Source organism: Acidovorax sp. JHL-3 (assembly GCF_000526295.1).
In the GTDB taxonomy this organism is placed as follows: domain Bacteria; phylum Pseudomonadota; class Gammaproteobacteria; order Burkholderiales; family Burkholderiaceae_C; genus Acidovorax; species Acidovorax defluvii.
Genome location: NZ_JAFU01000001.1, coordinates 284586 through 341236, shown reverse-complemented (window position 1 = coordinate 341236; position 56651 = coordinate 284586). Strand labels below are relative to the sequence as shown.

Below are 56651 nucleotides of genomic sequence, written 5' to 3'. Positions count from 1 at the left end.
CGCACAACCGCGTCGAGGGCAACACTGAATACACGCAGCTCTTGTACATCCCCGCCAAGGCGCCGTTTGACCTGTGGAACCGCGACAAGAAGGCGGGCATCAAGCTCTACGTCAAGCGCGTGTTCATCATGGACGATGCCGAGGCGCTGATGCCCAGCTACCTGCGCTTCGTCAAGGGCGTGATTGATTCGAGCGACCTGCCGCTCAACGTGAGCCGCGAGCTGCTGCAGGAAAGCCGCGACGTGCGCGCCATCCGCGAGGGCAGTACCAAACGCGTGCTCTCCATGCTGGAAGACTTGGCCAAGCACGACAAGCACGACACCGCGGCCAACGCTGATGGTGTGACCGATGTGGTAGACGCCGACGACAAGGCCAAGGAAGGCAAGTACACCGCGTTCTACGGCGAGTTCGGCGCCGTGCTGAAAGAAGGCCTGGGCGAAGACTTCGGTAACCGCGAGCGCCTGGCCAAGCTGCTGCGCTTCGCCAGCACCACCAGCGACGCCGTGACGGTGAGTTTTGCCGACTACAAGGCGCGCATGAAGGAAGGCCAGGAGGCCATTTACTACATCACCGCCGACACCCTGGCCGCTGCCAAGAACAGCCCGCAGCTCGAAGTCTTCAAGAAGAAGGGCATCGAAGTCCTCTTGATGACCGACCGCGTGGACGAGTGGGCGCTGAACTACCTGCACGACTTCGACGGTACTCCGTTGCAAAGCGTGGCCAAGGGCGCAGTGGACCTGGGCACGCTGCAGGACGAGGCCGAGAAGAAGGCAGCCGAGGAAGCCGCCGAAGCCTTTAAACCCGTGCTGGCCAAGCTGAAAGAAGCGCTGAAGGACAAGGCCGAGGACGTGCGCGTGACCACCCGCCTGGTCGATTCACCCGCATGCCTGGTGGTGCAGGACGACGGCATGAGCACCCAGCTCGCCCGCATGCTCAAGCAGGCTGGCCAGCAGGCGCCCGAATCCAAACCCGTGCTGGAGGTGAACGCCGAGCACCCGTTGGTCAAAAAGCTCGATGGCAGCGCGCACTTCCACGACCTGGCCCACATCCTGTTCGACCAGGCCCTGCTGGCCGAAGGTGGCCTGCCCGAAGACCCGGCCGCTTATGTGAAACGGGTGAACGCCCTGTTGGTTTGATTTGATTAAAAAACGGCTCTAGCCCTTTATTGATAAGCGCTGGCAGCTATTGAAATCATAGTTAAAAAGCCCCGGTGATGGCGACATCACCGGGGCTTTTTGCTGGGGTCCGCAGTGGTTGCGGCAGTGAGTTTTGGGGTCAGGCTGCGCAGGCGCTTGCAGGGGCGTGGCGGTGGTGAATCCAGCGCAGGCCTTCGCTGGTGGCGTAGTGCGCAGCGGCGGCGTTGTCGGCAAACACCGAAGCCAGGCGCAGCACGCGGTCGTGCGTGCCGCTGCCCGAGCCCGAGCGGATCGACACGGACGCAGCGAAGCGGCCATCGTCAAGCAGCCGGGTCAGCGGGGAAACAAGGTATTTGCCAACGGTCGTGTTGGTGTGGGAATGGGTCATGGTAAGGGGCCGGTCTCATGCGCGGCGTCAATCAAAATGCAAGTGAAATGGCCCTCGGGGAGGGCCGGGTGGATCGATCCTGGGTTGTCATCCCCCTGCGGGGAACCCGGAGCACACCTGAAAAAAGTCGCACATGCCAGAGCGAAACTTTGGTGGCTGGTTTTTGGGAGAAACCGGCGCACAGGCGCAACGGCCATTCAAAAGAGGCGGCGCGCGGACTGGGCTGTCGTTTTATAGCGCGCCATTATGAAATCATGGCTTTATCGAACCGCTGATTATATGGCGCCGTGCCAAGCGGCCCATCTCGCACTGCCAACCGCGATGCCCCCGTGGGGATGGTGAGCCAATTTCAGACGGCTGCACGCGTCCGCATCAGGCCACCAGCGGCGCTTCCTGCATCGCTTCGATCTGCTCTTGCAGCATATCCACCTGGCCACGCCAGTAGTCACTGCTGCCAAACCAGGGGAAATTGATGGGAAAGATCGGGTCTTCCCAGCGCCGGGCCAGCCAGGCGCTGTAGTGGATCAGGCGCAGGGTGCGCAGCGGCTCGATCAGCGCCAGCTCACGCCGGTCGAATGAGCGGAACTGTTCATAACCGTCGATCAACGCACCGAGCTGGTGGGTGCGCTGGCGCCGGTCGCCGGACAGCAGCATCCACAGGTCCTGCACCGCCGGGCCCATGCGGGCGTCGTCCAGGTCGACAAAATGTGGGCCGCCGCGCCCCCATTCGTCCAGTGGCGTCCACAGGATGTTGCCGGGGTGGCAGTCGCCATGCAGGCGCAGCAGGGTGGCATCTTTCAAGAGAAATTGGCCTCCAGCGCTTTCCTGTAAAGCGCTGGAAGCTATCAAATCAAGAGCGGTCTTGCAGGCATCGCGCCAAGCCGATTGCACGTCGAGCGGGATCAGCTCGTGCTCCAGCAGCCAGTCGCGTGGTTCTGCGCCAAAGCCTTGCAAATCCAGTGCGGGGCGGTGCGTGAACGGGCGTGCCGCACCCACGGTGTGGATGCGGGCCAGAAAGCGGCCTATCCATTCGAGCACCTCGAAGTCGTCCAGCTCGGGCTGGCGGCCGCCGCGCCAGGGGCTGACCGAGAACTGGAAGCCACCAAATGGGTGCAGCGTGCGGCCTGCCAGCACCAGCGGGCCAACGGCCGGAACCTCGGCGGCCATGAGCTCGGCGGCAAAGGCGTGCTCTTCGAGAATCTGGGCCTCGCTCCAGCGCTCCGGGCGGTAGAACTTGGCGACCACGCGCTCGCCGTCTTCCAGCGTGACCTGGTAGACGCGGTTTTCGTAGGATGACAGCGCCATCAGTCGCCCGTCGCCATACAGGCCCACGCTGGCCAGTGCATCCAGCACCACGTCGGGTGTGAGGGTGGCAAAGGGGTGGAGTGGCGTGGCGTCGGGGGTGTGGTGCATCTGGGCATTGTCGCTGGCTGGCTGCGCGTTGCCCTCGGGCGCACCATGCCATTCGTTCTGTGATGGAATTCCTAAATACCCCAACGGCCCTGGCAGTCTGCTGGACCTTCCGTGTCTGGTCGCTGCCACGCGACGAAAGCTCAAGACGCATGCACCTGTTTCTCCACTCAACCCTTGAGAACCCTCCCCGCAGGACAGCCGTCGCCTTGGCGCTGGCGCTGGGCCTGTGGGGGCAAACCGCCATGGCCACTGAAGAACCTGCTTACGAAAAACTGTCCACGCACGGGCACATCGAGCTGCGCCGCTATGCGCCGTTCATCGTTGCCGAGACCACGGTCGCGGGCGATATGGATGCGGCCTCGAACAAGGGCTTTCGCGCCATCGCCGACTACATCTTTGGCAACAACGTGGCGGCGGGGGCTGCCCCGGCCAAGGGCGCAGAAAAGATCGCGATGACGGCCCCCGTGGCGCTGGAGCCCGTCAGCCCGCCGCCGCCGCAGACCATCGCGATGACGGCGCCTGTGGCTTTGCAGCCGCTGCCCCCTGCCAGCGCACAGGCCGGCCAGGCGCTCCCCGCGCTGCAGGGCGCCCAAAGCTGGCGCGTGCATTTTGTGATGCCCGCCAAATACACCCTGGCTACCTTGCCCAGGCCCAACAACCCGGCGGTGACCTTGCGTGAAGTACCGGCCAAGACCTGGGCGGTGTTGAGCTACTCGGGGTTCAACACCGAAGCCATCGTCCAGCAGCGCACCGATGAACTGGTGGCTTGGCTGGCCGCGCAGCAGATCAAGACCCGTGGCAGCCCCCAGCTGGCCCGCTACAACCCGCCGTGGACCCTGCCCATGTTTCGGCGCAACGAGATCATGCTGGAGATAGAACCTGGAAACCCCAGTTGACCGCTTGCGAACGGTGGACTGACGCACAGGAGAGCGCTGCGTCGTCACACCTTGCCTGGCACGCCGATCACGGCACTGTCGGGCACATCCAGCGGAGGTTTCCAGGCTGAATAGGCCAGATGCTCCCCACCGTTTGGGCCATGTCATACTTTGTTACATGCGGATGTGACTCCGTGCATGAAACAGTAGGACGCACGAATGGCGTTGAGCATCAAAACCAAGATATGGCTGCCTGCCATTGCACTGAGCATCGGTCTGGTGCTCATGTCCACCGGCTCTGCCGTGCGCACGGTGAAGTCGCAGGCCATCACGGTCAAGGAGCAGTCCGACCAGCAAAGCAAGCTGGAGCTGGCGTCGCGCTGGCGCGGGCTGGTCGAGGCACAGGCGTTGCGCACCCTGGGGGCGGCACTGGCGTCCGATGAGGCTTCGGCGGCCCTGTTGCAGGGCGGGCAGGAGCAGGCCCTGCAAGAACTCACCCAGGTGCAATCGTCTCTGAGCGCGCTGCTCACCGACACCATGGAGCGCGCAGCCCTGGAAGCCGCCACCAGCCAGGCGCAGGCGCTGAAGGCTTCGCTGGACGCTGCGCAAAAGCTCAAGGCTGCGGGCGACGCAGCCGCGTTGCAGGCGCACATCCAGGGCGACACCCAGGGCAAGCTCAAAGCCTTGCAGACCGCGCAGCAGGACATGGTGCGCCTGACCGAACGCGGCGCCACCGAACTGCGCGACAAGGCCGGCAACGAGCGCCTGAAAACCGTGTGGGGCGTGGCGGGCATCATGGCCATCATCATTGCAGCGGTGTGCATCGGCACGCGGCTGGTGCAGCGCAGCGTGACCGAGCCCCTGGCCGACATCGTGCAGGTGACGCGCTCGATTGGCGAGGGCGACCTGACGGTGCGCATCGTCACCGATCGCCAGGACGAGATGGGCGAAGTGCTGCGCGCGCTGGCGCAGATGTCGAATTCGCTGGCCGAACTGGTGGGGCAGGTGCAGCGCTCGGCGGGCAGCATTGGCGCCGCCAGTGTCGAAATCGCCCATGGAAACCATGACCTGTCCAACCGCACCGAGGCCACTGCCGCCAACCTGCAGCGCGCATCGTCCACACTGGACCACCTCAGCGGCGTGGTGGGCCAGTCGGCCACTTCGGCGCGTGAGGCTAACGCGCTGGCGGCCTCGGCCTACACCGTGGCGCAAAGCGGCGGTCAGTCGGTGAGCGAGGTGGTGAAGACCATGCACCGCATCGACCACTCTTCCAAGAAGATTGTGGACATCATTGCCGTGATCGACGGCATTGCCTTCCAGACCAACATCCTGGCGCTGAACGCCGCCGTGGAAGCGGCCCGTGCCGGAGAGCAGGGGCGCGGCTTTGCAGTGGTGGCCAGCGAGGTGCGCTCGCTGGCCGGGCGCTCGGCCGAGGCCGCACGCGAGGTCAAGGCGCTGATCTCCGCCTCGGTGGAGAACGTGGAAGCCGGCACGGCGCTGGTGGACCGCGCCGGGCAGACCATGCAGGAGATCGTGCAGTCGGTGCAGCGCGTCAGCGGCATCATCGAGGAGATTTCTGCCAGCTCCGCCGAACAAAGCAGCCACATGCAGCAGGTGAACTCCACCGTGGGCGAGCTGGAGCAAATGACCCAGCAGAACGCGGCGCTGGTGGAAGAAAGTGCAGCGGCTGCCGGTGCCATGAGCGAGCAGGCCGCCGTGCTCGAACGGCTGGTGGGGCGCTTCAAGCTGGCCGGGGCGGCGCACCAGTCTTCTTACGCACCATCGCCCGCGCTGCTGACCCGAAGCTAGTTCGAGAGGGCCGCAGCCTCTGATGGCCGCACGCTGGCCAGTGCATCCAGCACCATGTCGGGTGTGAGGGTGGAAAAAGGGTGCAGGCCAGGCGCTTCTGGGGAAATGGTCATCGGGCCATCGTCGCCTGCCGTTCAGCGCGGGAGGCGCATGGCCAGCGGATACCCCCGGTCGGGTGTCGTCACGGCGTATTGCATGCGGGGGCTGTGGGCCGTGCCGCGCCCCCACACGCCTTGGGGCTTGGCGAATGCGCGATGCCCTGGCAGGGGCTGGCACGCTTCACCGGCCAAGCGGCAGGCGTTGGGCAAAGTAATCGGGCATGGCGCCTGTGGCGCGAATGGCGGCGGCAGCAGCGCCGTGGTCGTAGGGCACGCGCACAAAGCGCAGCAACCAGACATCGGTGTCGAGCAGGGCATACATGGCACGCGGGTCGCCGTCGCGCGGCTGGCCTACCGAGCCGATGGTCGCCACCCACTGCTGCGGTGGCGGCACCGGAAGGGCCACGCCCGGCTGGGGTGTAAAGCACACGAGCCCGCGCCAGGTGCCGCGCTGGTACAGCGTTTGCTGGTGCACATGGCCGCAAAACACATGGCAGATGCCGGGGCGCCGGGTTGCGGCGTCCAGGCATTGCGCTGCTGCGGTTTCGTTGTCCACATAAGGCCAGCGCTCGGGGGTGTCTGCGCTGGCATGTGCCAGCAGCACGCCGCCGATCTCGGCGACCAGGGGGCGGGCAGCAAGAAAGGCGCGCTCTTGCGGCGTGAGCTGTTCGTGCGTCCACTGGGCCCCGTATGCCGCCACGGTACTGGCCGCCCGGTCACCGGGTTTTGGAGGGTGCACGGCCAGGGCGTCATGGTTGCCACCAATCACGCAGTGGCCGTCTGCCACCAGCGCCATGGCCTGCCGTACCACGTAGCCGGGGTCGGCGCCATAGCCCACCAGATCGCCCAGCCAGGCAAAGCGCTCAGCGCCTTGCGCTCGGGCGTGGCTCATGCACGCGTCAAGGGCCTGGCGGTTGGAATGAATGTCTGACAGCAGGGCCAGCTTCATGGATGTCTCCTTGAGACGCCATCATGCCCCGTCTGGCTGAGACCTGGCTTGCACGTACCCATGCGCCTGAGAGATGTGCGCGATTTTGTTGCGCAGAGCGGCAAATCTGGCGGCAAGGCCGGATGCCATTGGCAAGCGACGGGGCAGCAGCGGCGCACGCGGCGCGCTGGTGCGGCCCCGGTGGTTCAGACCAGTGTCAGCGCCACGTCGATGTTGCCGCGCGTGGCGTTGGAGTAGGGGCACACCTGGTGGGCCGCATCCACCAGGGCTTGGGCGGCGCTGCGGTCCATGCCGGGCAGGCTGATGGCCAGGCGCACGGCGATGCCATAACCTGCACCCACCTTGCCCAGGTCCACGCTGGCGTCAACGGCCAGGTCCTGTGGCAGGGTGATTTTTTGCATACCAGCCACGGCCTTCATGGCGCCGATGAAGCAGGCCGAATAGCCAGCGGCAAACAGCTGCTCGGGGTTGGTGCCGGTGCCAGCCGTGCCGGGAGACGACAGCTTGATGTCCAGGCGGCCGTCATCGGTGCGCGAGGTGCCGTCGCGGCCTCCGGTGGTGTGGGCGTTGGCGGTGTACAGAACTTTTTCGAGCGAGGCCATGGAATTTTCCTTTGAGGGTAATGCCCGCAGCGCGGGACGGGGTGGGAACAGAAAGGGGTGGATGGGATCAAGGCGCGCTCAGGCGTGCGCGCAGTGTCTTGAGCTGGCCGGTAAGTGCTGCCAGCTCGGGCAGCGAGCACTGGCTGCGTTGCAGCACACAGGGCGGAATGCTTTCGGCGGCATCGCGCAGCAACCGCCCTGCGGGGGTCAGGCTGATGCGCACGCGCCGCTCGTCTTCGGCATCGCGCAGGCGGGCAATCAGGCCCGAGGCTTCGAGCCGTTTGAGCAGCGGGGTGAGCGTGCCCGAATCCAGATACAGGCGCTCGCCCAGTGCGCTTACCGTGACGCCGTCGCCCTCCCACAGCACCAGCATCACCAGGTATTGCGGATAGGTCAGGCCAATGGCGTCCAGCAGCGGCTTGTACAGCTTGGTCATGGCCAGCGAGGCGGAATACAGCGCAAAGCACACCTGGTTGTCCAGTTGCAGGGTGGCGGGGCTGGGTGAGAGGGGCGAGGGCTTGCGTGGCATGGGTTGAATTATTGCTGTCAATTAAATTGTGTGCAATTTAATCAAGAAAAGCCCCTATTGAAGAACGGACTTCAGAACATCGGGCGGCCCAAAAAGAAAAGGCGCCCTCGGGCGCCTTGTGCTGTGCCTTGCGTGACCGCAGGGCTTGTTGGCTCAGTAGCTGTAAACGCCACGGCCCGTCTTGCGGCCCAGGCGACCGGCGGCCACCATTTCGCGCAGCAGGGGGCAGGCGCGGTATTTGCTGTCGCCAAACTCCTGCAAGTACACGTCCATCACGGCCAGGCACACGTCCAGGCCCACCATGTCGGCCAGGGCCAGCGGGCCAATCGGCTGGTTGCAGCCCAGCTTCATGCCGGCGTCGATGTCTTCGGGTGTGGCCAGGCCTTCGGCCAGCACAAAGAAGGCCTCGTTGATCATGGGCACCAGGATGCGGTTGACCACGAAGCCCGGGGCGTTCTTCACGGTGATGGGGCTCTTGCCCAGCGCCACGGCCATGGCCTTGACGGCGTCGTGCGTGGCGTCGCTGGTTTGCAGGCCACGGATGATCTCGACCAGCGCCATCATGGGCACGGGGTTGAAGAAGTGCATGCCGATGAACTTGTCGGCGCGGCTGGTGGCGGCGGCCAGCTTGGTGATGGAGATGGAGGACGTGTTGGAGGCAATGATCACGTCAGGGCCGACGATGCCGTCGACCTGCTTGAGGATCTTGAGCTTGAGCTCGTAGTTCTCGGTGGCGGCCTCGATGACGAGCTGGGCGGCCTTCAGGTCGTCGTAGCTGGTGGAGGTCTGGATGCACGCCAGGGCTGCGTCCTTGTCGGCCTGGGTGATCTTTTCTTTTTTGATCAGGCGGTCGAGGCTGCCCGAGACGGTGGCCAGGCCTTTTTGCACGGCGGCCTCAGAGATGTCGACCATGACGACCTTGATGCCCTTGACCGCGCATGCCTGCGCAATGCCATTGCCCATGGTGCCCGCGCCGATGATGCCAACTGTGGTGATGCTCATGTGGAATGCTCTCTGAAAAGTGAAACAACAGGCATCATCGTATCGGTATATGACACCCGTTTCACCGCGCCTGGCGGGCTGGCCAATGCGGTGCAGGGATCAGATTTTTAGAGATTATTGGCGCCAAGAGCTTATGCAGCTTGCGATAGCAGCTATTATATTAATAGCAATTCAAGCCTTGAAGCGCTTGCGTGTCAGCGCCAGCGCCACCCAAAAAGCCGCCACGGTGGTGACCACCAGCACCAGCCCGTGGCGCATCACGTTGTCGGGCCACTGGTCCATGAACAGCGGCCGCACCAGCTCGACCGCATTGGTCAGCGGCAGCCAGTCGGAAATGGCGCGCACCACGGGCGGCAACTGCTCGCGCGGGAAGAACACGCCTGACAAAAACATCATGGGCGTGAGCACCAGCGTGAAGTAGTAGGTGAAAAAATCGTAGCCCTTGGCCAGCGCGTTGAAGATGAGCGCAATGCTGGAAAACATGATGCCGACAAAGAGCAGCACCGGCCAGGCCACCAGCAGCTTGGGGCTGTGGCTGATGTCCAGTGCCAGCATCACGCCCAAAATGGCGGTCACGGTGAACAGCGCCTTGAAAGCGGCCCACAGCATTTCGGCCAGCACCACATCGTCCAGGCTGATGGGCGCGTTCATGATGCCGTCCCAGGTTTTTTGCACATGCATGCGCGAAAACGCCGAATACAGCGCCTCAAAACTCGCAGCGTTCATGGCGCTCATGCAGATCGAGCCGCTGGCCAGAAACAGGATGTAGGGCACCGCCTGACCATTCACATGGAGCTGCCCCACCAGTGCGCCCATGCCGTAGCCAAAGGCCACCAGCCACATCAGCGGCTCGGCAATGTTGCCCACCAGGCTGGGAATGGCCAGCTTGCGCCACACCAGCAGGTTGCGCAAAAACACCGGCCACCAGCGGGTTGACAGGCTGGGCGCACGCCACACGGATGCAGGAAGCGGGCTGACAGTGGCAGAGGCGGATGGGAGGGGTGTTGACATGCGCCTATTGTGCGATGTTGTCCGTCCGGACGACAGCCCCGGCGGTAGAGTGCGACCATCGCTTAAAGTCACCACCAACGCGGGGCCGGTGCGCGCACCCCCCGTCCGTTGCCTCGATTTTTCTTCCACTTTTTCTGAAGCACCCACCATGACCACCCTTGGAACCCCCTTGTCGCCCCATGCCACCAAAGTCATGCTGCTGGGGTCGGGCGAGCTGGGCAAGGAAGTGCTGATTGCGCTGCAGCGCCTGGGCGTGGAAACCCTTGCGGTCGATCGTTACGACAACGCCCCCGGCCAGCAGGTGGCGCACCACGCGCGCACCATCGCCATGAGCGACCCGGCGCAGCTCAAGGCCCTGATCGAGGCTGAGCGCCCGCACCTCGTGGTGCCCGAGATCGAGGCCATCGCCACCCCCATGCTCGAAGAGCTGGAGGCCGCTGGCACGGTGCGCGTGATCCCCACGGCCCGCGCCGCGCGCCTGACGATGGACCGCGAAGGCATTCGCCGCCTTGCGGCCGAAACGCTGGGCCTGCCCACCAGCCCGTATAAATTTTGCGACTCGCTGGCCGAGCTGCAGGCGGCTATCAAAGGCGAGAACGGCGTTGGCATCGGCTACCCCTGCATCGTCAAGCCCGTGATGAGCAGCTCGGGCAAGGGCCAGAGCAAGATCGACGGCCCGGCCGACGTCCAAAAGGCCTGGGACTACGCCATGGCCGGTGGCCGCGTGAGCCACGGGCGCGTGATCGTCGAGGGCTTTGTCGATTTCGACTACGAAATCACCCTGCTGACCGTGCGCGCCGTGGGCAACGACGGCAACGTGCAAACGCAGTTCTGCGAACCCATCGGCCACCTGCAGGTGCACGGCGACTATGTGGAGAGCTGGCAACCCCAGCCCATGTCATCGGTCGCTTTGAAGCGTGCCAAGGCCATCGCCCAGGCGGTGACCGACAACCTGGGCGGCCAGGGCGTCTTCGGGGTGGAGCTGTTTGTGCAGGGCGACCAGGTCTGGTTCAGCGAAGTGAGCCCCCGCCCGCACGACACGGGCCTGGTCACGCTGTGCACGCAGCACCAGAGCGAATTTGAGCTGCACGCCCGCGCCATCCTCGGCCTGCCGGTGGACACCAGCCTGCGCAACCCCGGCGCCAGCGCCGTCATCTACGGCGGTGTGGAGGCCGCAGGCATCGTGTTCGACGGGGTGGAAGAAGCCCTGCGCGTGCCCGGCACCGACCTGCGCCTGTTTGGCAAGCCCGAGAGCTTTGCCCGGCGCCGCATGGGCGTGGCGCTGGCGCGTGCGGGCGATGTGGAGACGGCGCGGGGCCATGCCAAGCTCGCGGCCAGCAAGGTCAAACCGCGCAAGGCGTGATGTTAAAAATTTAAGCCAAATTGGCCTCTAGCGCTTATCCAGCAAGCGCTAGTAGCTATGTTTTTAGGAATTGTCTCGCCACCCAAGCCCAGCGCAGAAAAAGAGCCGGTGGATAAGGCGCGGGCTCATTCCCCGCCCCCCAGCTCGCTCTCGATTTGCTCGATGCTGGGCAAACTGGTTTGCAGCGCAGCGGGTAGGGATTCAATGAGCTGGTATTCCGCCACGCCAATGGGCTGGGCGGTGTCCCGCAGCGCGTATTCGGCCACCACCTTGTTCTTGGTCTTGCACAACAGCAGGCCAATGGTCGGGTTGTCCTGCTCGGCCTTGACCTGCATGTCCACCGCCGTCAGGTAAAAGCCCAATTGCCCCAGATGCTCGGGCTTGAACTTGCCGCCCTTGAGCTCGATCACCACATAGCAGCGCAGTTTGAGGTGGTAGAACAGCAGGTCGATAAAAAACTCATCGCCGCCTACATTCAGCATCACCTGCCGCCCCACGAACGCAAAGCCCGCGCCCAGCTCCAGCAGGAATTCCGTCACGTGCTTCACCAAGGCGTGTTCGACCTCGCGCTCTTGTGCCTCGTCGGTCAAGCCCAGAAAGTCGAAACGGTAAGGGTCTTTCAGCGATTCGCGCGCCAAATCGGACTGAGGCTTGGGCAAACTCGCTTCGAAGTTGGTGACGGCGGAGCCACTGCGCTCCAGCAAGCGGGTTTCGATCTGCATCACCAACACATTGCGCGACCAGTTGTGCTGGATGGCTTGGGCCGCATACCAGCGGCGGGTTTCGGGGGTGGAGAGCTTGTCCAGCAGCGCCAGCTGGTGATACCAGGGCAATTGTGCAAGCACCGCTTGCACAAATTCATCATCCGGCCACGCCTGGGCAAAAGACCGCATGTACTTGAGGTTGCGCGGCGAAAAACCCTTCATCTCGGGGAACGCCGTGCGCAAGTCGTGCGCCAGCCGCTCAATCACCTTCGCACCCCAGCCTTGTCGCTGGGGAGCACCCATTGCGCAAGCCTGTGCGCGCTCAGCCATCCTCCCGGATCTGCCGCCCGGTGAGCTTGAGGAACAAATCCTCCAGGTTGGCTGGCCGGTGCAGCGTGCGCAGGTGCCCGTGCTGCCCCAGCGCCTGCAGCAGGGGCTGGGCGTTCTGGGTGTAGAAGAAAACGGTCTCTCCGCTGACCTCTACGCGGGCAGCCAGCGCACGCAGGGCTGCGTCATGGGCCAGGGCCACGGCGCCCACGCCATACACCTCCACCACGTCGGGCTCCAGGTGCTGGGCGATCAGTTCGCGCGGGCGGCCTTCGGTGATTTTCTTGCCGTGGTCCAGCACCAGCAGGCGCGAACACAGGCGCTCGGCCTCGTCCATGAAGTGGGTGGTGAGCAAGATGGATTTGCCCTGCTGCAGCAGCAGTTGCAGGCGCTCCCACATCAGGTGGCGCGCCTGCGGGTCGAGCCCGGTGGTGGGCTCGTCCAGCAGCAGCAGGCGCGGGTCGTTGACCAGCGCGCGGGCCAGTGACAGGCGCCGTTTCATGCCGCCCGACAGCTCACCGGGCTTGGCGTTGGCCTTGTGCGTGAGCGCAGCAAATTCGAGCAGGCGGGGTACACGCTCGTCCATCACCGCGCCCTTGATGCCGAAGTAGCGGCCGAATACGCGCAGGTTCTCGGCACAGGTGAAGTCGGGGTCCAGTGTGTCGAACTGGGTCACCACGCCCAGGTGGGCCTTGATGGCCAGGGCGTCGCGGGGCATCTGCAACGGGTCTGCTGCCGCGCCGGCGTAGAACTGCACCGTGCCGCCGTCGGGGGCGGTGTGCCCCAGGCACATGCGGATGGTGGTGGTTTTGCCAGCGCCATTGGGGCCGATCACGCCCAGGCATTCGCCCGGGGCAATGGCAAAAGATACATCGTCGACCACCGTGGTGTCGCCGTAGCGTTTGCTCAGGTGGCTTGCCTCGAACAAGGGCTGGGTTGGGGGCGCGAGGGTTTTGTCCATGGGAAGAGATTTTGAACCAAATCGGCGTTCGGCGCCCGTGCTGAAAGCGCTATAAGCTATGAATTAAATAGCATTTTGGTGAACGTGCAATGAATTGACGGTTATCCAGTTTCATGAAATTGCCATATTTTTGAAATCGCCGTGGGTACCAATCTGGGTATCCTGTGATTCAGTTATCTACCCATGGTCTGGAAAGCAACATATGAATCCACTGCCTCCCCCCGCAGCAATATCCGAGCGGCAACGCCAGGCGGCCAGGGCCCTGGACGAGACAGTGCAGGCGCAGCTGGCGCGCGCCAACATGGGGCTTTCACCGGTGTCCATGGCGCTGGCGGCGGCCGACTGGGCCATGCACCTGGCCTTGTCGCCCGGGCGGCAAATGGTGCTGGGGCAGCGCGCCTTGGCGCTGGCGCAGCAGGCCTGGCTGGCTGCGGCGCGCCCGCAGGCAGACGATCAGGGCCTGCCGCTGCCCGAGAAGGATGCACGTTTTCGCGATGAAAGCTGGCAGCAATGGCCGTTCAGTGCCCTGAAGGAAGGCTTCAAGGCCCGCGATGCCTGGTGGCGCGAGGCGGCGCAGGTCGATGGCTTGACGCGCCATCACCAGCATGTGGTGGATTTTTTCACCCGCCAGGCGCTGGATGCACTGTCGCCCTCCAACTGGCCCGCCACCAATGCCGAGGCACACCACCGGGCGCGCGCAACCGGCGGAACAAGTCTGCTGGCGGGCTACCAGAACTTCACCAAAGACCTGCAAAAGCACCGGCACGCGCCGCCCGATGCCGACCCGCAAACGCTGGAGCCTCTCATCTTTGAGGTGGGCAAGGATGTGGCCGCCACGCCGGGCAAGGTGGTGTTTCGCAACCACCTGATCGAGCTGATCCAGTACACACCCACCACCGACAAGGTTTATCCGGAGCCGCTGCTCATCGTGCCCTCGTGCATCATGAAGTACTACATCCTGGACCTCTCGCCCGCCAATTCCATGGTGCGCTATCTGGTGGGCCAGGGCTATACGGTGTTCATCGTTTCCTGGCGCAACCCCGACGCATCCGACCGAGACCTGGGCATGCAGGACTACCTGCGCCTGGGCGTGATGGAGGCCATGGCGGCCGTCAAAGAGCGCACGCAAGCGCCGCGCATCCACGCGCTGGGCTACTGCCTGGGTGGCACCTTCCTGGCCATGGTGGCGGCGGCCCTGGGGCACGAAAGCCGCGCAGATCAGGGCAAGGGCCCGGCGCGAGAGCATGTTGCCTTTCCGCCCCACATGCCCGAGCTGGCCTCGGTCACGCTGCTGGCGGCGCAAACCGATTTCAGCGAGCCCGGTGAGATGGGCGTCTTCATCGACGACGACCAGATCCAGGCGCTGCGCCAGGACATGGAGCGCAAGGGCTATTTCTCGGGCAAGGCCATGGCCGGCTCGTTCCAGTTTCTCAATGCGCGCGATCTGGTGTGGTCACGCAGCACGCGCCGCTACCTGCTGGGCCAGGACGAGGTGGACTTTGACCTCATGAGCTGGAACGCCGACGTCACGCGCCTGCCTGCGCGCATGCACTCCGAATACCTGTCGTCGCTGTTCCTCAACAACGCCCTGGCCACGGGGCAGTACCGCGTGGGCGGCGTGGGCGTGGCGCTGATGGACATCCATGCGCCGATGCTGGTGGTGGGCACCACGCGTGACCATGTCTCGCCCTGGCGCTCGGTTTACAAAATCCACCTGCAGACCGACACGCATGTCACCTTCATTCTGGCGGCGGGCGGACACAACGCCGGCATCGTCTCAGAGCCTGGCCGCCCGCGCCGCAGCTACCAGATCGCCGCCACCGAAGACGGCAATGGCTGGACGGGCCCCGACGAATGGGAAGCCAGCGCCCCGGTGCGCGAGGGCTCCTGGTGGGAGGCCATGGACCAGTGGCTCAAAGAGCGTTCGGGCAAGCCCGTGGCGCCGCCCACCATCGACCCCGCCCACGTGCTGTGCGATGCACCCGGCCAATACGTCATGGTGCGCTATGCCGACTGAAGGCTTGCTTGCAAACGAGCAGGTGGCAGTGCATTTCACGTGCCGCACCATGGGGTCTGCCCCCAGGCGATCCATCTGCGGCGGCATCAGGCCGGGTATGCCGGTTAAGAAGGGTGTGGCGGGCAGCAGGCTGCGTCGGCCAGTCGATCCACGTTAAACCTCGCGCGCTGGCCGGGCACTGCCTGGCCAAGCGCCTTTTTCCTGCGCCCTCAACACTGCACCCATGACAAAAAACAACAACGCATTCAGCCTGGCCGGCAAAAAGGGTCTGATTCTGGGCCTGGCCAACGAAAACAGCATTGCCTGGGGCTGCACCCAGCTGGCGCACCAGATGGGCGCCGAACTGGTGGTGTCCTGCCTCAACGACAAGGCGCGTCGCTTTGTCGAGCCGCTGACCGCGCCGCTGGGCGTGGATCTGGTGGGCTGCAATGTCGAGGAGGACGGCGAACTCGAAGCGCTGGTGGCGCGCGCCGCACAGCGCCTGGGGCAGCTCGATTTTGTAATCCACTCCATCGCCTGGGCGCCGATGGATGACCTGCACGGCCAGGTGATCGACAGCTCGCGCAAGGGCTTCTCGCGCGCCATGGAGGTGTCGTGCCACTCGTTTGCCCAGCTGGCCCGGCTGTGCGTGCCGCACATGGCGGCGGGCGGCAGCCTGCTGAGCATGACCTACCTGGGCGCTGACGAGGCCGTGCCCAATTACGGACTGATGGGGCCGGTAAAGGCCGCGCTCGAATCGCTGGTGCGCTACATGGCGCTGGAGCTGGGCCCGCAGGGCATTCGGGTGCATGCCGTCTCGCCCGGCCCCATCCTCACGCGTGCCGCCTCGGGCATCGCCAGTTTTGACGAACTCATGGCCAACGCGGTGCTCAAGGCGCCGCTCCAGCGCCTGGTCACACTCGACGAAATCGCCCAGCTCAGCGTCTTCCTGTGCAGCGATGCCGCCTCGGGCATGACCGGGCAGACCATCTATGTCGATGGCGGCTGCCACGCAGTCGCCTGAAGCTCCCTGGGAACCGGCACACACTTTTGCAATCGCATCCGTCACCAAGGAATGCAACCACATGAACATGGCACCCAACACCGAATGGATTGAAAACGTCACCTACGACGAACTGAGCGTGGGCCAGAGCGCGCGCCTGCTGCGCACCCTCACGCAGGCCGACATCCAGGCCTTTGCCGCCGTCTCGGGTGACACCAACCCGGCCCACCTCAACCCCGAATACGCCAACGACACGCTGTTTCACGGCGTCATCGCCCACGGCATGTGGGGCGGCGCACTCATCTCGGCGCTGCTGGGCACGCAGTTTCCGGGCCCCGGCACCATTTATCTGGAGCAGGTGCTGCATTTCACCAAGCCGGTGCGCATTGGCGACACGCTCACCGTGACAGTGACCGTGGCGAGCAAGGACGACGAGAAAAAACGCATCGAACTCGACTGTTCGGTGGTCAACCAGAAGGGCCAGAGCGTGCTGCACGGCACGGCCCGCGTGCTGCCGCCCACCACCAAGGTGCGCATTCCCAAGGTGAATGCACCGCAGATCCAGTTGTTTGACCCTGAGGCGCGTTTCAAGGAGCTGCTGTCGCTGGCCGACGGCATGCCCGCCGTGCGCTGCGCCGTGGTGCACCCGTGCGATGCGGGCTCGCTGAGCGGTGCCATGGACTCGGCACGCTACGGGCTGATCGTGCCGGTGCTCGTGGGCCCCGAGGCGCGCATCCGCGCCGTGGCGGCCGAGGCGGGCATCGACCTCGAAGGGGTGGAGATTCACGCGGTAGAGCACAGCCATGCAGCGGCAGAGCTGGCCGCCAGCATGGCAGCGCGCCGCGAGGTCGAGGTGCTGATGAAGGGCAGCCTGCACACCGACGAAATGATCAAGGCCGTGCTCGCCCAGCCCGCCTTGCGCACGGGCCGCCGCATGTCGCATGTGTACCGCTTTGATGTGCCGCTGTATCCCAAGCCGCTGCTCATCACCGACGCCGCGCTCAACATCCGCCCCAGCCTGGAGGAGAAGGTGGACATCATCCAGAACGCCATCGACTTTGCGCGCATCCTGGGTGTGGAGACTCCGAAGGTGGCCATTCTTTCAGCGGTGGAGACGGTCAACCCCAACATCCCGTCCACCATCGATGCCGCCGCGCTGTGCAAAATGGCCGACCGTGGCCAGATCAAGGGGGGCCTGCTCGACGGCCCGCTGGCCTTTGACAACGCCATCTCGGCCCAGGCGGCCGAGATCAAGCACATCGAGTCGCGCGTGGCAGGCGACGCCGACATCCTGGCCGTTCCCGACCTGGAGAGCGGCAACATGCTGGCCAAGCAGCTCGAATACCTGGCGGGCGCCTCCGGCTCGGGCATCGTGCTGGGCGCGCGCGTGCCCATAGCACTGACCAGCCGCTCCGACGGCCCCACGGCCCGCGTTTCGTCGGCCCTGCTGGCGGTGCTGGCTGCTTACGACGCCCGGAGCGTGCGTGCGCCCAAGGCGACGGCACCCATCAAAGACTGAAAGCGGTTCCTTGCCATGGCCATTCTTGCCGTCAACGCGGGCTCGTCCTCGCTCAAGTTCTCGCTCCACCCCCTGCTGGGCGGGCGGGTGCGGCCCAGCGTGCTCAGTGGCACCATCGAGGGCCTGGAGCCCGGCGGCCAGCCCGAAATGGCCTGGACTTTCGCAGGCCAGCGCCAGCGCAAGGCCGTGGGCGGCCCGGGCGCAACACCCTTTCTTCAGGCACTGGACTGCCTGCGCACGCTGCTGGCAGGCCTGGAGGGCGCCCCCCGCATCGCAGCCGTGGCGCACCGCGTGGTGCACGGCGGCCAGGATTTCAGCGACAGCGTGCTGGTGACCGACGCGGTGCTGGAGCGCCTGGCGCGCCTGAACTCTCTGGCGCCGCTGCACCAGCCACACAACCTGGCGGGCATTCGCGCGTTCCGCCAGGCCTTCCCGGCGCTGCCCCAGGTGGCGTGTTTTGACACCGCCTTTCACGCCGGGCTGCCCGATGTGGCCCGCGCGTTTGCCTTGCCGCAGTCGCTGACGGAGCAGGGCGTGCGCCGCTATGGTTTTCACGGTCTGTCTTACCAATACATCATGGGCACGCTGCTGGAGCACGCGCCGCGCGCGCACGGCCGCGTGCTCATGGCCCACCTGGGCAACGGTGCCAGCCTGTGCGCAGCGCAGGGCGGGCGCAGTGTGGCCACCACCATGGGTTTTTCGGCGCTTGACGGCTTGATGATGGGCACGCGCAGCGGCACGCTCGACGCCGGCGTGCTGCTTTACCTGATGGAGCAGGGCTGGGACCACGACCGCATCCAGAAGTTGCTCTACAAGCAAAGCGGGCTGCTGGGTGTGTCGGGCATCTCGGCCGACATGCGCCGCCTGCGCGCCGACGGCAGCCCTGCCGCGCAGCGTGCCATCGACCAGTTCACCTACCGCGTGGTGCGTGAATCGGGCGCCATGGTGGCCTGCATGGGCGGGCTTGACGTGCTGGCGTTCAGCGGCGGCATTGGCGAGCACGACGCCCAGCTGCGCGCCCAGGTGTGCGAGCAGCTTGGCTGGATGGGGGTGCGCATGGATGCGGGGCGCAATGCCGGTGCGCCGGGCGACGCTGCCCACGCCATCCATGCCGAGGGCAGTGCGGTGGAGGTGTGGGTGGTGCCCACCGACGAGGGCCGTGTGGCCGCACGCGAAGCGGCCCGCCTGCTGTACCAGGAGGATGACGCCCCCACCCCGGTGCCCCTGCCGGAGGCGCAGGCATGAATATGCATAAAAAGTGGCTCTAGCGCTTATGCAGCAAGCGCTAATAGCTATTGAATAAATAGCAAAAGCCCGATATTCCGGGCTTTTGTCGGGGCGCTTACTGGAACGCCACTTCGGCAAAGCTGCGCAGCTTGCGGCTGTGCAGGCGGTCCACACCGCCGGTGCGCAGGATTTCGACGGCGCGCATGCCGATCAGCAGGTGTTGCTGAACGCGCTCGCGGTAGAAGTGGTTGGCCATGCCGGGCAGCTTGATCTCGCCGTGCAGGGGTTTGTCGCTCACGCACAAGAGCGTGCCGTAGGGCACCCGAAAACGAAAACCGTTGGCGGCAATGGTGGCGCTTTCCATGTCCAGCGCCACGGCGCGGCTCTGGCTGAAACGGCGCTGGGGCAGGTTGTCGGGCAGCAGCTCCCAGTTGCGGTTGTCGGTGCTGGCCACGGTGCCGGTGCGCATGATGCGCTTGAGCTCGTCGCGTCCCATTTGCGTGACGTCGGCCACGGCCTGCTCCAGGGCCAGCTGGATTTCGGCCAGCGCGGGGATGGGCACCCACAGTGGCAGCTCTTCGTCGAGCACATGGTCCTCGCGCACATAAGCGTGGGCCAGCACGTAGTCGCCCAGCTGCTGGCTGTTGCGCAGGCCCGCGCAGTGGCCCAGCATCAGCCAGGCGTGCGGGCGCAGCACGGCGATGTGGTCGGTAATGGTTTTGGCGTTGGCCGGGCCCACGCCGATGTTGACCATGGTGATGCCGCTGCGGTCGGCGCGCACGAGGTGGTAGGCCGGCATTTGCGGCAGGCGCGGGGGCTGTGTGCCCAGTTCGTCGCCAGCCTGCGCGGGCAGCCCCGTGCGGCGCGTGACCACGTTGCCGGGCTCTATGAAGGCGATGTATTCGCTGTCGGGCTTGGCCATTTCAGCATGGCCCAGGCGCACGAATTCGTCGATGTAGAACTGGTAGTTGGTGAACAGCACGAAGTTCTGGAACCACTCGGGCGCCGTGCCCGTGTAGTGGCGCAGTCGGTGCAGCGAGTAGTCGACGCGCGGCGCGGTAAAAAGCGACAGGGGCTGCGCCTCGCCCGGGCGGTGCTGGTGCGTGCCGTTCGCAATGCCGTCGTCCATGGCGGCCAGGTCGGGCAAATCGAACAGGTCGCGCATCAACATGCGGCGCTCGGGCGTCAGCGTGCCCTCCACATGGTCATGCTCGGCAAACGAGAAGTGGATGGGGATGGGGTGGGCGCTGGTGCCCACCTCCAGGTCCACGTTGTGGCTGCTGCGCAGCAGGCGAAACTGCTCGGCGTAGTAGTCGGCAAACAGGTCGGGCCGCGTGAGGGTGGTCTCAAAGCGACCGGGGCCTTCGACGAAGCCGTAGGCCAGTTTGTTGTCGGCGCGCGCCACCGTGGTGGTGTGCACGCGCACGAACGGATAGAACGCCCGCACCGGGGCGGGCGGGGTGTCGCCGGCCACAAAGCGTTGCATGGCCGCGCGCAGGTGGCCAATCTGTTGCTGGTAGATGCGCTGGATCTGGGCCAGTGCATCGGCGGGGTCGGTGTGGCGGGTGGGCGCGATGAAGTCGGGAATCTGGGGCATGGGCCTATTGTCCACATGCGCATGGGGCGCGTGTGACAGCCTTGCGCTCAGGTCAGCCCTGTGGTGACAACCAGCGCTGGGTGGCCTGTGCATCCATCGGGGCCGACACCAGAAAGCCCTGCACCAGGTCACAGCCCAGGCGGTGCAGCAGTTCTTTCTGTTCGGCCGTTTCCACGCCCTCGGCCACGGTTTTGAGTTGCAGGCTGTGGCCCATCTGGATGATGGCGGTGACGATGGCCACGTCGTCGGCGCTTTGGGGGGTGTCCATCACGAAAGATCGGTCGATCTTGAGCTTGTCGATGGGGTAGCGCTTGAGGTAGGCCAGCGAGGAATAGCCCGTGCCGAAATCGTCAATGGTGACGCCCACGCCCAGTGCCTTGATGGCGTTGAGGGTTTCCAGCACCTGCCCCGTGTGGTGCATCAGCACGGATTCGGTGAGCTCGATTTCCAGAAAACGGGGCTCCAGCCCGGTGGCATGCAGCACGGCAGCGAGTTCGCCCGCCACGTCGCGCTGGCGAAACTCCAGCGCCGACAGGTTGACGGCCACCGGCACCATGGCCAGGCCTTCGTTTTGCCAGGCCTTGAGCTGGCGGCAGGCCTCGTGCATGACCCAGCGGCCAATGGGTGTGATGAGCCCGCGTGATTCGGAGAACGTGATGAACTCGTCCGGGCCCAACAGGCCCCGCTCGGGGTGGCGCCAGCGCACCAGCGCCTCAAAGCCCTTCAGTGAGCCGTCTGCCAGGCAGATCTGCGGCTGGTAGTGCAGCACGAAGGCATTGCTGGCAATGGCCTCGCGCAGCTGGCGCTCTTGCTGCAGCACATCGGTGGCGTGCACGTCCATGCCGGGTTGATAGAACTGCCGGTTGCCCCGGCCACTGTCCTTGGCGTGGTACATCGCCGTGTCGGCGCAGCGCAGCAGTCCCTGGACGGTGGTGTCGTCGCCCGGAAACAAGCTGATGCCGATGGACGGCGACATCGTGAGCGGCAGCTGACCCACGGTGAACGCGCTGCGCATGGTTTCGATCAGCTTGTCGGCCACCATGGCCGCATCGTCGGGCGTGTGGATGTCGGTCAGCACCGCCACGAATTCATCTCCGCTGAGCCGCGCCACCAGATCGGTGTCGCGCACGCTCTGGCGCAGGCGTTCGGCCACATCGCACAGCAACTGGTCGCCGGCGTGGTGGCCCAGTGAATCATTGACGGTCTTGAAGTGGTCCAGGTTGATGAACAACACCGCCACCATGAACTTGCGCCGGCGTGCCATCGACAGCACCTTGCCCAGCTGTTCCATCAGAAAGCGGCGATTGGGCAGCTGGGTCAGGGTGTCGTGCAGTGCCAGAAAGGTTTCGCGCTCCTGTGCCTCTTTGCGGGCCGTGATGTCGCGCACCACCACCACGCGGTAGTCGGCATGCAGTTGCGGCATGGTCTTGCCCACCACCTCGACGGGGATGGTATGCCCGTCCTTGTGCCGAATGGTCACCTCATAGGGGTCTTCGCGGCCTGCGCGCGTGTACTCATAGGCCACGGCCCGCCACTCATGGCTGATGAAGTTGAAGATCGACAGACCCATCACTTCCGGCAGGGTGTAGCCCGTAAGCCGCGTCAACGCGTCGTTGCCGTCAGTGATCAGCCCGTCGCGGTGAAAGAGAATGGCCTCATCGGTGATTTCGGTGAATTTGCGCATGCGCTCTTCACTCTGGCGCACGGTACTCTCGGCTTGCCAGCGGTCGGTGATGTCCGTGATCAGCACGAACGAGCCCAGTTGTTGTTTCTGCGGGCTGAAGTGCGGGATCAGGTTGACCTCGATCATGCGGGACTCTCCACTGGGGATGGTCTGTTCGCGCATGTACTTCACATGCTCCCCGCGGGTCGAGCGCTCGATATAGGGCTGTATGGCCAGCCATGCCTTGGTGCCAATGGCCTCCTGCACGGTCAGGCCCACAATGGATGCGACGGAATGCCCGTTGTAGGCGGCATACCCCTGGTTGGCAAACTGGCAGCGCAGGCCGGGCAGGTCGAAATAGGCCATCAGGGCCGGGACGGAGTCGGCGATCAGCCGCAGCAACGCGTCGCTGGAGCCTTGGGGTCCAGAAATGGGGGCTTCTGAGGTCAGTTCGTGCATGTTCGGGGGCCAGTTGAACCAGTTATAGCCGATTGACCTGACGCGAAACCTAAGGGCAACTCCGCATGGTGGGCGGCACGGGGCGCCGGTTGTTTTGTGCTATTTCTGTCACCATGTTGTAGGGTCTGTAAAGAAAGGTGCACAAGCCCCATGCAGGATTTTGCAGGTTTTTCGACGGCGCTGGCCGTGCTGGCGAGCGCGGCGGGATGCGGCTTGCTGATGGGAATCGAGCGCGAGCGTCGCAAGGGGGCGGGGCCCGACCGGGCACTGGCCGGGGTCCGGTCGTTCACCCTCGCCGCCATCGGCGGTGCCACCGCCGCCCTGACGGGCATTCCTGCCCTGATGGCGGTTGGTGCGGCATTGGTGGCGGCCCTGACGGTGGTGGCCTATGCCCGGGACCGCTCGGGCGACCCGGGCGTGACCACCGAGATTGCCCTGCTTCTGGCCTACCTGATCGGAGTGACCTGCGCACGCGACCAGTTGCTGGCTGCCGCCCTGGCGGTGGTGGTGACCGGCTTGATGGCGCTGCGGGACACATTGCACCAGTTTGCCAATCAGTGGCTTCAGCCCGGCGAGGTGCGCAGCGGGCTCATCTTGGCTGCGCTGGCCTTGCTGGTGTATCCGCTGGCGCCTGACACCCCCCTGTGGCAGGGGGTGCTGAACCCCCAGGTGATGGTGCGCCTGGTCATTGTGCTGCTGGTGATCCAGTCTCTTGCGCATGTGGCCAAGCGCCTGATGCAGGCCCGCCATGCGCTGGCGCTGTCGGCGCTGGCATCGGGGTTTGTGTCCAGCACGGCCACCATTGCCAGTCTGGGCATGGAGGTGCGCACCGGGCACAGCGCGCCGCGCGCCCATGCGGGGGCTGCCGTGCTTTCGTGCGTGGCCACCATGGTCCAGATCGCCGTGGTGGCTGCCACCGTACAGCCGCAGTGGCTGGCGCGGCTGTGGTTGCCCGCACTGGCGGGGGGGTGTGTGGCGGCTGCTATGGGGTGGTGGAGCGGGCGGGGCACGGCGCACCGGCTGGCATCTGCACCCAGTGCCGAGGCGGCGCCCGGCGTGCTGCCCGATGCCCCCATGTTCAAGCTGCGCGACGCCTTGATCATCGCCGCCTTGCTCACGGGTATTCAGGTGGGGGTGCATCTACTCACGGCGTGGCTAGGCGACGCGGGCATGCTCGCAGGCGCCCTGCTGGCGGCCCTGGCAGATGTGCACGCAGCCACCGCAGCCGTGCTGGTGCGGGGCGGCCCGGACAGCGCGGCGGGGCCCGCCATCGCTTCGGCCCTGATGGCGGCGCTGCTGGTGCACGCCTGCAGCAAATGTGCCGTGGCACTGGCCAGCGGTGGCTGGCGCTATGCGCTGGCCGTGGCGCCGGGCATCGTGGCGCACACGCTGGCCTTTGTGGGCGTGTTCGCCCTGCAATAGCCACCAGGGTGCGGCTGGAGCGGCCACCTTGCGGCGCTTTACGGCCCTTTGGGGGCGCCGGCGTGCCCGCGCACAAGGGCGCACCGGATAATCGCCCCATGACCTCCAAAGAAAACCAAGCCAGCACTGACTTCAGCGCGCTGGCCCTGAGCCCCGCCACGCTGGCCAATTTGCAGCAGCTGGGCTACACGCAGATGACGCCCATCCAGGCGGCCAGCCTGCCCCCCGCGTTGCTAGGCAAAGACCTGATCGCCCAGGCCAGCACCGGCAGCGGCAAGACCGCCGCGTTTGCCCTGGCGCTGCTGGCCAACCTCAACCCGCGCCGCTTTGCGGTGCAGGCGCTGGTGCTGTGCCCCACGCGCGAACTGGCCGACCAGGTGACCAGCGAAATCCGCCGTCTGGCGCGGGCCGAAGAAAACATCAAGGTCGTGACCCTGTGCGGCGGCGTGCCGCTGCGTGCGCAAACGCTGAGCCTGGAGCACGGTGCCCACATCGTGGTGGGCACCCCAGGCCGCGTGATGGACCACCTGGAACGTCAGCACCTGAGCCTGGAAGCCCTCAACACCCTGGTGCTCGACGAGGCGGACCGCATGCTCGACATGGGTTTCTTCGATGACATCGTTGTGGTTGCCAAGCAGTGTCCCAAAGAGCGCCAGACCCTGCTGTTCTCGGCCACCTACCCCGAAGGCATCGCCAAGCTGAGCGCGCAGTTCATGAAGACCCCCGTGCAGATCACGGTGCAGGCCCAGCATGCCGAGGGCAAGATCGAGCAGCGCTGGTACGAGGTGAAAAACAGCGAGCGCCTGCACGCGGTGTCGCAGCTGCTTAACCACTTCCGCCCGGAGTCGTCGATTGCGTTTTGCAACACCAAGCAGCAGTGCCGCGACCTGGTGGGCGTGCTGCAGGCCCAGGGCTTCAGCGCACTGGCGCTGTATGGCGAGCTGGAGCAGCGCGAGCGCGACCAGGTGCTGGTGCAGTTTGCCAACCGCAGTTGCTCGGTGCTCGTGGCCACCGACGTGGCGGCGCGCGGGCTGGACATTGCCAACCTGGCCGCCGTCATCAATGTGGACGTGACGCCCGACCCCGAGGTGCACATCCACCGCATCGGACGCACGGGCCGGGGCGACGCCGAAGGTCTGGCGCTCAACCTGGTCAGCATGGACGAGATGGGCTCAGTGGGCAAGATCGAAGTGCTGCAGGGCCGTGAATCGCGCTGGTTCCCCGTGGCCGAACTCACACCCACGGGCAGCGGCCCCCTGGTGCCGCCCATGGTCACCATCCAGATCATCGGCGGCCGCAAAGAGAAGATCCGCGCTGGCGATGTGCTGGGCGCACTCACCGGCGAGATGGGCTTCACCCGCGAACAGATCGGCAAGATCAACGTGAACGATTTCTCCACCTATGTGGCGGTGGACCGCGCCATTGGCGCGCAGGCTGCACAGCGTCTGAACCAGGGCCGCGTCAAGGGCAAGGCCGTCAAGGCGCGGCTGGTGACTGGCGAAGAATGATCAGCCTGTTGCAGCGCGTGCGGCAGGCGCGCGTGGAGGTGGACGGGCAGGTCGTAGGCGCTATTGGCGCGGGCCTGCTGGTACTGGTGTGCGCCGAGCGGGGCGACACCGAGGCCGAGGCCGACAAGTTGCTGGCCAAGATGCTCAAGCTGCGCATCTTCAGCGACGACGCGGGCAAGATGAACAAGAGCGTGCAGGACCTGGACGGCCAGGGCGGGGTCGGCGGCCTGCTGCTGGTCAGCCAGTTCACGTTGGCGGCCGACACCACGGGCGGCAACCGCCCCAGTTTCACGCAGGCGGCGGCCCCCGATGAGGGCCGCAGGCTTTATGACTACCTGGTGGCACAGGCCCGCGCTGCCCATCCCGAGGTGGCCACGGGCCGGTTTGCGGCCGACATGCAGGTGCACCTGGTGAACGACGGACCGGTGACGATTCCACTGCGCGTGGCGCCTGCTGCCGGGTAGCCGCTCTTCCCACTCGTGCTCGCCTTCGGCGATTTCATTTCAGTCACGGTGATGGTGGTGTGCGGGGCTACGATGTGTTTTTTCGGAGGATTTGTCCATGTACGAAAAGATTCTGGTTCCTGTGGATGGCAGCGCCACCTCGCTCACAGGGTTGCAAGAAGCCATTGCGCTGGCGCGGGTGATGGGCTCGACGATCCGGTTGCTGCATGTGGTGGATGAAATCTCGTTCATGACGAGCTTCGAGTCCAGCATGGCACTGACCGCGGAAGTGTTTGACACGCTCAAGAAGGCGGGCCAGGACGTGCTGCAGGACGCCCAGAACCGGGTGCGTGCGGCCGGCGTTCCGGTGGAGGCCGAGCTGTATGAAAGCTACGCCGGGCGTGTGAGCGATCTGGTCATCGCGAAAGCCAAGGAATGGGGCGCGCAGCTCATCGTGCTGGGCACCCATGGCCGGCGCGGCGTGGGCCGGATGCTGCTGGGCAGCGATGCCGAGCAGGTGCTGCGCCAGTCGCCGGTGCCGGTGCTGCTGGTGCGCGGCGCCTGAGAAGGTGTGAACAAACCCGCCATGCCCGCTCATCCCGCCAAAACGCACCCCCTCGTCGTTGCAGATGCTCGCCATAGCAAGAGCTTGTGGCTTGCTTTGCGGCACGATCGGCCGCGTTTTTGCGGCCTGCTCGGCCACGCCGGATTCATTCACACCTTCTGAGTGGCCAGTGCGCGGGCCATTGGGGTGAGCGCTTGCCGGGGTGTTTCGCGGCGGTGACCCGGCGCCCGCACACGCCGGCGCATTGGCTCACTGGCGCCAGAAGAACAGGGCGGCCATCACCAGCCCTGTGGCCACGATGCCCCAGCGCAGCACGGGCGCAGGCAGCTTGCGCGCCACACGCGCGCCGCCGTAACCGCCTGCAGTGGCCGCCACCATCATCATCAGCGCCTGCGGCCAAAGCACCAGGCCGCCCGCTGCGTAAATGGCCACGGCAATCGCGGTGAGCAGTGCTGATACCCAGTTTTTCAGGCCGTTCATGGCATTCAGGTTCGTCTGGCCCAGCAGGCCGAACAGGGCCAGCAGCAATATGCCCAACCCGCCATTGAAGTAACCGCCATACGCCGCCACGGCCAGCACGCCCACCGTGGCCTTGGCGGTGGACGGTGTGCCGCCCGCCAGCTTCTGGCGCAGCCAGGGGCCGAACGCAAACAACGCCGTTGCCGCCAGCAGCAGCCAAGGCACGACGCGGCGGAAGGTGGCGTCGGGCGTGACCAGCAGCAGCCCAGCGCCCGCGGCCCCACCAATGAGCGACAGCACCACCAGCAGGCGCATCGAAAGCCCGGGCGGCGGGGCTGTGTCTTCGCGAAAGCCCCAGGCGCCGGCCATGTAACCCGGCAGCAGGGCCACCGTGCCGGTGGCATTGGCCACCACGGGCGGCACGCCGGTGAAGACCAGTGCGGGCAGCGTCAGAAAGCTGCCGCCTCCGGCAACGGCATTGAGGGCGCCGGCGATGAAGGCGGCGGTGAGCAGCAGGGTGGTTTCCAACATGTCTCCTTTTGATTGGGGCGTCAGCCCCGGCACATTGGCGCCATCTTAGGTGGAGACTCGCGGGGATTTTCGGCTGATTGCAGGCAAAAAAGGTTGGATTGCTTTGCTGCAGGCAGTCTGGTGTCTGGCGCTATTTGGCGTACGGGTCGGCAAAGCCCAGCTCTTGCAGGATGGCGGTTTCGTAGGCTTCCATTTCGTCGGCATCGGCGGCACTGGTTTCGTGGTCCCAGCCCTGGGCATGCAGCGTGCCGTGCACCAGCAGGTGGGCGTAGTGCTCTTCCAGGCTCTTGTTCTGTTCGCGCGCCTCGCGCTCCACCACGGGGGCGCAGAGCACCAGGTCGGCGGTCACCAGGGGCTCCTGCGTGTAATCGAAGGTGAGCACGTTGGTGGCGTAGTCCTTTTCGCGGTAGTCGCGGTTCAGTTGCTGGCCTTCTTCGGCACCGACGATGCGCACGGTGATCTCCGCATCGGTGGCCAGGGCGTGGCGAATCCAGCGCGTGACCTTGTGGCGCGGAAGCACAGCGCGGTGGGCGGCGACGCCATCAAAGCGGCCGAATTGCAGCGACAGGGAGAGTGTGTTTAGGGTCATTTATGCCTCTAGCGCTTATGGGGTAAGCGCTTGCAGCTATCAAATAAGGAGTTTTTGCGAACCTGGAACCTGTCTAGTCTGCGCGGCTGCGCGCGGCGGGCGCCCGGCGCGGTGCGTCGTATGCGTCCACGATGCGCGCAACCAGCGGGTGGCGCACCACGTCGGCGCTGGTGAAGCGGGTCACGGCAATGCCCTTGACGCGCTTCAACACCCGCTCTGCATCGACCAGCCCGCTCATCGCCCCTTTGGGCAGGTCCACCTGGCTCACGTCGCCAGTGACCACGGCCCGGGCGCCAAAGCCGATGCGGGTGAGAAACATTTTCATCTGCTCGGGCGTGGTGTTTTGCGCTTCGTCGAGGATGACGAACGCATTGTTCAGCGTGCGCCCGCGCATGAAGGCCAGCGGGGCGATTTCGATGGCGTTGCGCTCGAAGGCTTTTTGCACCTTGTCGTAGCCCATCAGCTCATAGAGCGCGTCGTACAGCGGGCGCAGATACGGGTCCACCTTCTGCGCCAGGTCGCCGGGCAGGAAGCCCAGGCGTTCGCCCGCTTCCACGGCAGGGCGCGTCAGCACGATGCGCTGCACGGCGCTGCGCTCCAGCGCATCTACGGCGCAGGCCACGGCCAGATAGGTTTTGCCCGTGCCCGCGGGGCCGATGCCGAAGGTGATGTCGTGCGTGGCGATATTTTCGAGGTACAGGTTCTGCGTGGGCGTGCGCCCGCGCAGGTCGGCCCGGCGGGTGTTGAGCACGATGGCGCCCTCGGGCGCTTCCACCAGGGACTGGTCGCCCGCCAGCATGAGCTGCAGGTAGTCTTCAGTGATGGGGCGCTCGGCCATTTCATACAGGGCCTGCAACAGCTCCATGGCCTGGGTGGCCTTGGCTTTGGGGCCATCCACCTTGAACTGCTCGTGCCGGTGCGCAATGCTCACCTGCAGGGCCACTTCGATGGTGCGCAGGTGCGCGTCGGCCGGGCCGCACAGGTGTGTGAGCCGGGTATTGTTGTGGGGAGTGAAGGTGTGGCGCAGGATCACGCGGATAATTCCAGTCAGGCTACGGAAAACACGGCAAGAAAGACGGCGCAGCAGGTGGTGCGTTCGCCGGCAAAGGACATCCATGATAGGCAAATTGACCGGCACCCTGCTGGAGAAGAACCCGCCCGAGGTGCTGCTGGACTGCCACGGCGTGGGTTACGAGGTGAATGTGCCCATGAGCACCTTCTACAACCTGCCCGCCGTGGGCGAACGCGTGAGCCTGCTCACGCAGTTCATCGTGCGCGAGGATGCGCAGCTGCTGTACGGCTTTGCCACGCAGCCCGAGCGCCAGGCGTTTCGCGAACTCATCAAGATATCGGGCGTGGGGCCGCGCACGGCGCTGTCCATACTTTCCGGCATGGGCGTGGGCGATCTGGCGCAGGCCATCACGCTGCAAGAGGCGGGCCGCCTGGTCAAGGTGCCGGGTATTGGCAAGAAGACCGCCGAACGTTTGCTGCTGGAGCTCAAGGGCAAACTGGGCGCCGACATGGGAGCGCACGCGCAGGCAACCAGCGACGCCCAGGTGGATATATTGCAGGCGCTGCTGGCGCTGGGTTACAACGACAAGGAGGCGGCGGCCGCTTTGAAGGCCTTGCCGCCGGATGTCGGCGTGAGTGACGGAATCAAGCTGGCGCTGAAGGCGCTGGCGAAATAACCCCTAACCAAACGGATTCAGGACGGGTAGCCATGAAATTTCGACAGTCGATGCAGTGGGTGTGCGGTGCAGGTGTGGCGCTGGTGGTGGCGGCTTGCGGCGGTGGTGGTGGTGGCGACGCGCCTGCACCGGATATGTCGACAGCGAACCGGATCGAGCCGTTTGATCCCACCCTGGGCAAGGCGCTCAAGGCAGCCCCCCCGTTGCCGCGTGCGGCCGGGGCTGCACCAAAGGCCACGCCGGTGCGGCTGGGGCCGCTGGCGTCCGCAGCGCTGCCATCCCTGAAAAACAAAGTGGTGCCCAGCCAGGGCACCGGTGTGCGCCAGCAAATTGGCCTGGCCCGCAGCGTGGCCGCTACGGCGACTTCGTCGGGACTGCGGGCGCAGCTGCAGTGGTCCCCCACAGAGCGCGGCACGCAGCGTGCCGCCGTCAGCTTCGCAGCGCAAGGTGCGCTGGGTGTGCGCCTGGGGCTGCTGGTGCGCGCACTGCCTGCGGGCACCACGCTGCGGTTTTATGCACAGGCCGGTGAAGCGGTGTTCGAGGTGTCGGGCCAGGAGGTGCTGGGCACCATCGCGCGCAACCTGCAGGCGGGAGACACTGGCGATGCGGCCCGCACCTACTGGAGTCCCGATTTCGGCGGCGCCGAGACCACGCTGGAGCTGGAGTTGCCGGCCAATGCCGACCTGGCCCAGCTCGACATCGCCGTGCCCTCGCTGTCGCACTTTTATGTTTCGCCGGACCGTGCGGCGCAATCGGGCCTGACCAAGGTGGGCGAGGCGGCCACCTGCAATATCGACGTGTCGTGTCGGCCCGATTCCAGCAGTGAAAGCCGTTCGGTTGCGCGCATGATATTTGTGGAAAATGGCAGTGCGTTCGTTTGCACCGGCACGCTGCTCAACGACGCACAGTCGAGTTCCACACCGTATTTTCTTTCTGCCAACCACTGCGTTTCCACGCAGGCGGCCGCGTCAACCGTGACGACCGACTGGTTCTACCGCTCGGCCACTTGCAACACCAATGAGGTCAATGCGGGCGCGCAGCGCCTGTACGGTGGCGCCACCTTGCTGTATGCCGAGGCGGCTACCGACACCGCCTTCATGCGCCTGAATGCCGCACCACCGGCCGGTATTGTGTATGCCGGTTCGTATTTTGGCGCAGTGGTCGAAGGTGCCGGAGCACTCAGCATCCACCACCCCCAAGGCGACCTGCAAAAGTACAGTGAGGGTGTGGTGAAGCAGTTCAACAATTGCACTTTTGAAACCTGCCAAGTCAGCACTGCGCAGGACGGGCGTTTCCTGAGTGTGGGCTGGAGTGTGGGTACCACCGAGGGCGGCAGCAGCGGCTCAAGCCTTTTCCTGCCGATTGGCAGCAAGCGCTATGTGGTGGGGCAATTGCTGGGCGGTGCTGCAAGTTGCCAGAACCCCACCGGATACGACCACTATGGCCGCTATGACCTGGCATTCCAGGCGGCCCTCAGGAACTGGCTGAAACCGGCACCATGAGCCAGCAGGCGTTTCGCCTGCAATGGCGCAGTGTGGCTTGACCATTCAAGCCGACGACTTCGCTCACCCACCACCCCCACCTGCACCCGCCAAAGGGTGCGGTCTCCGCTGTCGGTGTATTGCCCGCAGATGCGTAGATGCCCGGCCATCACTGGTCGGCCAAGTCACCCCTTCGCCATCGAACACCTTCCAGCCGACGGACTTGCGGCTCAAAAGGGCTTCGCACGTCCGCAGATAAAAGTGCGGACCGTGAACTTGGGAGCGGCAAAAGAGAATTGGCCCCGAAAACATGCTATTCGGCCTTGGGCCCTTGGTATTGGCATGTGCCAGGGCGCCTGTTCTGTCAGTTTTTGCGCTGCAGCATTCAGGCATTTGGACTACATCAAGTTATTGAAGTTACAGATTGAATGGAGATAACGGTAAAAAGATTGAGTAGATCAAAGACGGCACCAGATTTATTCGGCACTTGCACCCCATCGCCCAGCCCTTCAACGGGGCTGGTTCGAATTAGAAGTCAATCATGTCAAGGGCTGCCAGTGTTAAATAATAAATTCCTCCCGCTTGCCCTTTTGGCCCTCGGTCAAACCGTGTTTGCCCAGCAGCTTCCCAGCGCTGGCAGCCAGATCCAGCAGATTCCACCGACCCCCATCCCGCAAAAAACAGCGCCTGTCATCCGCATAGAACCCAGCAGTGCGCCAGCGACGGAAGCTTCGGACGCCGTAAAAATCACGGTCAACCGCCTGCAGGTGACCGGGTCGCGGGTTTACCCCGAATCAGAGCTGCTTTCGCTGACGGGGTTTACGCCCGGCAGTGAGCTGTCGCTGGGCGAGCTGCGCGCCATGGCGCTCAAAATTACCGAGCGTTATCGCAACGCAGGCTATTTTGTAGCGCAGGCTTACCTGCCAGCCCAGGAAATCAAGGATGGTGTGGTCACCATTGCCGTGATCGAAGGCCAGTACGGCCAGGTGGCTGTTCGCAACCAAAGCACACTGTCCGACGGCTTGATTCAGAGCCAGCTGGCGGGGCTCAACAGCGGCGACACGGTTGCCATCGCGCCACTGGAAAGCCGCCTGTTGCTGCTGTCGGACATTCCAGGCGTGAAAGTTACCTCGACGCTGGCGCCGGGCGCGTCCGTCGGATCGTCCGATCTGATCGTTGACGTGGTTCCTGGTCAGCGTGTCACGGGCAGTATTGATGCCGACAATGGTGGCAACCGCTACACCGGCGAATATCGCCTTGGCGCTACGGTGAACCTGAACAATGCGGCTGGGCACGGCGACGTTGCTTCGCTGCGCCTGCTGACGTCAGGCTCCGGCCTGAACTACGCACGGGCGTTCTACCAGATGCAGTTTGGCAAGGCGACGGTCGGCGTGGCTTATAGCTGGCTGGACTACGAGCTGGGCGAGGAATTCACATACGCGCAGGCCACCGGTACGGCCAAGATCGCCAGCGTGTACGGCAGCTACCCCTTGATCCGTTCGCGCAATACCAACCTGTACGCCGGCCTGGCGTTTGACGCCAAAACGTTTCAGGACAACCGACCACTGAGCCTGGACGCACCCGTTGAAGACAAAAAATCCCAGGTGTTGACAGCAAGCCTGCGCGGCGACCACCGCGATGGTCTGGGCCGTGGCGGTTTGACGGGCTATTCGCTCAATTGGTCCACAGGCAACATCGACATCGAAACCCCGGCGATACGGGCCTTCGACGCGACGACTGCGCGCAGTAACGGTCACTTCAACAAGCTGGGTTTCAGCGCCATGCGGCTGCAAAGTGTGACCGACACGGTCTCGCTGTATGCCGGCATCTACGGCCAGATCGCCTCAAAAAACCTTGATACATCCGAAAAGATGGAGCTCGGTGGCATGTATGGCGTGCGCGCCTACCCGGAAGGCGAAGCGTATGCCGACCAGGGCTATGTGCTGACGCTTGAAGCCCGGATGCGGCTCCCCACTCCCCAACAGTTTCCCGGGCAGATGCAGCTGGTTGGTTTTGTCGACGCCGGCAGCGTGACCATCAACAAGAACCCATGGAGCACGGGTGACAACCGCCGGACCCTGAGTGGTGCGGGCGTGGGCCTGACATGGTCGGACACCAACAACTTTCTGGTGAGGGCGTATTACGCCCGCAAGCTGGGCAACGACTTGGCAACTTCGGCACCCGACAAGTCGGGCCGGTTCTGGATTCAGGCCGTCAAATATTTCTGACCTCGTCCAGCGCAGGCCTGGCCTGCACTGACGCCGGACTGAACCCGCATTTTTGAAGAACACGCGAAAGATTCCCATGAACCTCATTCACCGCTCCATCTGGAACGACCAGACCGGCACCTTTGTGGCCGTTTCTGAAATCACCCGCAGTGCCGGCAAGAAAATCTCGTCCTGCACGGCAGCGGCGGGTACGGGTAGCAGCTTCAGCCTGAAAATCCTGGCCGTTTCCCTGATGATGGCCTGTGGCGCAGGGGTTCATGCCCAGCCCGTGGGCGGCGTGGTTTCGGCTGGCAGCGCCACCATTGGTGGCGCGCCCGGAAACATGACGATTACCCAGACCACGCCCAACGTGGCGATTAACTGGCAGAGCTTTGGCGTGCGGGCAGGCGAGTCGGTCCAGTTTGTGCAGCCTGGTAGCAGCTCGGTGGCGCTGAACCGCGTCATCGGGTCAGATCCCTCGAACATACTGGGCAGCCTGACGGCCAACGGCAAGGTGTTCCTGGTCAACCCCAATGGCATCCTGTTCGGGGCGGGTGCATCGGTGAACGTGGGCGGGCTGGTGGCATCCACCCTGGCCATCTCCGATGCCGACTTCATGGCGAACAACTACAAGTTCTCGGGTGCGGGTGCGGGCTCGGTGCTGAACCAGGGCACGATCAACGCAGCCGATGGCGGCTATGTTGCCCTGTTGGGAGCGAACGTCAGCAACCAAGGCGTGATTGCCGCCCAGCTGGGCACCATCGCGCTGGCGGCTGGTGAGGCTGTCACGCTGGACATGGCGGGCGACAAGCTGCTCAACGTCACGGTAGATCAAGGTGCACTGAATGCGCTGGTGGACAACGGCGGCATGATTCGCGCCGATGGCGGCCAGGTGCTGCTGACCACGCAGGCGGCGGGAAGCTTGCTGGCCAATGTGGTCAACAACACCGGTGTGATTCAGGCGCAGACGCTGGTCACGGGCGAAAACGGCACGATCAGGCTGCTCGGTGGCACACAAAGTGGCACGCTGAACGTAGCGGGCACTTTGGACGCTTCTGCGCCCACAGGCGGGAGCGGTGGGGCTATCGAAACATCTGCTGCCCGCGTAAACATAGCGAGCGGGGTGATCCTTACTACGGCAGCTCCGTCGGGGACTACCGGCACCTGGCTGATTAGTCCGCAGGACTTCACCGTTGGAAGCTTGTCCACGGACAACATTTCTGGCCCAACCCTTTCAGCCCAACTGGTAACCAACAGCGTCACCATCAGCACGGCGGCTGCAGGCGGCGGTGACATTCACGTCAACAATGCCATCGCATGGACAGCGAGTTCGACCCCGACAACGCTGTCGTTGTTGGCCGACGGAAACGTCAACATCAACCAGCCAATCACCGCCACCAACGGAAACCTGGAGGTTTGCTGTGGGCGCGATGTGAATGTGAGATTGGGCGCCGACATCACCACGACCAACGGAAGTGTTTTGCTTGCTGCCGGGAATGACATCAACCTGGACGGGGCTTTGTCGACGACCAACGGCAACGTCACCATGTGCGCCGCGAACGATATCAATATTCTGGGCACGATCACGCTGACCCACACCACCACCATTATTCCCGCTCAAAGTCTGGGTCTGCCACTGGGTCTGGTGCTGAGTGCAGGGTATGGGGCTGGCGCGCCGGGTGTTGGCGGCGGCACAGTGGTTTTTGAGCCGCTGGCGCCAGCAGCCACGGTGACGAACGCTCCCACGACCATCGAATACAACCCGGTCGCGTACACCACGCCGACGGATTATTCGGTCAACATCATCGGCGCAGCGCCTACCCAGCGCATGCTGGTGTTTGCGCAAGCCGAAGACAAAGTGGTCGACGGAACCACCACGGCAACGGTTGCTTCACTGCAAGGAGGCCCTCTCGGTGTGACGCTGGTTGCAGGCCCGGGCAGCACGGCCAATTTCGACAGTGCCAACGTGGGAACGGACAAGACCGTCACCTTGACGGGTTACAGTCTCGGCGGTGCTAACGCCAGCGCTTACGCCTTGGTAGTTCCTTGTTGCGGTCCTGCTGTTTCCAAGACAACCGCTGATATCACTGCGGTGGTGGTGGTGCCGCCAGTGGTTGTGCCTCCGGTGATCCCGCCGGTAGTGGTGCCGCCAGTGGTTGTACCTCCCGTGATTCCACCGGTGGAAAACCCGGCATTGCCGCCTGTTTGGACTCCGCCCGGACCGCCCGCCGTTACACATCCCGAATACGTTTTGACGGTGGTTCCGCCAGCGCCGCTGCCACCTTCGGTGATCACCGTTGCAACACCACCCGCGCCGCCGGTGGTCGTGCCTGTGGTGCCTGTAGTGGCGCCAGTCGAAGCGCCACCCCAGAAATACCAGGCGCCCGTGCGCCAACCCAAACCGGAACGCAACTAACAGGTCGTGATGAGAAACCCTGAAAAAACATTGGTCCCCATGCTCCGAAGGATTTTTCAGGGCCTGCTGGCCACAGGGCTGATCTGCAGCCAGGCCTATGCGTCGCATGACGCTGCTCATGGGCCAGGCCCAGGGTTGGAAGGGGCCGTGCCGGCGATTGGCAGCGATGCCGTTCCCACGGTCATGCAGCCGCCCACGCGGGCAGCAAAAGGCACAAAGCGCGCCAACTTCGAACAGACCCAAGCCTCCAAGGACGCGCGGCATGTGGCCCATTGGGTGGTGGATTCAGGCGACAACCTGAACAAACCCTTTGTCATCATCGACAAGCGGGACGCCAGGGTGTTCGTGTTCGATGCCAACGGCATGCTGCGCGGAGAATCTCCCGCGCTGCTTGGACTGGCCATTGGCGATCACTCGGTGCCTGGCATCGGCACCAAAAAAATGTCAGCCATTCGCCCGGAGGAACGGACCACCCCCGCGGGGCGTTTCGTGGCCAACCTGGACAAAAACCTCAAGGGCAATGAAATTCTCTGGGTCGACTACGACACGGCTATTTCGATGCACCGTGTCGTCACCAGCAATGCCAAGGAGCGCCGCGCCCAGAGGCTGGCCAGTTCGTCGCCGTCAGAGCGCCGGATTTCGTATGGCTGTATCAATATTCCCGTGAAGTTTTACGACACCGTGGTGAGCCCGGCATTTACCGGAACGGATGGCATTGTCTATGTGCTGCCCGAAATCCGATCGCCCCGCGAAGTTTTTGGCTCGTACGACGTGGAGGAAGAGGCCAGCCTTCAGGCCACAGGCCAGGCAGCGCCTGCACCGGTGGCAAACCACGCCGCCAATTAATGGAACATTGGACGGTATGCCTGTCGCACCCGAGAGGTGGCCCGACGGCTGCGTGTCAGGTTCGCCCCGTGGGTACCGGAGTAATCGGGTGGGCGGTTGGGCAACAACTCTGGTGCTGACGCAAAAGTCTGTGTTCCTGCTGAAGGAGCCTCAGCGCCACAACTTTCCGTGAGCGCACTGATTGGCGCCGGCATTGGCCCCCTGGAGTGGCCTATAGTGGAACGTTAGCCGGAAAACTGCCAAAGTGACTATCCAGACCGACGACTTCGCCCCCGCGCCCGCCAAGCGCGTCATCTCTGCCGTTCCGGCATCGCCGCAGGAGGAAGCCATTGAGCGCGCCCTGCGCCCCAAGCTGCTGCAGGAATACGTGGGTCAGGCCAAGGCGCGCGAGCAACTTGAGATCTTCATCGGCGCCGCAAAGAAGCGCGGCGAGGCGCTCGACCATGTGCTGCTGTTCGGCCCGCCCGGCCTGGGCAAGACCACGCTCAGCCACATCATCGCGGCCGAACTGGGCGTGAACCTGCGCCAGACCAGCGGGCCCGTGCTCGAAAAGCCCAAGGACCTCGCGGCACTGCTGACCAACCTGGAAAAGAACGACGTTCTCTTCATCGATGAGATCCATCGCCTCTCGCCCGTGGTCGAAGAAATCCTCTACCCCGCGCTGGAGGACTACCAGATCGACATCATGATCGGCGAGGGGCCGGCGGCGCGTTCCATCAAGCTTGACCTGCAGCCCTTCACCCTGGTGGGTGCCACCACGCGCGCGGGCATGCTCACCAACCCGCTGCGCGACCGCTTTGGCATCGTGGCGCGGCTGGAGTTTTATACGCCCGAGGAGCTGGCGCGCATCGTCACGCGCAGTGCGGGATTGCTGGGCACGCCCATGGACGAGGCCGGCGGCTTTGAGCTGGCGCGGCGCTCGCGCGGCACGCCGCGCATCGCCAACCGGCTGCTGCGCCGCGTGCGCGACTATGCCGAGGTGAAGGGTGATGGCCGCATCACCAAGTCCATCGCCGACAAGGCGCTCGCCATGCTCGACGTGGACCCGCAGGGTTTTGACGTGATGGACCGCAAGCTGCTCGAAGCCTTGATACATCGCTTTGACGGCGGCCCCGTGGGCCTCGATAACATCGCCGCCAGCATTGGTGAAGAGGCGGGCACCATCGAGGACGTGATCGAGCCCTACCTGATCCAGCAAGGCTATTTGCAGCGCACACCGCGCGGGCGCATCGCCACGCTGGCCGCTTATCGGCACCTCGGGGTCACGCCGCCGCAGGCTGCCGGGGGGCTGTTTTCTGAATGATCGAATCAAACCCATGGTACTGAGGAATTTTTTGTGAAGCGCCCCTGGATCGCATGGGGTCTGGCCGCTGCCGTCGTGGCGGTGGGCGTCGCCGTCGGGGCCGTGTCGTTGCGCGGGCCGCTGGTCGATGCCGTGGTGGTGCAGTCGGCACCGCTGGTGCGCACCCTGCAGTTTTCGGCCCGCGTGGCCACGCTGTCGCGCGTGGATGTGGGCAGCACGCTCACCGGCCGGGTGGCGCAGGTGCGGGTGGCCGAAGGCGCGCAGGTGCGTCAGGGTGATGTGCTGGTGCAGCTCGAATCGGATGAACTGCGTGCCGCTTTGGCGCAGGCCGTTGCCTCCGAGCGCCAGGCGCAGGCGCGACTGACTGGCCTGCGCAGCAGCGGCCGTACCGCTGCGCAGGCTGCGAGCGCACAGGCCAGCGCCACCCTGCAAGCCGCAAACGCCAGCCTGGCGCGGGTGCAGCAGTTGGTGGCCGAGGGGTTCTACAGCCCCGCGCAGCTCGACGAGGCCCGCCGGGCGGTGGATGTGGCGCGGGCGCAGCAGCTCAGCGCGCAGGCGCAGATGCAGGCCAATGCCGATGCCGGTACCGATGTGGCGCAGGCGCAGGCGCAGCTGACGCTGACCCAGGCGGCCACCGTGGCGGCGCAGGCCCGCCTGGCGCAGACTGCTCTGGTCGCGCCAGCCGATGCCCGCGTGCTGGTGCGCGCGGTCGAGCCCGGGCAGATCGTGCAGCCCGGCAAGGCCTTGCTCAGCCTGGCGCTGGCAGGGCCCACCCAGCTGGTGGCCCAGGTGGATGAACGTTTTCTGGACCAGTTGGAGGCGGGGCAGAAGGCTGCAGTGGTGGCCGATGCCTTTGCCGGCCAGCGTTTTGCAGCGCGCGTGCTCTCCATCGCACCAGCGGTGGATGCGCAGCGCGGTGCCATCGAGGTGAAATTTGCGCTGGAGCAGCTGGCGCCCGCGTATCTGCGCGAGGACATGACCCTTTCGGTCGAGGTGGAGACCGCCCGGCGCAAAAGCGCACTGGTACTGCCCCAGGCCACTTTGCGCGGCGCCGTGTCGGGCGACACGGGCGCGGTGCTGGTGCTGCAGGACGGGCGCGCTCAAGCCCGCGCCGTGCGGCTGGGCCTGCGCACGCTGGATGCCGTGGAGGTGCTGGAGGGCCTGACCGGGGGCGACACCGTGTTGCGTGGCGGCGCCGTGCAGGCGGGTGACCGCGTGCGTGCCCGCACGGTGCCATGGATGGCAGGCACTGCGGCGCCTGCAACAGGCGCAGGTGCCAAGGGCCGGGCGGATGCCGCCTTGGGCGCTGCACCGAGCGGCACCAAGGGCCGCTGAGCTCACTGCCATGATGATCCTAAAAATCGCAGTTGACCGCTTGCAATCCCTGGATAGGCCCTGTGAAAACTTGCTTTGTATCTCTTTGGAACGTTCACCTTTTGGGTGATTGCGCTATGCACCTGCCAGCACCATGCTCGACGCGCCATGCGGCGTTGCTCCTCGTTGCGCACAGGAGTGCGCTGCCTCGTCGCGTCTTGCCTGGCACGCCGATCATGGCACTGGCAGGCGCATCCAACTGCGGTTTTTAGGATGATCTGGCCCGGCTTCGAGTTGCGTGTGGCGCTGCGTTTTTTGCGCGAGGGGCGCATGCAGACCCTGCTCATCATCGTGGGCGTGGCGGCGGGCGTGGCGGTCATTGCCTACATCTCGGCGCTGATCAACGGCCTGCAATCGAACACCCTGGCCAAGACGCTCGGGGCCCAGGCGCACATCAGCCTGCGGGCGCCGGATGACCTGGTGACTCCTGCGGCACTGCCGGTGGCTGGCGCAGCCGTGCTCACCGAAACCCAGCCGCGCGCGCAGCGCCTGCGCTCGGTGGCCAACTGGCAGGCACTGGTGCCGCTGCTGGAACGCCTGCCCGACGTGGCCGGGGTGTCGCCCATGGTGTCGGGCAGTGGTCTGGCCTTGCGCGGTGAGGCATCGCAAGCCATCGCGCTGATGGGCGTCGATCTGGACCGCTATGACCGCGTGGTGGGGCTGCGCTCCAAAGTGGTCAGCGGCAGTGCGCGGCTGGCGCCCGGCGAGGCGATCGTGGGGCGCGAGCTGGCGGCCGACCTGGGCGTGCGTGTGGGTGACCGCCTCACGGTGCAGACGAGCGGCGCGGGTGGCTCGGTGAGCGACGCAGTGCGCGTGACCGCGCTGGTGGACCTGGGTGTGAAAGACCTCAACCGGCGCACCGTGATCGTGCCGTTGCGCGCCGCGCAAAGCCTGCTGGCGCTGCCGGGCGGCGCCACCCAGATCGACCTGACCTTGAAGGACGTATGGGTGGCCCAGACCCTGGCGAGCGAGCTGCAGACCCGACTCCCCTACAAAATTGAAAGCTGGCAGGAGAGCAATGCCCAGCTGGTGTCGGCGCTGAATGCGCAATCCATCAGCACGGCCATCATCCGTGGCGTGGTGTTGGCGGTGGTGGTGCTGGGCATCGCCAGCGTGCTGGTGGTGTCGGTGGTGCAAAAGGGCCGCGAAATCGGCATCCTGCGCGCCATGGGCGCCACGCGGGGGCAGGTGCTGCGGGTGTTTCTGGTGCAGGGCGCGGTGGTGGGCGCGCTGGGTTCGGTGCTGGGGCTGATGCTGGCGGTGGCGCTGATCTGGGTGTTCACCCATTTCGTGCGCGGCTCCGATGGCATGCCGCTGTTTTCGATTGCGCTGCCGCCCGCCATGGCATTGCAGGTGGCACTGATTGCGTCGGTCTGTGGCGTGCTGGCCGCCGTGGCTCCGGCGCGCCGTGCGGCGGCGCTCGATCCGGCGCAGGCCATTCGCATGTAGTGATGAGATACCCCCCTGAGCGGCTGCGCCGCTTCCCCCCGCTCTCGCAGTGCTGCGCACTGCGGGCAGCGGGACGCCCCCATCGCTGCGGGGCGGCCCTTGCGCGGGGGCCGCTGGCCTTGGTGGCGCCGGTTTCTTGCGCCACGGGCGGTGCGCAGCGCAATGGAATGCAAAAATGTTGATCGAGCTACGCGACGTGCGCAAAAGTTACAACCTGGGCCGCCCCAGCGAGGCCGAGGTGTTGCACGGCATCGACCTGCAGGTGCGTCGCGGCGAGTTCATTGCGCTGATGGGCCCCTCGGGCTCGGGCAAGAGCACGCTGCTCAACATCCTGGGCCTGCTGGAGCGCATGACGTCCGGCAGCTACCGGCTGGACGGCGAAGCCGTGCAGGGGCTCGATGATGCCGCGCTGACTTTGCGCCGGCGCCGCACGCTGGGCTTCGTGTTCCAGTTCCACCACCTGCTGCCCGCGTTCTCGGCGCTCGAGAATGTGACGCTGCCCGCCCTCATGGCCGAGGGTCGGGTCAGCACCACGCACCGCGATCACGCGCGCGGCCTGCTGGCCGCCGTGGGCCTGGCGCAGGCCATGGACAAGCGTCCGGGGGAGCTGTCGGGCGGCATGCAGCAGCGTGTGGCCATTGCCCGCGCGCTGGTCATGAACCCGCCGCTGGTGCTGGCCGACGAGCCCACTGGCAACCTGGATACCGCCTCGTCTGCAGAGGTGTTTGCCCTGCTGCGCCGCATTCATGCCGAGCGCGGCACGAGTTTTGTGGTGGTCACGCACGACCCGCGGCTGGCGGCACGCTGCGACCGGCTGGTGGAGCTGATCGACGGGCGCATTGCGCGCGACGAGGCGGTCACTGCGGGGGTGGAGCCTGCGCCCAGCGCGCTGCCGGTGTGAGGGCAGCGGGGCGGTGGAGCGTTGCTCCGCGCCGCAATACAATGCTATTTATTTGATAGCTATTAACGCTTTCTTTATAAGCGCTAGAGGCCTATTCGACCAAAAATCCGCAGGCGCTCTTAGTGCGAGGTGCCTTCCGAGCGCGTGATCTTGTTCCACACGTTGTATTTGCCCACAGGCTTGCTCATGGGCAGGCGCTTGACCTCCTTGAGGGTCTGCGCGTCAAACACGATGATGGCGCCGTCTGTCTCCCACACGCTGACCAGGGCGTAGCGGCCGTCCTTGGTGAACTCGGTGTGCGCCAGCGTGCGGCCGGGTTCGCGCAGCGTGGCCATGGGCGTCAGCGTGGCCTTGTCGATGAGTGTGAGCGTGTCCTTGGCGGTGGGGCTCATCATCGAGTCGGCCCAGGCGTAGCGGGTGGTCTCGTGGCTGCGCATGAAAAAGCCAGGCCCGGGGGTGGGAATGGTCTTGACCGTTTTCCAGGTCTTCATGTCGATCACGTCGATGGCGCCGTCTTTGAGGTTCGGGCTGGCCAGCACGGTGGTGCCGTTCCAGGCAAAGGTGATGCCCGAGCCCAGGTGGGGCATGCCGGCAATCGGCAGCTCGGCAATCTTGCGCCGCACATCGAGGTTGACCACCTGCGCCGTGGGGGCGCCGTCGGCCGCACCGGACTTGGGCCGGGTCGAGCCCAGCACATGGCGGTAATCCTGGTCGAAAAAGAAATCGTCCAGCGGTTCATCGAGCGGCGTGCGTCGAACCCCGTGGTAGCCCGGCTTGGCGATGGCCTCGCCCATCTTGTAGTCGTGTACCAGGCCGTCATAGATCGGCGGTGCCTTGGGGTCGTAGGAAATCTCCCAGACCTCCGGAATGTCCTTGAGCGCCACGACAAAACTCTTGCGTGGGGCAGCGTCGTACACAGCAGACACGCGCGAGGCCTCTTTGCCGTCGAGCGTGGTGGCGTCATAGCGTTTGACAAAGTTCAGATCGGCGTCGAACAGCACCACGGTACGCGGCAGGTAGTTGGCGGCCATGACCCAGCGCCCGTCGCCGCTGACGGCCACGTTGCGCATGTTCAGGCCGGCGCGCACCTCGGCCACCACGGTAAGGTTCCACAGGTCGTATTTGGTGATCCAGCCGTCGCGCGAGCCAAAGAACACAAAGCGCCCGTCGGGTGTGAACTTGGGGCCGCCGTGCAGCGCGTAGCGGCTGGCAAAGCGGTGGATGACCTCGAAGCGGTCGCCGTCGACCAGCGAGACATGGTGGTCACCACCTTCCACCACCACAAACAGGTTCATGGGATCGGCCTTCCAGCTGGGGCGGGCCGGCAGGTTTCTGGTGCCTGCGGTTTCAACGCGCGATGCGCGCACATCGTCGTCGCTCCACGCCGGTGCGGGGGTGACCGGCTGGTAGATCCATTCGGTCAGTGCCGCAATGTCTGCGGGGGCCAGTGTGGCGGCGAAGCCCCCCATTTGCGTGGCGGCGCGGCCCTGCTGGATGACCTTCAGTGCTTCGGGGCGACGCAGGCGTGCCAGGCTCTCGGGCAGCAGCGCCGGGCCCATGCCGCCAGTGCGCTGGGCACCGTGGCAGCTGGCGCAGTGTTCGCTGTACAGCGCGGCAGCAGAGGCGGCGGTGGTGGGCGCGGCAGTCTTGGCGGCTGCCGTGCTGGCCGTAGCTGCGGCGCTGTGGGTCTGCGCCTGGGCCAAGCCGTGGCCCATCCAGAGCAGGCCCGCGCTCAAGGCCAGGTGTGCGGCGCCTGCAGCAAACCGGCGCAGGGTGTCATGCATGTTCGTTCTCCGGGTGGATGTCGATGGTGCGGCGGCCCTTGCTGAAAGGCGTCAGCGCCACGCGCTGTGCGTCGCTGCCTGCTTGCAGCCCGATCTCGTCGTCGCGCAGGTAGCAGCCGGGGTCTTCGGCCCACGCATCGCCCGTGAGTTGCTGGGCACGCACGCGCGTGTTGCCGCCGCAGATGCTGAAGTAGTGGCACACAGCGCAGCGCCCACCCACCGGGCGGGGCTTGGCTTTCAGGCCCGCCATCAACGGCTCGGAGGTGTCGGACCAGATGGCCGAGAACGGGCGCTGGCGCACGTTGCCCAGGTCGTGGTGCCACCACATGGTGTCGGGGTGCACGGTACCCAGGTTGTCGATGTTGGCCACGTTCACGCCGCTCGAATTGCCGCCCCAGGCGATGAGGCGCTCGCGCAGCGGTGCCTCCCACTGCGGCATGCGTTCGCGCACCCATTGCAGCAGGTAGGGGCCGTCGGTGTCGTTGTTGCCGGTCACGTAGTCTTCTTCGCGGCCTTCCAGTGCCGACTGCCAGGCGCGCTCGAACAGCAGGTCGAGGGCGTCGCGCGTGGCCTGGAACTGCGCGTCCTTGCCGCGGTGGATGTTGCCGCGCCCGGCGTAGTTGAGGTGCGAGAAATAGAACTTGTCCACGGCCTCGGCACGCATCAAGTCCAGCAGCGCAGGGAAGTCGTGCGCGTTCATGGCCGTCATGGTGAAACGCAGGCCCACCTTTACACCGCGCTGGTGCAGGTGTCGCACAGCGGCCAGGCTGCGGTCGAATGCGCCTTCGAGGCGGCGGAAATGGTCGTGCGTTTCGCGCAGGCCATCGAGGCTGATGCCCACGTAGTCGAAACCCATGGCCTGGATGCGGTCGGCCATGGGCTCGTCGATCAGGGTGCCATTGGTCGATAGACCCGTGTAGAACTTCATCGCCTTGGCGCGCTCGGCGATCTCGAAGATGTCAGGCCGCATCAGCGGCTCGCCACCCGAAAGAATCAGCACCGGAACGCTATAGGCCTTGAGGTCGTCCATCACGCCGAACACTTCCTGCGTGGACAGCTCGCCCTCGTAGTCGTGGTCGGCCGACAGCGCATAGCAGTGCTTGCAGGTCAGGTTGCAGCGGCGGATCAGGTTCCAGATCACCACCGGGCCCGGCGCCTGGCCGTTGCCTCGGGTGCGTGCAGGGGCGGGATAGGCGCCGGTGGCCTGGGCTTGCGCGAGCTCGCGCATGTATTGGCTGATGCGGAACATGATTAGCTTTCTTGGCTTTGCCGAAGACGCAGGCCGGTCTTCTTGAGGATGGCGGTCGAATACAGGATGTCGTGGCCCCGGCAGGCGGTGCCCAGCAGTTCGCGCACCTGCTCGGCCTGATGCTCGACCTCGGCGCGCGTGCGGCCGTGCAGCATGGCGAACAGGTTGTAGGGCCAGCAGATGCCCCCTGTCGGTGTGCATTGCGCACCGTCTCCCCCCGAGGGGGACTCGGCATCTTGGGAGCGGCCCGGCGATGCCTTCGGCAGGTGGCGCGGGCGGCGGTAGCAGTGGCTCACGCCAGGCAGCTGGCCGATGCGCTCGCCGAGCTGGTCCACCAGGGCGTCGTCCACGTCCCACACACTCATGCCGTTGGCCGTGAAGCCCAGGCGGTAGTGATTGGGCACGGCGCCAATGCGGCGGATGAGGCCCGTTTCGAGCATCTGTGCCATACGCTCGCGCACCTGCTGGCCGGAGACGCCAAGCTGTTGCCCCACGGCGTCGTAGGGGCGCGGCACCAGCGGCAGGCCACCCTGGGTGGCGGCCATCAGGGCGCGGTCGAAATCGTCAAGCGCCATGGGCTGCTCCGGTGGCTTGGTGCAGGGGAAGCTTGAGTTCGACGAAAAACTCGCGCTCCTTCGGAAATGCCAGCACGGGCAGGCCCGTTTCGGCCTCGATGCGTGTGATGGCCGCCGCGCACTGCGCCGGGGTTTCGGTGCCGAGCACGAACCACATGTTCAGCGCATGGGCGCGCCGGTAGTTGTGCGCGATTTCAGGGTGGGCGTTGACTTGCGCCGTGACGGCCTCGTAGCGCTCCTCGGGCACGGCCATGGCGGCCAGCACGAACAGGCCGCCCGCGCGCTCGATCTGGAATAGCGGGCCAAAGCGGGTGAGCATGCCGCTCTCCAGCAGGGCCGAGAGCCGCCCAATGACGTATTCCTCGGTCCACCCGAATTCGGCGGCCACGTCGGCAAACGGCCGCTCGGTCAGGGGCAGATCGCCGTGCAGGCGCTCCAGCAGGCGGGCATCATCCGGCGACAGCATCGAGCTCCTCCGGCATCGTGGTTTCGGGCAGGGCGCGAAAGCGCCGCGGGCCGGTCTGCTTGAAGCGCCGGCACGAGAACAGCACCTCGTGCGGGTACTGTGCCAGATCGCAATCATCCATGACGCGCGCGATCACCTCGCGCACAGCGGCGCGGTCGCGGCCATGCACCATGCAATACAGGTTGTAGGGCCAGCCCCCGGTGCGCTCGCGCCGATAGGCCAGCGTCACGCCGGTCACGCGGGCGAGGGCCTCGCCGCAGGCGTCTACCTCGGCATCCGGGATGTTGAAAACGGTCATGGCGTTGGCGTCAAAGCCCAGCTCGTGGTGGCGCACGATGGCGCCGATGCGCCGCACCGTGCCCTGGTCCAGCCACTGCTGCAGCGTCTGCAAAACCGATTCGCCGGTGCGGCCCAGCGCCTGTGCCCAGGCGTCGAAGGGGCGGGGCACCAGGGGCAGGCCGTCTTCGAGGAGGGCGGCGAGTGGCCGGTCTGCCTCGGCCACCGGCATGGCCTCGGGCGCGGCCGCCATGGGTGCGGGGGCCGTGCGTTCGCGCAGATCAAAGCCCAGGTCGATGCGGTAGGCGCGCTGCATGCGCAGCTGCAACGCGGTCAATCCCGTGGCGTCTTCGAGCGAACGCATGGCGGCGCGCACTGCGGCATCGTCCTGCCCGGTCATCACGAACCAGAGGTTGTAGTGGTGCTCGCGCTGGTAGTTGTGGTTGACGCCGGGGTGGCTGGATACCACGGCGGCCACGGCGTCCAGCCGCTCGGGGGGCACCGCCATGGCGGCCAGCAGCGCCGCACCGCCGGCGTTGCCCGCAAAAACCCCGCCGATGCGGCTCAGCGCGCCTTCGCGCTGCAGCCGGGCGTAGCCCGCCAGAACCTCGTCGGTCGACAGGCCCAGCGTGCCCGCGACGTGCGCAAAGGGCTCGCGCACCAGCGGAAAGCCGCGCTGCCAGGGGTTGAGCAGCGCCAGGCGAAGGTCGGCGTCGGGGGCCATCTAGAACCCCACCCGCGCTGCGCGGGACGTGAAGAAGATGCCGCTGGGCGAATCGACCGTCATCGTGGCCTGGGTGGCAAAGGTCTGCGTGTCGATCACGCTGACGCGGTGGGCGTCGCGCGAGCTGATCCAGACCGACTCGCCGCGCGGCGTGAACTCCATATGCAGCACGGCCTTGCCGGGCTCCAGCGTGTGCACGATCTTCTGCGTGGTGGTGTCGATGACCTGCACGCGGTGGTAGTCAGGCACCGAGAAGTTCACCCACACCTGGCGGCCGTCGGGACGGGCCATCACGAACACGGGCTGTCCAGCCACCGGGATGCGGCCGACCTCTTGCCAGGTGTCGGTGTCCACCACCAGCACCTCGTGGCGGCCGATGGCGGGCAGGTAGGCGCGGCGCCCGGCCACGGCCCAGCCGCGCAGGTGCGGCATCTTGTAGACCGGCAGGGGCTCCTGGCCACGGCCGTAGCCGCCCAGGATGCGGCGCACGGTGGGCTTGTCTTCCCACAGGTCCACCATGGCCAGCCCGTCCTCGCCGAACAGGCCCGCGATGTAGTGGCGGCCATTGGGCGTGACCAGCGCGTCATAGGGCTGCTTGCCAATATTGGGCAGCTTGGTGGTAACGGGGCGTGCGGGGTTGGACAGGTCGGTGATCCAGATGGCGTTGGCGTCGAACAGGCTGTAGGCGAAGCGCCGTCCAGGCAGGTCCACCAGCCCGACTACGCGCGAGAGCTTGCCGTTCTCGTATTCGGCCGGGATGTCGGCCACCAGCTCCAGCGTGGTGGTGTCGAAGGCCTTGATGCCGCCGGGCGTGTAGTTTTGTGCCACCACCAGGCGGCCGTCGGCGCTGATGGCGCCGCCAATCGAGTTGCCCGCCTGCATCACGCGGCCAGCGATGCGGTGCGTGAGCAGATCGACCTTGGTGAGCGCGCCGTCGCGCCCAAACACAAAGGCGTAGCGGCCGTCGCGCGAGAACACCACCGATGCGTGCGAGAGGTCGCCCAGGCCCTTGACCTCGGCCAGCAGTGTGCGCTGGCTGGTGTTGACGATCGCCAGCGTGCCCGTGGACCGCGCCACGACGACGCCGAGATCGCCCGTGCCGGTGGCGGCAGGTACACCGGCGCATCCGGCCAGCAACAGGGAGGAGGCGCCCATCAGGGCGAGGCAGTCGCGGCGTTTCATCGGGAATCCTTTTGCGGCTCGGGGAATCCGGCCATCAGTTGCTGGGCAATCCACAGGGCCTCGGCTTCGTTCACCATGGCTTTCCAGGGCGCCATGGGGGTGCCGGGGCGACCGCCGTAGATGGTGGCTGCCAGGGAACCAATCGGTTTGTCGGCCAGTGCCTCGCGGGTGAGCGCGGGCCCTAGGCCACCGGTCAAGCGCAGGCCGTGGCACGAGCCGCAGTCCTGGCGCACCATGCGCACCAGCTCTTGCTGGCGTTGTGCGGTGGGTGGGGCCGGTTGGGCATGAAGCCCGGCGGCGCAGACCATCAGCGCCAACCAGCCAAAGGCACGGTGCCAACCTCGAAACACCCCGCCGACCGTGGGATGATGGTCGGCGTTGGAGGTGCGTGGCGTCTGGTGCGCGTTCTTGCAAGGCATGGCGAAATATCGCTGGATTTGCAGCCATCGTCCTTGATTCACATCAAGGACGATGACCCCGGTCATTTTGACAATGGGGCCATTGTTTACCAACCGTGCCCAGTTTCAATGGGCCATCCCCGATGGACACCGCCAACCCCTCCTCGCAGCCCCCCCTCGGCAACACAGCCGCCGCCTCTTCTGGCGGGGTTCTTCCCCGGCTCGCGCCTTCTGAATGGGGCCGTGTCACTTTGGTGGGCGCGGGTCCGGGCGATGCCGACCTGCTCACGCTCAAGGCAGCCCGTGCGCTGTCCAGCGCTGGTCTGGTGCTGTATGACCACCTTGTGTCCGATGACGTGCTTCAGCATGTCGCGGCCGGCGCCGAAAGGATTTATGTCGGCAAGCAAAGCCGCAACCACACCTTGCCACAGGAAGGCATCATCGAACTCATGGTGCGGCTGGCGCAAAGTGGCCGGTCACTGGTGCGCCTGAAGGGAGGCGACCCGTACATTTTTGGGCGCGGCGGCGAAGAGGCCGAGGCGCTGGCCGCTGCCGGCATTGCCTGCGACACCGTGCCGGGCATCAGTGCGGCCCAGGGCGCGGCCGCGTCTGCGGGCATTCCCCTCACACACCGTGACCATGCCGCCATGCTGGTGTTTGCCACCGGCCATCTGCAGGGCGAAGAGGGCGAGCGCACCGTCGCGCTCGACTGGGCGGCGTTGGCGCGGCCCCGCCAGACGGTGGTGATCTACATGGGAGTCGGCACCCTGCCCACCATTTGCACCCAGCTCATCGCCCACGGCCTGCCGGCCAGCACGCCAGCGGCCATGATCGAGCGCGCCACGCTGCCCGGGCAGCGCAGCATTGTGGGCACGCTGCAAACCCTGCCGGCCCTGAGCGTGGCCCACGGCGTGCATCCGCCCGCACTGATCATGATTGGTGACACGGTGACGTTGCAGGCGCGCATCGGATCGCCCACCGGCGTGCTCACCGGGTTTCCGGCGCTTGCCGATACCGCACCGCCCCAGGCGCTGGCCTGCACCGCCTGACGCGACGGACTCAGACCGGGCGGTTGGGCACGGCCCGGCGATGGTCGAGGAGCGCGTGGGTCGCCTGCATACCCTCGGGCGCATCCACCCGCGGGGCGGCATCTGCCGGTGCGGACACCGGCTCCCGCAACCAGCCCCAGACAATCAGCACCTGCGCGGCGTAGTAGGTGGAGAGCACCCAGAACTGCGCCATGGGCAAGGGCTGCACGAAACGGCTGGTGGCCAGCAGCGAGTCGCTCACCATGAAAAAGCACGCGCCCACTGCCACCATGCGCGCAGCGCTGGTGCCCAGCACCCGTGCGCGCCCCAGGGCCTGCGCCGCCATGAGGGCAATCACCAGCACATAGGCCGCCACCGGTCCGCGCAAGGCGGCGGGCAGGCCGCCTGCCCACAAAAAAGCGTACATGGCAGTGCCCACGGCGAGTGTGGCCACCAGCGCACCGCGGCGGGCAAACCACGGCACACCCTGGCGAAACAGGGCGATGTAGGCCAGGTGCGCACCCAGAAAACTCACCAGGCCGGGAATGAAGAGCCCGTGCAGCATCAAAAACACATCACCCGCCAGCGATAACACCAGCGCCAGCACCATGGTAGCCCAGGATTTTGTATTAAATTGACCTCTAGCGCTTACAGGTAAAGCGCTAACAGCTATTAATATTATAGCAATCACCATGGTCAGGGGCTTGAACACCAGGTGCCACTCGGTCCAGCCCACGGCACTGGTGGCGGTGGCCAGTGCACCCGCTTCGATCATCAGTGCCAGCAGCATGCTGATGCGGCCCTGCACCACGGCACCCAGGGCCCATTGCGTGGCCAGCAGGGCGGCAAACCATGCGGTGTTGTGTGCCAGCGGGGCACTGTCGGCGTGCCACAAGAACACCGAAACACCCGCCAGCAGCAGCACAAACTGCACGCTGGCGAACCAGCGGGTGGCGGGCGTCATGGCGGGGTTGTAGCGCGGCATCCGGGCGATGTCGAAGGCCGGCTTGGGAAAGCGCTGCGCCACGTCGGCGGGCCGCCACCCCGGGGGCTTGAGCCACACGCGCAGCTTGTCGCCCCAGCGCCGGGTGTGCCAGCTGTCGTGCGCCAGCCCGGCATACACCTGGGCATTGGCCCACAGCGGGTCCCAGCTGTTGAGGAGGCCGCGCGTGCCGTACACGCATTTTTCCTTGTCATCCTCGTCCTTGAAAGTGCCGAAGACGCGGTCCCACACAACCAGAATGCCGCCGTAGTTTTTGTCCAGATAGGCATCGTTCACAGCATGGTGCACGCGGTGGTTGCTGGGGCTGCAGAACCAGCGGTCAAACCACGAAAGGCGTCCCTGAAACCTGGGAATGTGCTCGGTGTGCACCCAAAACTGGTAGAGCAGGTCGATCAGCGCCACCACGCCAAACACCAGCGGTGGCACGCCGGCCAGCGCCATGGGCACGTAGAACACCCAGCCCAGAAGAGCGCCCGAGCTGGTCTGGCGCAGCGCGGTGCTGAGGTTGTAGTCCTGGCTCTGGTGGTGCACGGCGTGCGCGGCCCACAGCACGGCCGACTCATGGCCCATGCGGTGCAGCCAGTAGTAGCAAAAATCGTAGAACACCAGCGCCAGCAGCCAGCCCGGCAGGCTGGTCCAGAACGCATCGTTGCGCCACAGCGCCACATGCTCGAACAGGGCGATGTAAATGCCAATGCGCAGCAGCCGCGTGAACACCGCGCTGGTCTGGCTCAGCATGCCCAGGCCGATGCTGCTCATGGCATCGGCCAGGCGGTAGGTGTTGCGCTGGCGCCTGTGGCCAATGGCCAGCTCCACGGCGATCAGCACAAAAAAGACCGGGGTGGCAAGAACGATGATTTGGCTGGGGCTCATGGCAGGACAACAAAATGTCCGCTGATTCTTGCCCCAATCAGGTCAAAGCGCCTCTGGCATCAACCCTGATGATGCGTTCCACCACGCCTGCGGTCAGCCCACCGCGCACACCGATCAAATAATCGTGCAGATTCACGGTGGGGTCGCAGTGCCCAGGCATCAGCCACAGCATGCGGCCCAGCGCGGGCAGGCGGGCCTTGGGGCCGTCGGCATAAATCAGGCCATGCTCGTCGCCCCCGTTGGCGTAGCGCAGCGCGCGCTCGGGCGGCAGCAGGGCCACGGTGGGCAGGCCTGAGTCGATGGCGTGGCTTTTGTGGCCCGCATCGCACACGGCATGGCTGCCGCAGGCCGAGATGACCTGTGTTTTGACAAACAGCGCCTGCTCGAAAACAGGCTGCGCGGGCTCGCGCTCGTTGCGGGCGTAGTCGGTGTCCATGAACAGGAACGAACCCGCCTGCAACTCGCCATACACGCCGCTGGCCGCCTCGTGCACCAGCGTGCCCGTGCCTGAGCCGGTGACCAGTGGCACCGGCAGCCCGGCGGCGGTGATGAGGTCGCGCGTGTGGCGCGCCGCCTGCACGGCGGCTGCAATGGCCTCGCGCCGCTCGGCCGCGCTGCGCAGGTGCTGGGCGCGGCCGTGGTAGGCGTGCAGGCCGGCAAACCGTAGCTGGGTGAGCCGCGCCACCGCCTGGGCCAGCGCTAGCGCCGGCGCACCCGGCGGCACGCCGCAGCGGCCCTGGCCGACGTCGATTTCGACCAGCACGTCGATGCGTGCCTGCGGCGCTGCCTGGGCCATGGCCTCGGACAGCCGTTGAATGCCCTCGGCACTGTCCACGGCCAGCGCCAGGCGCCCTCCCTGGGTTTGCAGGTGTGCGGCCAACCGCGCCACGCGCAGCAGCTTGGGGTGGGCGATGACCTGGTTGGTGATGGTGATGTCGAGCACGCCGCCCTCGGCCAGCGCCTCGGCTTCGGCGGTCTTCTGCACGCAGGCTCCGACGGCCCCGGCGCGCTGCAGCTGCAGGGCGATTTCGGCGCTTTTGTGCAGCTTGGCGTGCGGGCGCCACAGCACCTGGTGCTTGCGGGCAAAGTCGGCCATGCGCGCGATGTTGCGCTCCATGGCGTCCAGGTCCACCACCAGTGCAGGCGTGTCGATGCGGTCCACGCGCAGGCCGACGCTGGCCGCCAGCGCCTGCGGAAGGTCAGGTCGTGGTTTCATCGCGGGCGGCGTTGTCCAGGTGCTGGGTGTCGGCCCAGCCGACCAGGCTGAGGCCCTGCGGCGTCCAGAGCAGGCGGTTGATGGCGGCGTTGGCCAGCTGCCAGGTGCGCGGCGCCTGGATCTCCTGGCCGGTGGCCAGGCGGTAAATCACGTCGAGCACGCCGCCATGCGCCACCAGCACCACCAGCTCGCCGGGGTGGCGCGCTGCCAGGCGGTGCACGGTGCTGTCGATGCGGGTGCGCAGAGAGGTCAGCGATTCGCCGCCCTCGGGCGCGTAGTGCGGGTCGCGCTTGCGCCAGCGCAGGGCGTCTTCGGGCAGCTCGGCCTCGATCTGCGCAAAGGTGCGGCCCTGAAAGTGGCCAAAACTGCGTTCACGCAGATCGGGCTCGGGCGTGAGGGGTGCACCCGTGGTGTCCGCCACGGCCTGGGCCGTGGCCCGGGCGCGCTGCAGATCGCTGGTGTAGATGGCGGCCACGGGCTCGTCGGCGAGGGCCCGCGCCAGCTGCCGCGCCTGCCACAGGCCGGTGTCGTTGAGCGGGATGTCGAGATGCCCCTGGATGCGGGTGTCCACGTTCCAGGCGGTTTCGCCATGGCGTATGGCAATGATGCGGGTGGCATGCATGGGGACTGGGCGCGCCTCAGCGCGGTATTTCGAGGACGATGCGGCGCGGCCCGGTGGGCGGGGTGGGAAAGCCGTTCAGGGCCGCGTCGAACATGGCGGCAAACACGGCCGGGTTGTCGGTCCACACACCCTCGTGCACGGCGCGGGTTTCGTACACCACGTTGCCGGTGGCCGCCTCGCGCAAGATCAGGCCGACTTCGCGCCGGTACAACGTGGGGGGCGGAAAGCGCATCGACAGGCCGCCATAAAAGCCGCGGCCAACGCCCAGGCCACCCCAGCCGCCCCAGCCCCACCCGGGGCCATCCCAGTAGTCCGGATAAGCCTGGAGGTCGATGCGGGCATGGGCCTGCACGCGATAAAACGGCGCCGCGCTGTCCTGGCGCAGGCCCACCTTGGCCAGCGCCAGCCGGGCCTGTTCTTCCACTGCAGACTGCTGGGCGCCCTGGGCTTGCTGCGACGGCAAGCGCTCGAAGCTGTAAGTGGCCCGCGCGGGCGCGCCGGCGAGCTGGGAGAACGATTGCACGTCGCTGTCCACCAGGCGGGTGCTGGCGCAACCGGTCAGCCACAGTGCTGCGCACAGCAGGGGCAAAGTGATCCATTTCATGGCAGCTCCTCGAAAAAAACGCCGGCTGCGGTGCGTCGGCCTTTACTGGATGCGCACCACCTGAACGCCAGGCAAGGCAGATGGCTCCGGGAAATCCTCGGCGTCAAACGCCTTGTCGCCGTTGTCATCGGCCACGCCTGTGGCGCGTGCGCCCTTGAAATCGTACAGCGCGCCATCGAGCAAGTGGCTGGGCACCACGTTCTGCAGGGCGTTGAACATGTTTTCCACGCGGCCGGGGTATTTTTTCTGCCACTCGCGCAGCATTTCGCCCACCTGCTTGCGCTGCAGGTTCTCCTGGCTGCCGCACAGGTTGCAGGGAATGATGGGGAACTGGCGCACCTTGGCCCACTGCGTGGTGTCTTTTTCGGCCACAAAGGCCAGGGGGCGGATCACCACATGGCGGCCATCGTCGCTCACCAGCTTCGGGGGCATGCTCTTGAGCTTGCCGCCAAAGAACATGTTGAGCAGCAGCGTGGCCAGAATGTCGTCGCGGTGGTGGCCCAGCGCTATTTTTGTGGCGCCCAGCTCGTCGGCCACGCGGTACAGAATGCCCCGGCGCAGGCGGCTGCACAGGCTGCAGGTGGTTTTGCCCTCGGGGATCAGGCGCTTGACAATGCTGTAGGTGTCCTCGTTCTCGATATGGAAGGGCACGCCCACGCTGCGCAGGTAGTCGGGCAGCACATGCTCGGGAAACCCGGGCTGCTTCTGGTCCAGGTTGACCGCGATCAGCTCAAAGTGAATGGGCGCGCGGGCCTTGAGCTTGAGCAGGATGTCGAGCAGCGTATAGCTGTCCTTGCCGCCCGACATGCAAACCATGACCTTGTCACCCTCTTCGATCATGTTGTATTGCACGATGGCCTTGCCGGCCTCGCGGCACAGGCGCTTTTCGAGCTTGTGCGCCTCGCGCTCGATCTTGAAATCAAAGGGCACGCGCTCCGCCGCCGCAGTTTCTTCGCCCGTCCAGGCGCTGGTATCCATTGCATTCATTGCGTTCACCACTGTCCTGTTTCCATGCGAATGGCCACTTCGCAGTCGTCAAAAATTTCGAGCTTGGCTATTTTTACGCGCACGCCGCGCACACCGGGCAGCTGCATCAGCCGCTGGGCCAGCTTGCCGATCAGGCTTTCGAGCAGGTTCACATGCTCGGCCGTGCACTCGTCGATGATGATCTGGCGCACCTTGCGGTAGTCGAGCACATGCTCGATGTCGTCGTCGTGCGGCGCCAGCGGCTGTGCGCCCAGGCTCAGCTCGGCATCCACCTGGATGGGCTGGGGCGCGTTTTTTTCGTGCGCCAGGATGCCCAGGTTGGCATCAAAGCGCAGCCCGGTGAGGGTCAGGGTCTGGAGACCAGAGGCTTGGTTCATGGTGTTGGGTGTGAGCATGGGCTCACATCAGGGAAAAGTCACGCTCGAATTTCATCAGGTGCTGGCCCCCATCGACGAGCAGCGTGGTGCCGGTGATGGAACGGTTTTCCAGCGCAAATCGCACGGTGGCCGCCACGTCGTCGGCGGTGGACGAGCGGCCCAGCGGGGAGAGGGCGTGCAGCTGCTGAAACTTCTCGTCGCTCAGCAAATGGCTGGTGAGCGTGAGGCCCGGCGCCACGCCCACCACCCGCACGCGCGGGGCCAGCGCCAGCGCCAGCATGGTGCCGGCGGCTTCCAGCGCGGCCTTGGAGAGCGTGTAGCTTAAAAAATCGGGGTTCTGGTTCCAGAGCTTCTGGTCCAGCAGGTTGACCACGGCGCCCTGTGCGTCGGCTTCGCCTGCGGCAGCGCGGTCTTGCAGATGCTGGTGCAGGGCCTGGGCCAGCACGATGGGGGCGCCGGTATTGCTGCGCAGGTGCTTTTCGAGTGCGGCAAACCCGAAGGATTGGGCGTTGTCGTGCTCGAACAGCGAGGCACTGTTGACCACCGCATCCACGCCGCCGAAGTGCTCGATCACCCGGGGCAGCAGGGTGCGCACCGATGCCTCGTCTTCAAAATCAGCATCAAAATGGGCACTAGCCCTTTCCAGGCTTGCGCAAGCAGCTACTGTATCAATAGCGTCTTGCTGCGATGAGCGGTAATGCACCGCCACCTGCCAGCCGCCTGCCGCCAGCGCCAGCGCAATGCTGCGGCCCAGGCGCCGGGCGGCGCCCGTCACCAGAACCGTGCGCGGGCGGGAAGAATGAAAAGGGGTGGACATGTGGGGGACAATGCGGGCCGTGACCCAAAGACCCGACAGTTTAACGACCGCCCTGCAAACCCACATCGCCCAGGCCATTGCCGCTGCCGGCGGCTGGATCGGGTTTGACCGCTTCATGGCGTTGGCCCTGTACACGCCCGGCCTGGGCTATTACGCCAACGATTCCACCAAGTTCGGCGCCATGCCGCAGTCGGGCAGCGACTTCGTGACCGCGCCCGAGCTCACGCCGCTGTTCGGCCAGACCCTGGCCCTGCAGGTGGACGAGGCGCTGGCGCAAACCGGCACGCACGAGGTGTGGGAGTTTGGCGCCGGCTCGGGCGCCCTGGCCCTGCAACTGCTCGATGCGCTGGGCGACCGCGTGCAGGGCTACACCATCGTCGACCTCTCGGGCAGCCTGCGGGTGCGCCAGCAGACCTTGCTGGCCCGGCATGCGCACAAGTTGCAGTGGGTGGACGCGCTGCCTGCGCAGTTCAAGGGCGTGGTGGTGGGCAACGAGGTGCTCGATGCCATGCCCGTGCAGCTGCTGGCCCGCCATGGCGGGCACGAGGGCGGGCGATGGCATGAACGCGGCGTGGTGGTGGGCGATAGCGGTGCTTTTGCGTGGGCCGACCGGCCTACCGAGCTGCGCCCGCCCGTCGAGATTGAAGGCCCGCACGA

At 65.6% G+C, this 56651-nt stretch carries 51 protein-coding genes (2 of these 51 cut by a window edge); 23 read left to right on the top strand and 28 right to left on the bottom strand.

What is annotated here, in order from left to right; genetic code table 11:
• Positions 1 to 1136, top strand: the 3' portion of a protein-coding gene (gene htpG / locus K226_RS0101570; protein WP_024813122.1) for a molecular chaperone HtpG. 838 nt of this gene lie to the left of the window's left edge; the window shows 1136 of its 1974 coding nt (coding positions 839–1974); its start codon lies off the left edge, out of view; it ends in the stop codon at positions 1134 to 1136.
• A gap of 139 nt (positions 1137 to 1275) precedes the next feature.
• On the opposite strand, the gene K226_RS0101565 is transcribed toward htpG, so the two are convergent.
• Together K226_RS0101565 and K226_RS0101560 are read right to left on the bottom strand one after the other, a co-directional pair.
• Positions 1276 to 1524 carry a hypothetical protein gene (locus K226_RS0101565; protein ID WP_024813121.1) on the bottom strand — a complete coding sequence of 83 codons (249 nt, stop codon included), beginning with the start codon at positions 1522 to 1524 and terminating at the stop codon, positions 1276 to 1278.
• A gap of 372 nt (positions 1525 to 1896) precedes the next feature.
• Positions 1897 to 2937, bottom strand: a complete 1041-nt coding sequence (locus K226_RS0101560; RefSeq protein WP_024813120.1) for a serine/threonine protein kinase — start codon at positions 2935 to 2937, stop codon at positions 1897 to 1899.
• A gap of 149 nt (positions 2938 to 3086) precedes the next feature.
• On the opposite strand from K226_RS0101560, the gene K226_RS0101555 reads away from it, so the two are divergent.
• The gene (locus K226_RS0101555) at positions 3087 to 3833 is read left to right on the top strand and encodes a heme-binding protein (protein ID WP_238324188.1); all 747 of its coding nucleotides are present in this window, start codon (positions 3087 to 3089) and stop codon (positions 3831 to 3833) included.
• A gap of 198 nt (positions 3834 to 4031) precedes the next feature.
• A complete protein-coding gene (locus K226_RS18590) occupies positions 4032 to 5621 on the top strand; it encodes a methyl-accepting chemotaxis protein (protein ID WP_051463451.1) in 1590 nt (529 codons plus the stop codon).
• 279 nt (positions 5622 to 5900) lie between these two features.
• Here the strand turns inward: K226_RS18590 and K226_RS0101545 are convergent, their stop codons facing one another.
• From K226_RS0101545 to K226_RS0101525, 5 genes are all read right to left on the bottom strand, one after another.
• The gene (locus tag K226_RS0101545) at positions 5901 to 6668 is read right to left on the bottom strand and encodes a metallophosphoesterase (protein WP_024815545.1); all 768 of its coding nucleotides are present in this window, start codon (positions 6666 to 6668) and stop codon (positions 5901 to 5903) included.
• A 185-nt stretch (positions 6669 to 6853) separates the two neighbouring features.
• A complete protein-coding gene (locus K226_RS0101540) occupies positions 6854 to 7270 on the bottom strand; it encodes an organic hydroperoxide resistance protein (protein ID WP_024813118.1) in 417 nt (138 codons plus the stop codon).
• A gap of 67 nt (positions 7271 to 7337) precedes the next feature.
• Positions 7338 to 7799, bottom strand: a complete 462-nt coding sequence (locus tag K226_RS0101535; protein ID WP_024813117.1) for a MarR family winged helix-turn-helix transcriptional regulator — start codon at positions 7797 to 7799, stop codon at positions 7338 to 7340.
• Between the two features lie 153 nt (positions 7800 to 7952).
• Positions 7953 to 8801, bottom strand: coding sequence for a 3-hydroxybutyryl-CoA dehydrogenase (locus K226_RS0101530; protein WP_024813116.1), 849 nt, complete (start codon positions 8799 to 8801; stop codon positions 7953 to 7955).
• Positions 8802 to 8972: 171 nt separating this feature from the next.
• On the bottom strand, positions 8973 to 9812 hold the full coding sequence (locus K226_RS0101525; RefSeq protein ID WP_024813115.1) for an ABC transporter permease: 840 nt from the start codon (positions 9810 to 9812) through the stop codon (positions 8973 to 8975).
• Between the two features lie 148 nt (positions 9813 to 9960).
• Here K226_RS0101525 and purT point away from each other — a divergent pair, with 148 nt between their 5' ends.
• A complete protein-coding gene (gene purT / locus K226_RS0101520; RefSeq protein ID WP_024813114.1) occupies positions 9961 to 11175 on the top strand; it encodes a formate-dependent phosphoribosylglycinamide formyltransferase in 1215 nt (404 codons plus the stop codon).
• A 125-nt stretch (positions 11176 to 11300) separates the two neighbouring features.
• Here purT and K226_RS0101515 read toward each other — a convergent pair whose 3' ends face one another.
• A complete protein-coding gene (locus tag K226_RS0101515; protein ID WP_238324187.1) occupies positions 11301 to 12182 on the bottom strand; it encodes a YhcG family protein in 882 nt (293 codons plus the stop codon).
• Between the two features lie 19 nt (positions 12183 to 12201).
• On the bottom strand, positions 12202 to 13167 hold the full coding sequence (locus K226_RS0101510) for an ATP-binding cassette domain-containing protein (protein WP_024813112.1): 966 nt from the start codon (positions 13165 to 13167) through the stop codon (positions 12202 to 12204).
• Positions 13168 to 13369: 202 nt separating this feature from the next.
• Between K226_RS0101510 and K226_RS0101505 the strand changes: the two genes are divergently transcribed.
• From K226_RS0101505 to K226_RS0101490, 4 genes are all read left to right on the top strand, one after another.
• A complete protein-coding gene (locus tag K226_RS0101505; protein ID WP_024813111.1) occupies positions 13370 to 15184 on the top strand; it encodes an alpha/beta hydrolase in 1815 nt (604 codons plus the stop codon).
• Between the two features lie 223 nt (positions 15185 to 15407).
• The gene (gene fabI / locus K226_RS0101500) at positions 15408 to 16187 is read left to right on the top strand and encodes an enoyl-ACP reductase FabI (protein WP_024813110.1); all 780 of its coding nucleotides are present in this window, start codon (positions 15408 to 15410) and stop codon (positions 16185 to 16187) included.
• Between the two features lie 61 nt (positions 16188 to 16248).
• Positions 16249 to 17685 (top strand): bifunctional enoyl-CoA hydratase/phosphate acetyltransferase, encoded by a 1437-nt coding sequence (locus K226_RS0101495; RefSeq protein ID WP_024813109.1) that lies wholly within the window; start codon positions 16249 to 16251, stop codon positions 17683 to 17685.
• Positions 17686 to 17700: 15 nt separating this feature from the next.
• Positions 17701 to 18930 (top strand): acetate/propionate family kinase, encoded by a 1230-nt coding sequence (locus K226_RS0101490; protein ID WP_024813108.1) that lies wholly within the window; start codon positions 17701 to 17703, stop codon positions 18928 to 18930.
• 97 nt (positions 18931 to 19027) lie between these two features.
• On the opposite strand, the gene K226_RS0101485 is transcribed toward K226_RS0101490, so the two are convergent.
• Positions 19028 to 20509, bottom strand: a complete 1482-nt coding sequence (locus K226_RS0101485) for an AMP nucleosidase (RefSeq protein ID WP_024813107.1) — start codon at positions 20507 to 20509, stop codon at positions 19028 to 19030.
• Between the two features lie 52 nt (positions 20510 to 20561).
• Positions 20562 to 22631 (bottom strand): bifunctional diguanylate cyclase/phosphodiesterase, encoded by a 2070-nt coding sequence (locus tag K226_RS0101480; protein WP_024813106.1) that lies wholly within the window; start codon positions 22629 to 22631, stop codon positions 20562 to 20564.
• 150 nt (positions 22632 to 22781) lie between these two features.
• On the opposite strand from K226_RS0101480, the gene K226_RS0101475 reads away from it, so the two are divergent.
• The 4 genes from K226_RS0101475 (at position 22782) to K226_RS0101460 (ending at position 26569) form a co-directional block, all read left to right on the top strand.
• A complete protein-coding gene (locus K226_RS0101475; RefSeq protein WP_024813105.1) occupies positions 22782 to 24053 on the top strand; it encodes an MgtC/SapB family protein in 1272 nt (423 codons plus the stop codon).
• Positions 24054 to 24151: 98 nt separating this feature from the next.
• Positions 24152 to 25561, top strand: coding sequence for an ATP-dependent RNA helicase DbpA (dbpA, locus tag K226_RS0101470; protein WP_024813104.1), 1410 nt, complete (start codon positions 24152 to 24154; stop codon positions 25559 to 25561).
• Positions 25558 to 26025 (top strand): D-aminoacyl-tRNA deacylase, encoded by a 468-nt coding sequence (dtd, locus tag K226_RS0101465; RefSeq protein WP_024813103.1) that lies wholly within the window; start codon positions 25558 to 25560, stop codon positions 26023 to 26025. Before dbpA ends, dtd begins: the two co-directional genes overlap by 4 nt.
• A gap of 97 nt (positions 26026 to 26122) precedes the next feature.
• Positions 26123 to 26569, top strand: a complete 447-nt coding sequence (locus tag K226_RS0101460; RefSeq protein WP_024813102.1) for a universal stress protein — start codon at positions 26123 to 26125, stop codon at positions 26567 to 26569.
• Positions 26570 to 26818: 249 nt separating this feature from the next.
• On the opposite strand, the gene K226_RS0101455 is transcribed toward K226_RS0101460, so the two are convergent.
• The 3 genes from K226_RS0101455 to K226_RS0101445 form a co-directional block, all read right to left on the bottom strand.
• Positions 26819 to 27559: a sulfite exporter TauE/SafE family protein gene (locus tag K226_RS0101455; RefSeq protein WP_024813101.1), complete on the bottom strand. Its 741-nt coding sequence runs from the start codon at positions 27557 to 27559 to the stop codon at positions 26819 to 26821.
• A 130-nt stretch (positions 27560 to 27689) separates the two neighbouring features.
• Entirely contained in the window at positions 27690 to 28148 is a 459-nt protein-coding gene (ybeY, locus tag K226_RS0101450) for an rRNA maturation RNase YbeY (protein ID WP_024813100.1), read from the bottom strand.
• A gap of 73 nt (positions 28149 to 28221) precedes the next feature.
• Positions 28222 to 29181, bottom strand: a complete 960-nt coding sequence (locus K226_RS0101445) for a PhoH family protein (RefSeq protein WP_024813099.1) — start codon at positions 29179 to 29181, stop codon at positions 28222 to 28224.
• 82 nt (positions 29182 to 29263) lie between these two features.
• Here K226_RS0101445 and ruvA point away from each other — a divergent pair, with 82 nt between their 5' ends.
• The 9 genes from ruvA to K226_RS0101400 all read left to right on the top strand — a co-directional run bounded on the left by ruvA (position 29264) and on the right by K226_RS0101400 (position 41813).
• Positions 29264 to 29836 carry a Holliday junction branch migration protein RuvA gene (ruvA, locus tag K226_RS0101440; protein ID WP_024813098.1) on the top strand — a complete coding sequence of 191 codons (573 nt, stop codon included), beginning with the start codon at positions 29264 to 29266 and terminating at the stop codon, positions 29834 to 29836.
• A 32-nt stretch (positions 29837 to 29868) separates the two neighbouring features.
• Positions 29869 to 31338: a serine protease gene (locus K226_RS0101435; RefSeq protein ID WP_024813097.1), complete on the top strand. Its 1470-nt coding sequence runs from the start codon at positions 29869 to 29871 to the stop codon at positions 31336 to 31338.
• Positions 31339 to 31907: 569 nt separating this feature from the next.
• The gene (locus K226_RS0101430; RefSeq protein WP_238324186.1) at positions 31908 to 33545 is read left to right on the top strand and encodes a ShlB/FhaC/HecB family hemolysin secretion/activation protein; all 1638 of its coding nucleotides are present in this window, start codon (positions 31908 to 31910) and stop codon (positions 33543 to 33545) included.
• Positions 33546 to 33621: 76 nt separating this feature from the next.
• Positions 33622 to 35940 carry a filamentous hemagglutinin N-terminal domain-containing protein gene (locus tag K226_RS0101425; protein ID WP_024813095.1) on the top strand — a complete coding sequence of 773 codons (2319 nt, stop codon included), beginning with the start codon at positions 33622 to 33624 and terminating at the stop codon, positions 35938 to 35940.
• Positions 35941 to 35979: 39 nt separating this feature from the next.
• Positions 35980 to 36786 carry a hypothetical protein gene (locus K226_RS0101420; protein WP_024813094.1) on the top strand — a complete coding sequence of 269 codons (807 nt, stop codon included), beginning with the start codon at positions 35980 to 35982 and terminating at the stop codon, positions 36784 to 36786.
• 244 nt (positions 36787 to 37030) lie between these two features.
• Entirely contained in the window at positions 37031 to 38089 is a 1059-nt protein-coding gene (gene ruvB, locus K226_RS0101415; RefSeq protein WP_024813093.1) for a Holliday junction branch migration DNA helicase RuvB, read from the top strand.
• 33 nt (positions 38090 to 38122) lie between these two features.
• Positions 38123 to 39424 (top strand): efflux RND transporter periplasmic adaptor subunit, encoded by a 1302-nt coding sequence (locus K226_RS0101410; RefSeq protein ID WP_024813092.1) that lies wholly within the window; start codon positions 38123 to 38125, stop codon positions 39422 to 39424.
• A gap of 252 nt (positions 39425 to 39676) precedes the next feature.
• Complete coding sequence (locus K226_RS0101405; protein ID WP_024813091.1) at positions 39677 to 40912, top strand: FtsX-like permease family protein; 1236 nt, start codon at positions 39677 to 39679, stop codon at positions 40910 to 40912.
• A 175-nt stretch (positions 40913 to 41087) separates the two neighbouring features.
• On the top strand, positions 41088 to 41813 hold the full coding sequence (locus K226_RS0101400) for an ABC transporter ATP-binding protein (protein ID WP_024813090.1): 726 nt from the start codon (positions 41088 to 41090) through the stop codon (positions 41811 to 41813).
• Between the two features lie 119 nt (positions 41814 to 41932).
• Here the strand turns inward: K226_RS0101400 and K226_RS0101395 are convergent, their stop codons facing one another.
• From K226_RS0101395 to K226_RS18585, 7 genes are read right to left on the bottom strand one after another with little or no spacing between them, the layout of a single operon-like run.
• Positions 41933 to 43597 (bottom strand): cytochrome D1 domain-containing protein, encoded by a 1665-nt coding sequence (locus K226_RS0101395; RefSeq protein WP_024813089.1) that lies wholly within the window; start codon positions 43595 to 43597, stop codon positions 41933 to 41935.
• Positions 43590 to 44846 carry a heme d1 biosynthesis radical SAM protein NirJ gene (nirJ, locus tag K226_RS0101390; RefSeq protein WP_024813088.1) on the bottom strand — a complete coding sequence of 419 codons (1257 nt, stop codon included), beginning with the start codon at positions 44844 to 44846 and terminating at the stop codon, positions 43590 to 43592. Before nirJ ends, K226_RS0101395 begins: the two co-directional genes overlap by 8 nt.
• A gap of 2 nt (positions 44847 to 44848) precedes the next feature.
• A complete protein-coding gene (locus tag K226_RS0101385; RefSeq protein WP_024813087.1) occupies positions 44849 to 45421 on the bottom strand; it encodes an AsnC family transcriptional regulator in 573 nt (190 codons plus the stop codon).
• Complete coding sequence (locus K226_RS0101380) at positions 45411 to 45887, bottom strand: Lrp/AsnC family transcriptional regulator (RefSeq protein WP_024813086.1); 477 nt, start codon at positions 45885 to 45887, stop codon at positions 45411 to 45413. Before K226_RS0101380 ends, K226_RS0101385 begins: the two co-directional genes overlap by 11 nt.
• Positions 45871 to 46887, bottom strand: coding sequence for an Lrp/AsnC family transcriptional regulator (locus K226_RS0101375; RefSeq protein ID WP_024813085.1), 1017 nt, complete (start codon positions 46885 to 46887; stop codon positions 45871 to 45873). Before K226_RS0101375 ends, K226_RS0101380 begins: the two co-directional genes overlap by 17 nt.
• A complete protein-coding gene (locus K226_RS0101370; RefSeq protein WP_024813084.1) occupies positions 46888 to 48069 on the bottom strand; it encodes a cytochrome D1 domain-containing protein in 1182 nt (393 codons plus the stop codon).
• Complete coding sequence (locus K226_RS18585; RefSeq protein WP_051463499.1) at positions 48066 to 48377, bottom strand: cytochrome c; 312 nt, start codon at positions 48375 to 48377, stop codon at positions 48066 to 48068. Before K226_RS18585 ends, K226_RS0101370 begins: the two co-directional genes overlap by 4 nt.
• A gap of 233 nt (positions 48378 to 48610) precedes the next feature.
• Here K226_RS18585 and cobA point away from each other — a divergent pair, with 233 nt between their 5' ends.
• Entirely contained in the window at positions 48611 to 49516 is a 906-nt protein-coding gene (gene cobA / locus K226_RS0101360) for a uroporphyrinogen-III C-methyltransferase (protein WP_024813082.1), read from the top strand.
• A gap of 10 nt (positions 49517 to 49526) precedes the next feature.
• On the opposite strand, the gene K226_RS0101355 is transcribed toward cobA, so the two are convergent.
• The 7 genes from K226_RS0101355 to K226_RS0101325 are packed head-to-tail and all read right to left on the bottom strand — an operon-like array spanning position 49527 to position 55994.
• Positions 49527 to 51371 (bottom strand): lysoplasmalogenase family protein, encoded by a 1845-nt coding sequence (locus K226_RS0101355; RefSeq protein WP_024813081.1) that lies wholly within the window; start codon positions 51369 to 51371, stop codon positions 49527 to 49529.
• 37 nt (positions 51372 to 51408) lie between these two features.
• On the bottom strand, positions 51409 to 52587 hold the full coding sequence (locus K226_RS0101350; RefSeq protein ID WP_024813080.1) for a DSD1 family PLP-dependent enzyme: 1179 nt from the start codon (positions 52585 to 52587) through the stop codon (positions 51409 to 51411).
• Positions 52571 to 53209, bottom strand: a complete 639-nt coding sequence (locus K226_RS0101345; RefSeq protein WP_024813079.1) for a histidine phosphatase family protein — start codon at positions 53207 to 53209, stop codon at positions 52571 to 52573. The genes K226_RS0101350 and K226_RS0101345 overlap by 17 nt, the downstream gene beginning before the upstream one ends.
• A 16-nt stretch (positions 53210 to 53225) precedes the next feature.
• Positions 53226 to 53813, bottom strand: coding sequence for a DUF4136 domain-containing protein (locus tag K226_RS0101340; protein WP_024813078.1), 588 nt, complete (start codon positions 53811 to 53813; stop codon positions 53226 to 53228).
• Between the two features lie 42 nt (positions 53814 to 53855).
• Entirely contained in the window at positions 53856 to 54791 is a 936-nt protein-coding gene (ttcA, locus tag K226_RS0101335; RefSeq protein WP_369795460.1) for a tRNA 2-thiocytidine(32) synthetase TtcA, read from the bottom strand.
• A gap of 14 nt (positions 54792 to 54805) precedes the next feature.
• Positions 54806 to 55177, bottom strand: a complete 372-nt coding sequence (locus K226_RS0101330) for a dihydroneopterin aldolase (RefSeq protein WP_024813076.1) — start codon at positions 55175 to 55177, stop codon at positions 54806 to 54808.
• A 22-nt stretch (positions 55178 to 55199) separates the two neighbouring features.
• Positions 55200 to 55994, bottom strand: coding sequence for an SDR family oxidoreductase (locus tag K226_RS0101325; RefSeq protein WP_024813075.1), 795 nt, complete (start codon positions 55992 to 55994; stop codon positions 55200 to 55202).
• Between the two features lie 10 nt (positions 55995 to 56004).
• Here K226_RS0101325 and K226_RS0101320 point away from each other — a divergent pair, with 10 nt between their 5' ends.
• On the top strand, positions 56005 to 56651 hold the 5' portion of the coding sequence (locus K226_RS0101320) for a class I SAM-dependent methyltransferase (protein WP_024813074.1). 472 nt of this gene lie beyond the right edge of the window; 647 of the gene's 1119 nt are visible here — the first part of the coding sequence; the start codon lies at positions 56005 to 56007; its stop codon lies off the right edge, out of view.

Excerpts from the sequence above, each read along its gene's own strand:
- K226_RS0101505 (WP_024813111.1), top strand. The coding sequence starts at position 13,370 with ATGAATCCACTGCCTCCCCCCGCAGCAATATCCGAGCGGCAACGCCAG.
- ybeY (WP_024813100.1), bottom strand. The coding sequence starts at position 28,148 with ATGACCCTAAACACACTCTCCCTGTCGCTGCAATTCGGCCGCTTTGAT.
- K226_RS0101455 (WP_024813101.1), bottom strand. The coding sequence starts at position 27,559 with ATGTTGGAAACCACCCTGCTGCTCACCGCCGCCTTCATCGCCGGCGCC.
- ttcA (WP_369795460.1), bottom strand. The coding sequence starts at position 54,791 with ATGGATACCAGCGCCTGGACGGGCGAAGAAACTGCGGCGGCGGAGCGC.
- K226_RS0101375 (WP_024813085.1), bottom strand. The coding sequence starts at position 46,887 with ATGGCCCCCGACGCCGACCTTCGCCTGGCGCTGCTCAACCCCTGGCAG.
- K226_RS0101460 (WP_024813102.1), top strand. The coding sequence starts at position 26,123 with ATGTACGAAAAGATTCTGGTTCCTGTGGATGGCAGCGCCACCTCGCTC.
- fabI (WP_024813110.1), top strand. The coding sequence starts at position 15,408 with ATGACAAAAAACAACAACGCATTCAGCCTGGCCGGCAAAAAGGGTCTG.
- K226_RS0101350 (WP_024813080.1), bottom strand. The coding sequence starts at position 52,587 with ATGAAACCACGACCTGACCTTCCGCAGGCGCTGGCGGCCAGCGTCGGC.
- K226_RS0101425 (WP_024813095.1), top strand. The coding sequence starts at position 33,622 with ATGAACCTCATTCACCGCTCCATCTGGAACGACCAGACCGGCACCTTT.
- K226_RS0101475 (WP_024813105.1), top strand. The coding sequence starts at position 22,782 with ATGCAGGATTTTGCAGGTTTTTCGACGGCGCTGGCCGTGCTGGCGAGC.
- K226_RS0101400 (WP_024813090.1), top strand. The coding sequence starts at position 41,088 with ATGTTGATCGAGCTACGCGACGTGCGCAAAAGTTACAACCTGGGCCGC.
- K226_RS0101515 (WP_238324187.1), bottom strand. The coding sequence starts at position 12,182 with ATGGGTGCTCCCCAGCGACAAGGCTGGGGTGCGAAGGTGATTGAGCGG.
- K226_RS0101485 (WP_024813107.1), bottom strand. The coding sequence starts at position 20,509 with ATGCCCCAGATTCCCGACTTCATCGCGCCCACCCGCCACACCGACCCC.
- K226_RS0101405 (WP_024813091.1), top strand. The coding sequence starts at position 39,677 with ATGATCTGGCCCGGCTTCGAGTTGCGTGTGGCGCTGCGTTTTTTGCGC.
- K226_RS0101385 (WP_024813087.1), bottom strand. The coding sequence starts at position 45,421 with ATGGCGCTTGACGATTTCGACCGCGCCCTGATGGCCGCCACCCAGGGT.
- K226_RS0101490 (WP_024813108.1), top strand. The coding sequence starts at position 17,701 with ATGGCCATTCTTGCCGTCAACGCGGGCTCGTCCTCGCTCAAGTTCTCG.
- nirJ (WP_024813088.1), bottom strand. The coding sequence starts at position 44,846 with ATGTTCCGCATCAGCCAATACATGCGCGAGCTCGCGCAAGCCCAGGCC.
- K226_RS0101380 (WP_024813086.1), bottom strand. The coding sequence starts at position 45,887 with ATGCTGTCGCCGGATGATGCCCGCCTGCTGGAGCGCCTGCACGGCGAT.
- K226_RS0101545 (WP_024815545.1), bottom strand. The coding sequence starts at position 6,668 with ATGAAGCTGGCCCTGCTGTCAGACATTCATTCCAACCGCCAGGCCCTT.
- K226_RS0101535 (WP_024813117.1), bottom strand. The coding sequence starts at position 7,799 with ATGCCACGCAAGCCCTCGCCCCTCTCACCCAGCCCCGCCACCCTGCAA.
- K226_RS0101510 (WP_024813112.1), bottom strand. The coding sequence starts at position 13,167 with ATGGACAAAACCCTCGCGCCCCCAACCCAGCCCTTGTTCGAGGCAAGC.
- K226_RS0101370 (WP_024813084.1), bottom strand. The coding sequence starts at position 48,069 with ATGAAACGCCGCGACTGCCTCGCCCTGATGGGCGCCTCCTCCCTGTTG.
- K226_RS0101565 (WP_024813121.1), bottom strand. The coding sequence starts at position 1,524 with ATGACCCATTCCCACACCAACACGACCGTTGGCAAATACCTTGTTTCC.
- K226_RS18585 (WP_051463499.1), bottom strand. The coding sequence starts at position 48,377 with ATGGTCTGCGCCGCCGGGCTTCATGCCCAACCGGCCCCACCCACCGCA.
- K226_RS0101330 (WP_024813076.1), bottom strand. The coding sequence starts at position 55,177 with ATGAACCAAGCCTCTGGTCTCCAGACCCTGACCCTCACCGGGCTGCGC.
- K226_RS0101345 (WP_024813079.1), bottom strand. The coding sequence starts at position 53,209 with ATGCATGCCACCCGCATCATTGCCATACGCCATGGCGAAACCGCCTGG.
- purT (WP_024813114.1), top strand. The coding sequence starts at position 9,961 with ATGACCACCCTTGGAACCCCCTTGTCGCCCCATGCCACCAAAGTCATG.
- cobA (WP_024813082.1), top strand. The coding sequence starts at position 48,611 with ATGGACACCGCCAACCCCTCCTCGCAGCCCCCCCTCGGCAACACAGCC.
- dtd (WP_024813103.1), top strand. The coding sequence starts at position 25,558 with ATGATCAGCCTGTTGCAGCGCGTGCGGCAGGCGCGCGTGGAGGTGGAC.
- K226_RS0101420 (WP_024813094.1), top strand. The coding sequence starts at position 35,980 with ATGCTCCGAAGGATTTTTCAGGGCCTGCTGGCCACAGGGCTGATCTGC.
- K226_RS18590 (WP_051463451.1), top strand. The coding sequence starts at position 4,032 with ATGGCGTTGAGCATCAAAACCAAGATATGGCTGCCTGCCATTGCACTG.
- K226_RS0101355 (WP_024813081.1), bottom strand. The coding sequence starts at position 51,371 with ATGAGCCCCAGCCAAATCATCGTTCTTGCCACCCCGGTCTTTTTTGTG.
- ruvA (WP_024813098.1), top strand. The coding sequence starts at position 29,264 with ATGATAGGCAAATTGACCGGCACCCTGCTGGAGAAGAACCCGCCCGAG.
- K226_RS0101395 (WP_024813089.1), bottom strand. The coding sequence starts at position 43,597 with ATGCATGACACCCTGCGCCGGTTTGCTGCAGGCGCCGCACACCTGGCC.
- K226_RS0101555 (WP_238324188.1), top strand. The coding sequence starts at position 3,087 with ATGCACCTGTTTCTCCACTCAACCCTTGAGAACCCTCCCCGCAGGACA.
- K226_RS0101480 (WP_024813106.1), bottom strand. The coding sequence starts at position 22,631 with ATGCACGAACTGACCTCAGAAGCCCCCATTTCTGGACCCCAAGGCTCC.
- K226_RS0101325 (WP_024813075.1), bottom strand. The coding sequence starts at position 55,994 with ATGTCCACCCCTTTTCATTCTTCCCGCCCGCGCACGGTTCTGGTGACG.
- K226_RS0101525 (WP_024813115.1), bottom strand. The coding sequence starts at position 9,812 with ATGTCAACACCCCTCCCATCCGCCTCTGCCACTGTCAGCCCGCTTCCT.
- K226_RS0101435 (WP_024813097.1), top strand. The coding sequence starts at position 29,869 with ATGAAATTTCGACAGTCGATGCAGTGGGTGTGCGGTGCAGGTGTGGCG.
- K226_RS0101560 (WP_024813120.1), bottom strand. The coding sequence starts at position 2,937 with ATGCACCACACCCCCGACGCCACGCCACTCCACCCCTTTGCCACCCTC.
- K226_RS0101340 (WP_024813078.1), bottom strand. The coding sequence starts at position 53,813 with ATGAAATGGATCACTTTGCCCCTGCTGTGCGCAGCACTGTGGCTGACC.
- K226_RS0101530 (WP_024813116.1), bottom strand. The coding sequence starts at position 8,801 with ATGAGCATCACCACAGTTGGCATCATCGGCGCGGGCACCATGGGCAAT.
- K226_RS0101495 (WP_024813109.1), top strand. The coding sequence starts at position 16,249 with ATGAACATGGCACCCAACACCGAATGGATTGAAAACGTCACCTACGAC.
- K226_RS0101540 (WP_024813118.1), bottom strand. The coding sequence starts at position 7,270 with ATGGCCTCGCTCGAAAAAGTTCTGTACACCGCCAACGCCCACACCACC.
- dbpA (WP_024813104.1), top strand. The coding sequence starts at position 24,152 with ATGACCTCCAAAGAAAACCAAGCCAGCACTGACTTCAGCGCGCTGGCC.